This is a genomic window from Flavobacterium sp. PLA-DH12 (assembly GCF_059511845.1).
This window is the reverse complement of record NZ_JCAMPD010000009.1, coordinates 115,344-173,014: the sequence shown is the minus strand read 5'-3', so window position 1 is coordinate 173,014 and position 57,671 is coordinate 115,344. Positions and strand designations below refer to the sequence as shown.

Below are 57,671 nucleotides of genomic sequence, written 5' to 3'. Positions count from 1 at the left end.
GATTCCTTCGTGGTCTGCTTTGAAATCTTTCTGACCAAAGAAAGCCAATTCTTTATTATCGTTTAAAGCCGGATCTGCCTTGTATTTTCTAATTCCAGCCTGTTCATCGCAATAGTACACGAAACCTAATTCGTTGTCTACTGCAATAGCCTCAATTTCTTTTTTACCGCTGTACGTTCCGAATTTGCGGACCACTTTTGCAGCAGCAAATTTTCCGTTTCCAGAAAGTTCATATTGCCATAAATAACTTCCAGAAGGGCCTGTTTTTCTTCCTACAATAGCAAAAATCTTCCCATCGCTTGGGCGAGTGTATAATGAAACTCCCATTGGATCGCGTTGCGTTTCTCCTTCAAAAACGGGAATTCCGCCGTTATCAATTGGCTCTAAATCAGGTAAACTAAAAATTCTGATTTTGTTTTCTTCACGTTCAGTTGTTACGGCAACATCAACTTTTTTTCCGTCAATAATTAATCCGTAAGCGATATCAACGTTGTTCGGACGTTTTAGCGGAATTGATTTTTTAAGGATTTTTCCATTCAAATCAAAAGCATACAAACCGCCGTCTGTGTCTTTATCTGTTCCAACAATAATACTTTTTGAAGCATCTGTAGGGTTTATCCAAATTGAAGGATCATCTGTATCATGAGGTAGTGCTTCTGTAACAATTGTTGGTTTTACAGCATTTGGCTGAACTGGCGCTAATTTATCGTTTTTGCAAGCTGTAAAAGCCAAGCTTAAAAGTAAAAAAGCAACTAAAGATTTATTTTTCATTTGTATAGTATATTTTAATGCAATTAGACAGAGCATTAAACTCTGTCTAATTTAAGAATTTTATAAAAGTGCAGAATTACAAGTCTAATTTCAATCCGAAATTGTAACGTGGCTGGTAGTATTCTGCTTGTTTTGTATGAGCCGCAACTCCTTGGTAGTAACGTAACGGCTGGTTTGTTAAGTTATTTGCTTCTGCAAAAAAGCGAAGTTTTGGAGTAATCTTATAAGCTGCATTTGCATCTAAGAAAAACTGCTTATCATAGTAACTGTCTTTGTAAGACTCAGAACCTAATTCATCTAAATAATCAGAAGTAAAGTTGGTTGAGATTCTAGCAGAGAAACGCTTGTTTTCCCAAGATAAAGATCCGTTAAACATGTGAGGCGTTGTTCCAGGAAGACTAATGTCGTTTCTTTCATTTCCATCTTCATCAGCAATTCCGCTTGCTTTAGATTTTGTGTAGGTATAGTTTAAATAGATACCAAAACCTTTTAAGAACTTACCAGGCAAGAAATCTAACTGACGCTGAAAAGCAACTTCAAATCCGTAAACATCAACATTTTCTCCGTTTCTTGATTGTAAGAATGACCAGTTTTCTCCCGCTGGAATTGGATTTGCCTGATTTGGAAAATCGGCTGCGAATTTTTCAGCAGTATATTGGTTGTCACTATAGTTGTAAATGAAATCATTTAATCTTTTGTAGAAAACACCTCCAGAAATTAAACCAACAGATTTGAAATAGTTCTCTGCCATAAAATCATAGTTGTATGAATATGTAGCATTAAGATCTGGATTTCCAGCTGTAATTTCTTTATCGGCAGCAATGTTATTTACATAAGGTGCTAATGCGTAGTAGTTTGGTCTTGCTAATGCTGTTGTAGCAGCAGCTCTTAAAACTAGATCTTTTGTTGCATTGTATTGTAATGAAATACTAGGCAATAAATTAGTGTAAGAGTTGGTATTGTTGATTTTGCTTTCTAATTCTTCCTCATCCAATACACGGTTTCCTGTATAATCGATATGCGTATTTTCGACACGGAAACCTAAAACCATAGAAAGTTTATCGTTAAAATCCTGATCCCATCTTACATAAGCGGCAGTAATTCTTTCTTTAGCATTATAGTTTACAGCTAAATATTCTGCTGGATCTGCTTCTTTTTCGAATAGAGAAGCATTGTTCAAATCTAAACTTCCTAAGAAAGAAGCCGAAGCGAAAGTTCCTGGTACATATTTGCTTCCTGGATTAAAATCTTTTCCGTCATAATAACTTGTTGGAACTTGCGATAATAATTCCATATCGTCGTTTAGTGGAGTGTAAGAATAGAACATATTGTTTCTTTCTTTTTCTTTTAAACGAAGTCTAAGACCAGTTCTCAATCTTCCTTTTTCTCCAGCAATTACAGAGAATGGGAAACGGATATTTACTTTAGCGCCAAACTCGCTTTCGCTTGTTTCGTCTGTGTTTTCAGTAACCGAGTCAAATTTAAATTTGTCAACAGATTCTCCAACAGTTGTCATTAAAGGAAATCTGATATCAGATAAATCTTCAAACATTTCTAAACCTTTCTGACGGTATTCGATGTAACGCTCACCTGGACGGTATTCTCTAGCTTTTGCATAGTTAGCAGACCAATCTAAATCTAATGTAGAGTTGATTAAATGTTCTCCACGAATAGAATAGTTTTGTACTCTTTGGTCTTCTAATCTTCTGTTTTTATTTCTGCTGTTGTCTAAACCTCCTTTTGTCTGACGTTTTACACGACCTTCAAAACCAACAATTTCTTCACCATTATAAAGTGGCTCAATATCATCGTAAGTAGTTCTGAAACGGTTTTCTCTATCATCTCTCCAGTTGTAGATGGCATTTGCAAAAATGGTATTGTTGTCGTTGAATTTATAATCTAAAGCAACAGAAGCACTACGACGGATACGTTGTACATCATATTTTCTAATTTCAGATGCTTGTAAGTACTCATTTCCAAAATCATCTTTTACCCATTCGTTTTCGATGTTATCAGAACCGTAATCCACATTATTGTATGATCCGCTAAAAACTACTCCTAATTTATCGTTTGCAAAACGGTTACCATAAACTAAACCAGCAGTGTAAGAAGCGTGATCGCGAATTGGTAAATATCCTCCAGCTAGAGTTGCAGAAATTCTTTCTCCGTTTGGAGTTGCTCTTGTAATTAAGTTTACAGAACCTCCAATTGCGTCAGCATCCATATCTGATGTAAGCGTTTTGTTTACTTCGATTGTAGAAATCATATCAGACGGAATTAAGTCCATTTGTACGTTTCTGTTATCTCCTTCTGCAGATGGAATTCTGTCACCATTTAAAGTTACAGAGTTCAAAGACGGAGCCAAACCTCTAATAATAATGTTACGCGCTTCACCTTGGTCATTTTGCATTGTGATACCTGGAACACGTTTCAAAGCATCTCCCACGTTAGCATCTGGAAAACGTCCCATTTGATCTGAAGAAATTACGTTTCCGATGTTTTTGTTGTTCTTTTGTTGGTTCAGCGCTTTTGCCTGACCTTTTAAGATGTCTCCAACAACAACTTCTTTCAATTCATTTTCAGAAGCTTTAAGAGCAAAGTCAATTACATTGTTTTTTCCTTGCTCTACTTTTATTTCTTGAGTTAAAGTAGCATATCCAATATATTTTACTTCAACTTTGTAAGTTCCTTCGTTAATATTTAATAACTCGAAACGACCGTTATAATCAGAAACGGTGTATTTTTTCTCGCCTACAATTTGAACCATAGCTCCAGGAAGAGGCAGTTTGTCATCAGCATCCAATATCTTTCCAGAGATAATGGCCTTCTGTGCAAAACCTGTAAAGGCGAATAAAAAGAATGCGGTTAATAGATAAAATTTTTTCATTGTGTGTGTTTAGTTTGATTTTCGATTGCGAAACTAAGGCCTGCGTATTACTAAAGCCTTGAAAAAAAATTAACATAGTGTTATGATTCCTAGTCAACATTAGAAATAGATTAATGTTAAAATAACATTTAATAAAAAAAGGAATTTTATAGAGTCAAGTAAAAACAAATCAACTATTTACCTGAGAATTAAATTTTTGGCGTTAAATTTGCCGTATCAATCACAATCAAAAATCATCAATCATGTTAAAACAATTTTTCATCCTATGTTCAGGAGCCGACCGTGATCTCCTGAAAGACTGCTCAGAAGGCGAACAAACCAAATATGTTGGTATTGGCGCCACAGTATTCTTTACAGCAGTAATGGCTTTTCTAGCCAGTGCTTATGCGCTTTTTACTGTTTTCGATTCTATTTATCCTGCTTTAATTTTCGGATTTGTTTGGAGTTTACTGATCTTCAATTTAGACCGATTTATCGTTTCTACTATTAAAAAAAGAGATCGTTTCTTAGACGAATTTCTGCAGGCAACTCCGCGTATTGCTTTGGCTATTATAATTGCTATTGTAATTTCGAAACCTTTGGAAATTAAAATCTTCGAAAAAGAAATCAATACCGTTTTGTTGAAAGAGAAAAACGAAATGGAATTGGCCAACAAAAAACAAATCGGAACGTATTTCAAAACAGACTTAGATAAAAATAAAGCTGAAATTACGGCATTAAAAGCAGATATTGTAAAGAAAGAAAAAGAAGTAAACGATTTGTATTCGGTTTATATTACTGAAGCAGAAGGAACTGCAGGAACTAAAAAACTAGGAAAAGGCCCAGTTTATAAAGAGAAACGCGAAAAACACGATGCTGCTCTAAAAGAATTCGAAACGCTGAAAAAGACCAACGAAGCTAAAATTGCCGAAAAAGAAAAAGCAGGCGTACAGCTTCAAGCCGATTTAGACAAAAAGGTTTCGCAAACACAGCCCATCATTGAAGGTTTCGACGGATTAATGGCGCGAATCAATGCATTGAACAAACTGCCTTGGCTGCCGTCATTTTTTATTATGCTTTTGTTTCTGGCAATTGAAACATCTCCAATTATTGCTAAATTATTAGCTCCAAAAGGAGAATTCGATTTCAAGCAAGAAGAAGCCGAAACGGCAATGAAAGCGACTTTGACGCAAAACAAATACCAGCGCGAATTATTAGTTAAAACAAGCGCCGAAATGCATGATAAAGTCTACGCTGATATTGCAGAAGATAAAGGTTTGTTTGATCTGCAGCGAAAAAATGCAAAAGAGTTGCTAGAACTGCAATCGCATAAATTTGTAGAAAAACAGAAGGCTACGCTTTAGTCTTAAAGTCGAAAGTCGAAAGTCTCAAAGTCAATTGCAGATTTAAAAAGAACAAGCCAGAAATAGAAATTCTATTTCTGGCTTTTATTATTTAGACAAAGTCAAAAACTTTAAGACTTTCGACTTTTGACTTTTGACTTTAAGACTAACCTACATGTAGCTTAATATCTCTTTTTTGTAAGCGTCATATTCTCCTTGCATGATTAAACCATTGTCAAGAAGTTTTTTGTAATTCTGTAATTTATCAAAAAGCTCTTCTTTAGATAAATCGCTTAATTTGCGTTCTCCTGTTGGTTGAGCTGGCTGAGTTGGAAGCGGTTCGTAAGTTTCTGTAACAGCAGGAGCAGCTGGTAAAATTTCAGCAAAGCTTGTTACTTCTTCTGTTTCTACTTCTTCAATTTCTTCCTCTGCTTCTTCTTCAAAAACAGGTTCAGCAGTTTCTTGAATTGGAGTTGCCGTTTGAACAGGATTTTTTAATAAATCCAATTGTTCTTTAGCGTAAGTATAAATTTTTCTAGCCTGAATTTTTGGAATATAATCAATAGAAACGGCTAAATCTGTTTTGGTGCCAAATGAAAATTCAGAACCTAAAATGTTTTCTTTTACAAAAGTACTTGCAATATCATCCCACGTATAATCTGTAAAATCCATAGAAAGGCCTAGATTTTTAGGCTTGCAGATAATGATACGTTTATTTGTTAATACAATACTATCAGGAAAAACAGTGATTGCAGGTTTTTTTTGCACTGCGATGTATCCAACTTCTTCGCCTTTCATCAATAAATCTGTGAGTTTCGAAGTGATTTTTTCAATCGCTTTTGGATCTTGTTCTTCGTTTAGAAATTTTTTAAATTGTTCTTTCATGATGCTATAAAATGCTAATTTGCAAACTGATTCGGGTTGTTAAGTTTTGATCTCACCCTGCAAATGTAATGCCTAATTTTTTAATTAGATAATTTCGTTCTGAATTTTCTTTGTCAAACTTTTGAAAACCAATTCATACGAATGATCTATCAATTCTTTGACGAATCTGTCTGGAAGATTTCCGTTTAAAGCAATCGTATTCCAATGTATTTTGCTCATATGATAACCTGGCTGAATTTCGTCATATTCGGCTCTGAGTTCTTGTGCTCGATCTGGATCGCATTTTAAATTGACAGACGGTTCGTTTTTTTCCCATTGTGATAAAGAAGATAAAGCAAACATTTTTCCGCCCACTTTAAAAACCAGCGTATCTTCATCAAAAGGAAAGTGCTCGCTTACTCCTTTTTTCGACAAACAATATTCGTAAAACGTTTCTAAATTCATAATTGCTTATTTACCAATTTCACCTAAATGTGTGTATTTAAAACCTTTTTCATATTTCAGTCCGTAACCAAAAATGCGATCCATTGCTGAATGTGAAAATAATATAATTCCAGCTAACTGAATACTCTCAATGTTTAAATAACATCCTAAAGCATAAATTAAAAGCGCAATTCCTTTATGATGAAATAAATTATAAGCAAATGCACCTGCTTTATTTCCAAAAACATAACCAATCATCGATAAATCTGGAGTCAAAATTAAAGCCAAAAACCACCACCATTCGTAGTTTAAACGGTTAAAAAGGAAAATTCCGAGAATAAATAATGCGACTTCTTCTAGTTTTAAGACTGTTTTCATTTTACTATTTTTTCCATCATCTTTTCAGGATGATTCAGTTTTGTAAATCCGAATTTTTCATATAAAAAGTGGGCATCGGTTGTGGCTAATCGCCAGATTTTAACTTCTTGCAATTGAGGTTCATTCATCATCGCTTCAATTAAAATCGATGAATAACCTTTTCCACGATGTGCTTCATCAATAAAAACATCCATTAAATAAGCAAAAACCACATAATCGGTTATAACGCGTGCAAAACCAATTTGCTTGTCATCTAAATAAATCCCAAAACAAACCGAAGCGTCAATTGTGCGTTGCACTTCTTCTATAGTTCTTCCTGCTGCCCAATAAATATCTTTCAGGAAGTTTTGTATAAACGGAACGTCGAGTTTAGTTTTGTCAGTTGAAACACTAATCATTTTAATTTTAGATTTTAGAGTTCAGATTTTAGATTTTTTTGCCACAGATTAAAAAGATTCACACAGATTTAATCATTTTAATCCTTTAATCTGTGGCAAAAAATTAATTCGTGAAAATTCGTGTAATTGCTTCGCCTGTTCGCTATCGCTCGGGTTGTGGCAAATTTTTAAATTTTATATAAAATTGGTTTTGATGGACTTGCATCATTTTCAAACGAAGCGATTTGAAGATTTAGTATATAATTTCCATCTTCAATTTCGTCTGAAACGTAAATCATTTCGGTAATTGTAGCATTAAATCTTGCGTCTGGATTTACATTATGCGTGTCTTTTACGTTCCAAAATGCTTTATGAGCTAATAATTTTCCTTCATCATGTTCTTTGTCAACACTTGGCAAATCGATCAATAAATGCTGAATTTCGCTTTCGCGGATGAAAATTGCAGCTTCTTCAGACAAATATGGTGGATTTGTATTTGAATATTTTCTCGATTTCTTTTCCTTTTGATTTGGAAGTGTTCTGACAATCAAAGCTTCATTTGTAACGCTGAACGAAGTCGAAGCGCTTAAAGCTTTTCGAACCTGTTCTTTAGTAATCACAAAATCATCCCCAATCTTTTCAGGTTCAACCGTAATCAATTTCGCCATAAAGAAAAACTGTTTCAACGATTGATTAATGCTATAAAAATCATTCGTAATATGTCCCAAACACTCCGTGTGCGTTCCATGCCCATGCGGATTGAAGAAAATATTATTGAAATTAGTAGATGATTTTCCTTCTGAAACTTTCCCAATCCAGTCGCCAAAAACTACTGGTTCAATGACTGGTTTTTCAATATACCAAGCAATCGGATTTTCATCTGTATTGGTTAAAGGAATAGAAATATCAATGGGTTTTGATAAGTCGATTTCGAAGTTGTTGATTTTTGCTAACACAAATTTGGATTTTACGCCGCAAAGACGCTAAGTCACAAAGTTTAATAAATTTGAGTCTTTGTGCCTTCGTGGCTAATTTTATTCTTCCAAATTTAAATAAAACAGATCACTTGCAATTCCATCCGTTAAAAATTTTCCTTTCAGAGTTGGTTTTAAAATGTTGTTTTCGATCGATAGCAAATTGTCGTTTAAGAACTTTTGAGATTGTTCCAGTAAATAATTTAAATATTCTGATCCGAATTCCTTTTCAATTCTCTCTAAAGAAACGCCCCAAATCGTTCGTAATCCGGTCATAACATATTCATTATAACGATCTGAAATAGTCAGGATTTCTGTTTCTATTGGAAGTTCGTCGTTTTGAATTGCTTTTAAATACAATGAATTATTCGCAATATTCCAGCCTCTTTTTTCACCATCATAACTATGTGCCGAAGGGCCAATTCCGATATATTTTTTCCCCAGCCAATAAGCCGAATTGTTTTTGGAGAAATAATTCTCTTTCCCGAAATTGGATAATTCGTAATGAATAAAACCATTTTTTTGAAGCATTTCAACCAAAATCGCAAAATGATTAGACGCCACTTCGTCTTGAGGTTCAGCCACTTTTCCGGTTTGAATTAATTTGCTCAAAGCTGTTTTTGGCTCAACCGTCAAAGCATAGCTAGAAATATGTGGAATGCCGAAATCTAAAGCAGTCTGAATATTCTGTTTCCACATTTCGTCACTCATTCCTGGAATTCCGTAAATTAAATCCAGGGAAATATTGTCAAAATATTTGGTCGCTTCTTCAAGACATTTTTTGGCTTCCGCCGAATTATGAGCGCGATTCATCATTTTCAAATCTTCTTCGTAAAAAGACTGAATTCCGATGCTTAAACGATTTATAGGACTTTTAGACAATTCTAAAATTCTTTCGGCAGATAAATCATCCGGATTGGCTTCAAGCGTAATTTCAGGATTTTCTACAACTTTATAGTTTTTATAAACTTCAGAAAGTAAAAAATTTATTTCGTCATTCGATAAAACTGAAGGAGTTCCTCCACCAAAGTAAATAGTTTCAATTTCACCATCACTTTCGGTTTTGCGCATAGCAATTTCTTTAGCCAAAGCCAAAACCATATCGTCTTTCTTTTTCATCGAAGTAGAAAAATGAAAGTCGCAGTAATGGCAAGCCTGCTTGCAGAATGGTATGTGAATATAAATGCCGCTCATTTTTAATTAGATAATTAGAGAATGTGTCAATTAGATAATTTATGGTTGTCTATAGAATTATCTAATTATCAAATTGGCACATTGACTCATTTCTTAACTCGATCCTCGTTTTGTTTCACAAAAGCATCCCAACCGGAATAGCTTTTTCCAGCCACAACTTTTCCTGAATTAAAATGATGACAAACCGCAGCTGCCAAACCGTCTGTTGAATCGAGATTTTTTGGTAATTCTTTTAGACCCAAAAGCTGTTGCAGCATTTTGGCAACTTGTTCTTTGCTGGCATTTCCGTTTCCAGTAATCGCCATTTTTATCTTTTTAGGTTCGTATTCTGTAATCGGAATTCCTCGCGAAAGTCCTGCTGCCATTGCAACACCTTGCGCGCGTCCTAGTTTCAGCATCGATTGCACGTTTTTGCCAAAGAAAGGAGCCTCAATTGCAATTTCGTCTGGACAATGCGTTTCAATTAATTCGATGGTTCGTTCAAAAATGATTCTTAGTTTTTGGTAATGATTGTCGTATTTGGACAATTGCAATTCGTTTAATTGCAGAAATTCCATTTTTTTATTGATTACTTTAATCAATCCAAAACCCATAATTGTGGTTCCAGGGTCAATACCTAATATGATGCGTTCTTGTGTCATTCTTAGTTGGTTACACAAAGTTTCGCCAAGTTAGCACAGAGATTCACAAAGTTTTTATTTTCTCCGTGCATCTTTGTGATTTCTTCGTGAATCTTTGTGAAATAGCTTTACTTTTGCGGCATGATTTCAATTCCTCACAAAGCTAAGCAATTCCTAGTTCTTCTGGCCAAACTTTTAATTGTTGGCGGCGCATTTTATTTTATTTATAATCAGCTGGCTAACAATGACAAATTGGACTGGCAGAAGTTTATTGTTTTGTTCAAGAAAAACCAATCGGTTTTAGGGATTTCGTTTATTCTGCTTTTGAGTGTTTTGAATCGTTATTTTGAGATTTTGAAATGGCAGAATCTGGCACAGGTTATTGAAAAAATATCGGTTTACGAGGCTACAAAGCAGGTTTTGGCTGCTTTAACGGCTGGGATTTTTACGCCAAACGGAGTAGGAGAGTACGCTGGAAAAGCTTTGTATTACCCAAAATCTGAAGCTAAAAGAGTTGTTTTCTTAAACTTAATCTGCAATGGAATCCAGATGATTTTAACCATCATTTTTGGGATCTTCGGATTATTGTATTTTAATGCTGAATTTAGCGTCATAACAACTAAAACAGTTCTGATTCTTTTTGGCGGATTTGCACTAATTTTAATTCTATTATTCTCCATTAAAAAGATAAAAGTAAAAGGCTATTCGATTGAGAAACTGATTCATAAAATCAATGAAATTCCGAAATCGGTTCATCAGAAAAATATTTTTTTAGGAATCTGCCGTTACTTGGTTTTCTCGCATCAATATTATTTTTTGTTTTTAGGTTTTGATGTCGATCTGCCTTATTTGACTTTAATGGCGGCAATAACATCGGTTTACTTTTTGGCTTCTTCGCTACCGACATTTCAGTTTTTGGATTTTGCGGTAAAAGGAAGTGTTGCGATATATTTCTTCGGAATTTTAGGTGTAAACGAATGGATTGTAATTTTTATCAGCACTTTAATGTGGTTTTTGAATGTCGTTTTACCAGTAGTTTTAGGAAGTTATTTTGTGTTGAATTTTAAAACTAAAACAGCAGCATGATTTTCGGATTGTTTGCCATATTAGCCATTTATATCGTTAGCATTTTTTTGCTGATTTATGGTTTTTTCAAAGTGCAACAATATCAGAAAAGAGATTTAAAGCCGAAGACTAGTTTTACGCTTATAGTTCCGTTTCGGAATGAAGAAGAAAATCTGCCAAATCTTTTAAAAAGCATTTCTAAACTTAATTATCCCAAGGATTTATTTGAAGTAATTTTGGTAGATGATAATTCAAAGGAAAAATTTCAAATCTCACATTTTACATTTTACATTTCACAAATAAATAATATTAGAATTTCCAGTTCTCCCAAAAAGGACGCCATTACAACGGCAATGCAGCATGTAAAAACTGATTGGGTTATTACAACCGATGCCGATTGTATTGTTCCTGAAAACTGGCTTTTAACGTTTGATAATTATATTCAGGAAAATAAAGTTTCGATGTTGGCAGGAGCAGTTTCGTACAAATGTGAGAGTTCTTTTTTAGATCATTTCCAGCAATTAGATTTAACAAGTCTTCAAGGCGCGACTATTGGAAGTTTTGGTTTAAAGAAAGGTTTTATGTGTAATGGAGCCAATTTTGCGTATAGAAAATCATTGTTTGAAAGCTTAAACGGCTTTGATGGAAACGACAAAATTGCCAGTGGAGATGATGTGTTTTTACTACAGAAAGCAATTGAAAAGTTCCCTGACGAAGTTCATTATTTAAAAGCCAAAGATGCAATTGTGGTTACTAAGCCAACAGAGAATTGGAAGGCTCTTTTTTATCAACGAGTGCGTTGGGCGGCTAAAACTAGTTCATATAGAAGCACTTTTGGTAAACTCTTGGGCTTGATTGTTTTCTTCGGAAATCTGAGTTTTGTTATTGGCTTTTTCTCTGTGATTTTAGGAATTTGGTCTTATGCCATTTTTGTGCTTTTTGCTTTTTTTAAGTTTGCAAGCGATTATGTTTTGCTTTTTATAACGAATCAATTTTTGACAAAAACTAGAATAAAAAGCCTTTTATTAAGCAGTTTGCTGTATCCTTTTTTTAGTTCTAAAGTCGCATTATACAGTTTGTTTGGTTCTTATGAATGGAAAGACCGCCAATTTAGAAAATAGCTACTTATATAACTACTTCTCGTCTTTTGCTTTTATGATTACAGGCAGAATAAATTGCGTTTTTACAGGAATTCCACGTTTTATAGCTGGATTTACTTTTGGGAAATCGACTAGACGCGCATGCAAAATGCTGTCTATTTTTATGGTGTCGTAAGCTACAGAATCTTTAGAAAACTGAGGTTCAAACTTCATGGTAGAATTTGGAAAAACGGTTACTTTGACTTCGATTGTATCCAACTCTGGATACATTATAGACAAAGTATCGATGTTTAGTTTTTCTTGAATAAGACCCGACATGACTTCAAAGAAACACTGCTGGCGAAGTTTTTTGTCGGCAATTTTATCACAGTTAGGAACAGAAGGATATTCGTCTACTTCTTTCCAATTGATCGATTTTAACTCTTTTTGAAGTAACTCTTTTTCAGAAGGAACCTGCTTCTCAAAATATTGACAAGAATTAAAAAGAATACATATAAAAAAAGGGAAAAACTGCCTCAAAGTTTTAAAATTGAATGAATGAACAAAAATACGGATTATTTTTTTGTGAAGCTTTTAGAAGCTTACTAAACTTCATATTTTAAAGATACATATTTTAACGTTTGTATGAAAAAAAATAAAGTAGTAATTTGTAAAAACAAATTTACAAAATGATATGGATTTACTTTTGGTATTGCTGGGACTTATATGTGTAATTGTTGGTGTTTTTGGGAGTTTTCTTCCTGTTTTGCCCGGATTATCAAGCTGTTGGGTAGGATTGTTATTGCTCTATCTGACCAAGGCGGTAGAAAACAATTATTGGGTTCTCGGGATTACTTTTCTTGTAATGCTAATTATCACAGTTTTAGACTACGTAATTCCATCAAAAGGGACTAAAAAATTTGGTGGAAGTTCTTACGGAGTCTGGGGAACTAATATTGGTTTAATTGTTGGAATTCTTGCGCCAATCCCGTTTGGAGTCATTATTGGACCGTTTGCCGGTGCATTAATTGGTGAGCTATTATACGATTCTCAAAATCACAAACGCGCTTTGAAAGCGGCTACTGGCTCTGTACTCGGATTCTTAGCTTCGAGTTTTGTTAACTTCTTTTTCTCAGTAATTTATCTAGGTATTTTTCTGACTATCCTTTGGCAAAATAGACACTTGATTTTCTAAATGGTAATTTTGACTTTAAGCTTTTTCTTATATTTTTGATTTTTTGAAAAAAACTCTTAAAATTTTGAATATAATTTTCGTATCTTATAACTACGCCAAGCTTTATATTTACTCATTTCCCTATTTTTTAGGGCTAAATGCTTGAAAATCGACTGTCTAAATTTTTAACTTAATTTTTGGAAATGTTAAAATATTTTATATTTTTATCACGATAATCGATGAAAAGCCTCACTTTATCGGTTATTTTAAATAAGTATAAATAATCATTTTTTTAAGTTATGAGTATGACCCCAAACCTACAAATTGAACTTAGACGCTTTATTTCTTCTAATGTTGTCTCCAAGTTAAACAAGTTTTATTTTGAGAATGATGCACTTTTAATCAAGGGAATAGACGTCTCGATCGGCACAATTTTAATGGGACTCTACAACAAAGCCGAAGAATCTGATTTTTACTCCGAAATTGTTTCTCTAATCCAAGAAGATTCCACTTTTTATCAAGAAGTAGATTTTAATGCAGGTAGAATTTTATCAGTCGACGACTGTTACCGTTTAGAAGGAAATGTATTGCTGAAAGAATTGTTCTCTAACAAGAAAGGGAGAATTTCAGAAATGGTTTCTAACGAAGTTGGAATAAAAAGCGAAACAGCCAGAGAAATACTTAACTTTTCAGCATTACTTGTAATGTCTTACTTAAGATACAATCTTCAATTAATAGAAAGTTTAAAACTCCTTTTAGAGGATCAAAAAAGAGATATTTTAAACAGCATTCCGCCCGGAATCAAAATCATACTAGGTTTTTCAAATTACGAAACAGTAGAAGACAAAAACCAATCTATCGGAAGATCTATTTTTACCCTTTTCGGACATAATTTCTTTAGTTTTTAAAAATAAAAAATCCCATTTTCAATAAAGAAAACAGGATTCATTTATGACTTAAATTTGAAAGACGCTTACACGTTTTTCAAATTGATAACTTCTTGATCGGTCAAAAAGCGCCAGTTTCCGCGAGGAAGATTCTTTTTGGTCAATCCAGCAAACGAAACACGGTCAATTCTTAAAACATTATATTCGAAAGATTCAAAAATAGAACGCACCACTTTTACGTTAGCAGTACGCAACTTAAGACCAACTTCACTTTTTGGTTCATTATCAATATAGCTTACTTCTTCGACAAAAACGCGGTGTCCGTCAAGAACTAAACCTTTGCTGATTTTTTCTAAATCTTCAAATTTTAAGTTTTTGTCTAAAGAAACCTGATATATTTTAGACGATTTCTGATTCGGTAATGTAAATTTACGAATCATATCGGTATCGTTAGTAAACAATAACAAACCAGTTGTATTTTTGTCCATTCTTCCGACAGCAGCAATTTTTGCATTTGTAGCACCACGAACAAGTTCTAGAACGTTACGATATTCCTGGCCTTCATCAAAGGCAGTTGTAAAGTTTTTAGGTTTATTCAATAAAATATATTCTTTCTTTTCAGGAGTTAATGTTACACCGTCAAAGTTTACAACATCATTTAGTTTTACCAAATATCCCATTTCAGTAATCACAGTACCGTTCACTTTTACGTTTCCAGACTGAATATAAATGTCGGCGTCACGACGAGAACAAACACCAGAATTAGAGATGTATTTGTTCAGACGAATTTCATCAGAAGCCTTTTGTCTCTTAGCTGGCTGATTTTGTTTTCTAAATTTTTCAGAAGCAGCTTCCTGAGCAGCTTTAACTTCAGGTTTTACTTTTTTAGGCCCTTGCGCGCGCTTAGCCATAGGAGGTTTTGGCTTGTTAGAGTTTGGTCGTGAGCTATTTGGTCTCGATCCGCCTCTTTTATTGTTGCCTTCCTTGTTGTTCATAGAATCATTAATTTGTGCAAAGATAGTTTTTTCCTGCTAATAAATCTTAAGTTCAATGTTCTTAGATTAATAGCGTTTTATTTTAAGATGTTCAGAAGCAATGTAATTGGCTTTTTTGTAATAGATTATTACGCAAAGATTCACAAAGAATTTCACGTAGTTATACAAAAATACTTTGCGAATCTCTATGGGAGAAAAAACTTAGTAATTAGAAATCAATTCGCGACCATGCCATAAGACGCTTGGATTAATCAGAACAATGCAGCAAACGCCAGATACAATCAGGAACTTAAGAACATTATGAAGTTTTAGATATTGTTCTTTAGAATCAGATTTCCATAAATAAATTAGGAAGAAAAGCAAAACTCCAAAACAGACGTAAAAATAAATATCCATATAGCCCACGTCATAAATATTAACCAAAACATAAACAGGTAAAATGGTAGACAAAGTCAAAACTGTTATAATTTGCTTAGAAATTTTTTCTCCGTATAAAACTGGAATTGTTCTATACTCACTTACCAAATCACCTTTCAGATTTTCAAGATCTTTTATCATTTCGCGAATCAACAAAAGCAGAAACAGGAAAACTGCATGTGCCGAAATCACCACAAAATGACTCATGTGATTCTCAATTTCTTCAAACGAAATCTTATTATAGAAATAAAGTAAAATGGCAAAAAAAGGTGTCACAGCAAGCAATGCAGACATTAAATTCCCAATAATTGGATACTTTTTAATTTTATGCGAATAAAACCAAATCATAAAAATATAGCCCGAAAAGAACAAAAAAGCTCTCCACGAAACAATAAAAGCCATTAGAACAGCAAGAAAATTCAAACTGAAATAAACATTCAATTTAGTTTTCTGACTTACCAAACGATCGAGCATTGATTTATTCGGACGATTAATCAGATCTTTCTGGCTATCGTAAAAATTATTGATGATATATCCTGAAGCAATTGTAATAGCGGAAGCAAAAACAATTAAAAACAAATGAAGATCAAGTAAGATATCTAGTGCTCTAATTTCTGGGGCAAGTATAAAAATTGCCGATAAATATTGCGCTAAAACAATAATAGGAATATTATAACCTCGAACTACAGAGAACAGACTAACAATTTTCATTACTAAAAGTTTTTGTTGCCTGCTTAACATAGATGATATAGTGGGATTGATTTTTAGGGAAGTTAAAGTATATTTTTTGATTCTGAAAACTAAAGCTTGTTTTTTAACAATTCTTCAGATCCATAACCTAATTTTCGAATGCAGGCTAGAGCTTGTTTTTGTGTAATATCGATTTCTGTAATATCTTTTTTATCGACAAAAACCACCGATCCGCTCCACGGATTTGGAGCATCTGGTATAAAGACGGTGAATTTCTCATCACTGACTTGCTCTATTAAAAAAGCAAATTGCAAACCAGCATCTGTAGGGACTAAAATTACTTTTAAATCGTCTTTAGATTCTAAACCCAATATATTTTCATTCATGCTTTTCATAAATGAATAGCCAGGAACAAAACTTAAAATTCCGTCTTCTAATTTCTGAACTAATTTTTCAGCAGCTGCAGTTCTTGCCAATAATCCAGCAATAAAACAAATTAGAATTATGATTAATATTCCAACAAGTTCCTGAATTGCTAGGCCTAAAACGCTTACTTTTGGTAAAGTGCTTACAAGTGGCAGTGTAGTTTTCTGTACGAGACCATATCCTTTTTCCAAAACGATTAATAGTACAACCAGTGGTACTAAAAACAGAATTCCTCCTAAAAAAGTTGCTTTGAGAATCTTTAAAATACTTTTCATAGGCAATAATTTTTTAAGATTAAATGTTTAGGAAATGGTATTCAATAGCAATATTTTAAGAGGTTTAACTTTAAAACTGATAAACTACTTCTAATTTATAGTCTTTCAAGGACGCTTTGGCTCTTTCTAAATCTTCCGTAAAACCTAGAATATAACCTCCGCCGCCAGAACCGCAAAGTTTTAGGTAATAATCGTTTGTGTCAATTCCGTGTTGCCAGATTCCATGAAATTGTTCTGGGATCATTGGTTTAAAATGATTTAAAACAACTTTAGAAAGCTTTTTAGTATTGGTAAACAAAGATTTCATGTCGCCATGTAAAAAGTTTTCTACACAAGCATCGGTATATTTTACAAACTGGTTTTTAAGCATGGCACGGAAACCTTTATCTTTTAAGTTTTCCATAAAAATGCTAACCATTGGAGCAGTTTCGCCCACAATTCCTGAATCTAATAAAAAGACAGCACCTTTTCCGTCAAAACTCTGAGTGGGAATTCCAGTTGCCTCAATGTTATCTTTAGAGTTAATCAAGATCGGAATACTCAAATAGCTGTTTAACGGATCTAAACCAGAGCTTTTTCCGTGGAAAAAGCTTTCCATTTGAGAAAATATATTTTTTAAATGTAATAATTTTTCACGAGTCAGATTCTCTAGAACAGTAATTTTGTTGGTAGCATATTTATCATAAATAGCTGCAACAAGCGCACCGCTACTTCCAACGCCATATCCTTGCGGAATACTAGAATCGAAGTACATTCCAGTTTCAACATCATTTTTTAAAGTTTCTAAATCGAAAGTAACCAATTCTGGTTGCTGAGTATGTAGCACTTGAAGATAAGAAGCAAAACTTCTTAAGCTTCTATTTGATGAAATCGCTTCTTCTGTAGGCTCTTCAGATTTTTTTAAAGCGCCATTGTAAAAGTTATAAGGGATAGAAAGTCCTTTAGAGTCGCGGATAATTCCGTATTCTCCAAAGAGTAATATTTTTGAGTAAAATAGTGGTCCTTTCATGATTTATTTTATGTCTTTCTTTATTTTATTTGGGTTTTGTCTGGTGTCGAAAAATGTTATTATCTCTACTCTTTTTGTACTGAATTTATAATAAATTGTTGTTTGTCTTGACAATACACATTTACGATAGTTTTTATTTAATTCTGATTTAGGGAAAATTTCAGGTTCAATTTGTATTAGATAAATTACTTTGTCGAGATTTGATATAAATTTATTTTTTATTCTTTCTGACCACCGGCCTTCTAAGTATTCAAATAATTCAGATAAATTTCTTTCGGCATTTTTTGAAAAGACTATTGTTCTTTTCATTAACGAAATTTTTTCATCATTTCTTCATATTCGACAAATTCACCACGTTCAATTTGTCTTTCTCCTTCTTCAATTTCTGCTTTTTGCTCATTTGTCAAATCATCCCACCAATCTTTCTGTTCTTTTTTAAAAATTTTTCGAATAGATTTTATGATAATCGGATTTTCAGTTTCTGCTAAAAGTTTTATTAGTTCTAATTTTTCTAATTGAATGTCCATAACCAAAAATTTAACTAAAGATACGGAAAATTATAATGCAATTGCACCGCTCCCAATTTTGTCGCAAATGTACTGACCATTCTGACAAAAAACAACTAATTCATCCTGAATAAATTGAAGTACTTTTTCGCTAACGTTTTCAGGATAAAGTACATGAACATTTGCTCCAGCATCAAGCGTAAAACATACTGGAATCTTAGTTTCATTTCTGAATTTCCAGATTGCATTTATGATTTGTAATGTATTAGGTTTCATTAAAATAAAATACGGCATCGAAGTCATCATCATGGCATGCAAAGTCAAAGCTTCACTTTCTACAACTTTGATGAATTCGTCTAAGTTTCCACTTTCAAAAATGGCAATCAATTTATCTAGATTTTCGTGTGCTTGTGCAAAACGTCTTTCGGCATACGGATGATTGTGCATTAGATCGTGTCCAACGGTACTCGAAACTTGTTTCTCACCTTTATCAACTAATAAAATGGTGTCTTGATAATTCTTGAAATTCTCATGAATCGTATATGGAAATTCAACACCAAATAAATCGGTGCTTCCTTCAATATTAGCCTGATTTCCCCAAACTACTACATTTCCTTTTACGCTTCGGCAAGCACTTCCAGAACCTAAACGAGCTAGAAATGAAGCTTTTTGATAGAAATATTCGTCAGTCATTTCAGGATTCAGCTGTTTTTCCAAACTCATAAAATTCATTGCCAAAGCCGCCATTCCAGAAGCCGAAGATGCAATTCCTGAGCTGTGCGGAAAAGTATTCTGCGTATCAATTGTAAAATGATACTCTTTCAAAAACGGCAGATAAACTTCAACTCTTTCTAAAAACTTCTGAATCTTTGGTTTGAAATCTTCTTTTGGTTTTCCTTCAAAAAGTAAATCAAAAGAAAAGTTTTCTTGAGTTTCTTTTTTAGAAAAGACAAGTTTTGTTATTGTTTTGCAGTTATTTAAAGTAAAACTAACTGAAGGATTTGCCGGAATCTGGTTATCTTTTTTTCCCCAGTATTTCACCAATGCAATGTTGCTGGGAGCGCTCCATTCAAAGTTTCCGTTTTCGATTGTTGAAGTATATGGATTTGGTATAAAATCGGCTGCTGTAAACATGAAAGTATAAATTTTGGCAAAGATAACTTTTTCATTTTTCCACCATATAAGTTATATAAGAAATTATAAGCATGGTTTACTAAAAATGAACTTACATCACTTATATGGTTTAAACTTTTCTTTTGACTATTTTTGAATTCAAAATTTGATACAATGAATAAGTTCGTAAAAATCGCTATAGCTTTAGTAATTTGTTTAACAGTAGGATATTCTGCCGGAGTAGTTACAAAACCAAGCATTGAAACTTGGTATGTAATGCTGGAAAAGCCAGTTTTTAATCCGCCGAACTGGATTTTTATGCCAGTTTGGACTGTGATTTATATTTTAATGGCAATTGCAGCGGCGTTGGTTTGGGATAGAATAAAAGAAAATACAGAAGAGGTTAAAAAAGCATTGCTGTTCTTTATAATTCAATTGATTTTAAACTCAATTTGGTCTTATTTATTTTTTGGATTAAAAAATCCGATGTTGGCTTTAATCGAAATTGTTCTTTTATGGCTAATGATTTATGAAACGTATTTGAAATTCATCAAAATCAATAAAATTTCAGGTTATTTATTAATTCCATATTTGGCTTGGGTTGGATTTGCGACAGTTTTGAATGCTAGTATTTGGTGGTTGAATAAGTAAAATTTAGTTTCAAGTTTCAGGTTTTTCTTTGTTTCAAGTTAAGCTACTTCAGCTTTTTAAACTCTTCATTTTTAGTATATAGAAAGTCTATCAATTCTAAATCATTTGATTTTTCTAAAAGGGTTTTAGATTTTGAATCGGCATTACAAAAGTTTAAGAAAATTTCTTTTTCTTCGGGTTTTATTTTCAAATTCTTGATAAAAAAATCCGGAGGACAAGTAGCGATGACGAGTTTCTTAAAACGGTCATCACGAGGCTCAATTTTTTTCTTCGGTTTATCAAAAATGGGGTAACTAAAATCTAGTCCATTTTTGATCCTCCCGTCATAAACATTCAATTTTGAAGCCACTTCGTCAAATTGTTTACGATTTTTAATCTCCTTTATTTTTTCCTTATTATTGGCGATTTTTTTAATTTCAGCTTTATTAAAAACGGATCTAGAAACCGTAACATTCTCCAATTCTTCAGCTTTTGGAGTCATTTCAACAATGAGATAGTTTTTTTCTAGATCTTTCGTGGTTAGTTTCAATCTTGTAAATAAGTAATTATTGGAAAAAAACAATATACTGTCTTGTTCTTTAACTAAAATTGAAAATTCTCCAAATTCATTTGTTCTCGTGCTGGTTTTGGCTGTTTTATTAATGACTTCGACATTTTGAAGCGCATTTTCCTGAGAAACAACTTTTCCATGAAGCAATTTTTCGGTTTGTGAAATACTAAGCTGATAGGTGAATAAAGAAATTGTAGTAAGTAATTTTGCTTTCATTTACAGATTTTTAGTTTTTAATTCCAGAATTCAGTTTTTTAAACTCTTCATTCTTAGCATATAAAAAATCCATTGTATACAGTAAGTTTTTCTGTTTTAGAATAATTTCAGATTGCGGATCGGCTGTACAAAATTCTAGGAAAAGAGCTTTTTCATCAGGATTTAATTTTAAATCTTTTGTAAAAAAATCTAAGGGACAAGTTGCTTCGACGAATGTTTTGAAATCCAATTCAGAGACTTTATTTTTGGTTTTTTTATTTGGACTATCTTCGTTTTTAAACAAACTTAAAAGACCAGCTCCCATCGCGCCAAAATTCATTCCATTTGAAATGGTACCATCATAAACGCCAGTATATTTTCGCAAATCGCGAGAAGATCTCATTAATGCAATCGAATCTGAAACTTCTTGAGCAGGACCTACATGAGGAAATTTTATGTTTGTAATTAAGACTTCATCTAGTTCTTCTGGCTTCAAGATCATATTTACAACGATGTTGTTTTGATCTATGTTTTCCTGAGAAATTTTAAATCTTTTAAAGAAATAGTCTTTGGAGTAAAAGAGAAGGCTGTCTTGTGGACGGACTAAAATTGAAAACTCACCTAGTTCATTTGTTCTGGTGCTAGTTTTAGCTGTTTTGTTAATTACCTCTACTTTATTAAGCGGAATGTTTTGTGCAAGAACTTTTCCGTTTAATAGTTTTTCTGTTTGAGAAACGCTGAGCTGATAAGTGAAAATAGAAATTGTGGTAAGTAATTTTACTCTCATATAGGATTAATTAGTTGAGAGTAAAATTATTAGAATAGTCTTAATGAAAACTTACGGGATATGTAAATTCTTGTTAATAAAGCCATCACATGTTTTGAACAAATTTTTCCAGTTCTCCATTATTAAATAAAACAGGTCCGTGACCAAAACAAAGTATTTTTGGTTTTAGCGAAGCCAATTTTAGAATCGATTTTCTATTGGTTTCTTTATCAGCGGTAAATAAATGGGGAGGTTCGTGCAAGCCCACTTTTGTTGTCAATAAATTCATATTGGTCATCACATCGCCTACAATTAAAGCACCATCTTTTTCTCTGAAAAAAGAAATATGTCCGGTTGAATGTCCTGGAGTTTCGATAACTATGAATCCGCCAATCTGATCGCCTTCTTTTAAGATTTGAGAAACTGGATGTCCTTTTCCTGCCCAAAAGTTCTTCTGAAATTTTGAAATGATATGATTCGGATTTGGGTATTCTGTAATTACATTTCCGTTTTCTGCAAATGCTTTTTCAGGTTCGCTGCAAAAAAGAGGAATGTTCAAGGTTTCGCAGATTATTTTACTGCTTCCTTGATGATCGGCGTGGGCATGCGTCAAGGCGTGCTTGGCAATGGATTTGCCTTTTATCGACTTTAATATTTTATTTGAAGAAGTTCTAATTCCAGCGTCAATTAAAACATCCTCGATTAAATAACAATTGATCGCATTTCTTGGGAATAAAGGGATTTGGTAAACATCTTTGGCAATATTCTTCATCTTTTTCAAATTTTATTTTGACAAAGATTTGAATTCCGTTTCTCAACTCACTTGATAAATGTTAAGAAATGTCTTGACGGATTCTGCTCAACGATTCTGGAGTAATTCCGAGAAAGGAAGCGATATAAATTAAAGGCGTTCGCTGCATTATTTTGGCTGGAGCCGAAGTTAAAAAAGTTTGGTATTTTTCTTTGGCAGGAATCATTTGGAGTTTTAAAACACGATCGGCCATACATAGGTAGTTCTGTTCGGCAAGAATTCTTCCGACACGTTCCCAATTTGGAATTTCGTTATACAAAAACTGCATTTTTTCGAAAGTAATCGAAAGGACTTCACAATCTTCAATACACTGAATATTTTCAAAAGAAACCGATTGATTTATAAAACTGGAATACGAAGCTATAAAACCGTTATCACAGCTTAAATACGTAGTGATTTCTTTTCCGTCTTTGAGGTAATAAACTCGTGCTAATCCTTCAACAATAAAGAAAATCTTGTTGCTTATTTTTCCCATTGAAGAAAGATATTCTTTGGCTGTGAATTTTTCGTATTCAAAACAAGAAGCAATTGTTTCGATTTCATTTTCAGAAAACGAAGCGATCGATAGTATTTGTTTTTTTAATGAAGGATGCATTTATAAAATTTCGATTAATTCTGAAGCAGTATTAATAACCACTTTTGCCCCGCTAGATTTCAATTCATCTTCTGTTCTGTAACCCCAAGTTACACCAACAGGAAACATGTTAGCGTTTACAGCCGTTTTCATATCAATATCAGAATCGCCGACAAAAAGGATTTCTTCTGGTTTTAAATTCCATTTTTTACTGATTTCAATCGCTTCAAACGGATTAGGTTTTTTAAGTTCTTCTGTGCTTAAACCAATTGCAGTATCAAAATGATTTGGAAATATTTCTGTTGCTATTTTCTTCGTCAATTCATCGGCTTTGTTGGAGAAAACCGCCATTTTGATGTTTTGAGAAGTCAGTTTTTCAAGCAGTTCAACAATTCCGTCATACGGTTTTGTTTTGAGTGTACAGATTTTAGTATATTCATCAACCATACATTCAAAACAACTTTCGATTTCATCATCAGAATTGTTTGTGGCTGGCAATGCTTTGCTTACCAAATTTCGTAAACCGCTTCCGATAAAATATTGGTAAGTATCGTAATTATGTGTTGGGTAACTTAGGGCGGTAAGTACTTTATTCATCGCATCTGAAATATCGTGTAATGAATCTACTAGCGTTCCGTCTAAGTCAAAAATAATTCCTTTAAATTTCATTTTGTATTAAATATTTTGAGCCAGAATAAATCCGCTTGTCCAAGCATTCTGAAAATTAAATCCGCCTGTAATGGCGTCGATGTTTACAATTTCGCCAGCAAAATAAAGGTTTTCGTGAATTTTGCTTTCCATTGTTTTGAAGTTGATTTCCTTTAAATGGATTCCGCCAGCGGTAACGAATTCTTCTTTAAAGGTACTTTTTCCGTTAACTTTAAATTCGGCTTTTGTTAATTGTGAAGTTAGATTTTGCAATTGAATTTTCGATAAATCAGCCCATTTTGTTTCCGAATCAATTCCCGAAGCTAAAACTAAACTTTCCCACAAACGGTTTGGAAAATCAAAAGGAGATTTTTTAGAAACCGCTTTTTTAGCGTGTTCTTGTTTTAATTCTTTTAGGATCTTTTCAGCATCTTCAAAATCAACATCATTTAGCCAATTCACGAAAATGGTAAATTGATAATTTTTGTCGTGCAGAATGCGTGCGCCCCAAGCTGAAAGTTTCAAGATTGCGGGCCCGCTCATTCCCCAATGCGTGATTAACAAAGGGCCTGTCGATTCTAGTTTGGTATCTTTTACATTTACGGTAACTTGTGCAGCAACGCCTGGCAATTCTTTAATTCTGGAATCTTTAATGTTGAAAGTAAATAGGGAAGGAACGGGACTTACAACAGCATGTCCGTGCTCCTGTAACATTTCCCATATTTTAGGATTGCTTCCCGTTGCCATAACTAATTTTTCGGCAGCATAATTATCCGTTTGTGTATCAATTTTCCAATGATTTTCTTTTTTGAAAATGGATTGTACACTTTGTCCTGTCAAAACTTTTATACCTAATTTTTCGGTTGCTTTTAAGAAACAATCTATAATGGTTTGTGATGAATTCGAAACTGGAAACATTCTTCCGTCTTCTTCAATTTTTAATTCGACACCATGTTTTTCAAACCATTCAATGGTATCGCCCGAACAAAATTGATGAAAAGGCCCTCGAAGTTCTTTTTCTCCTCGCGGATAAAATTTTACTAATTCGTTTGGTTCAAAACAAGCGTGCGTCACGTTGCATCGTCCGCCACCAGAAACACGGACTTTAGAAAGAACTTCTTTTCCTCTTTCTAAAATGGCAATTTTTAGTTTCGGATTTTTCTCTGCAATATTAATTGCGGTAAAAAAACCTGCAGCGCCTCCGCCAACGATTATTATGTCGAAATTTTTGATCATATTTTTTTGTTAGCCACTCCCGATAGCTATCGGGATCACGAATTATTTATTGAACCCTGATGAACTTTGTCAAAGTTTTAAACTTTGACAAAGTTTCTCGTAGCTTATTTTTATATTTTGTCTGGATTATCAGAGATAATTCCGTTTACTTTATAGCTTTTTACTTTTTGAATGTCTTCTTCTGTGTTTACTGTCCAAGGTAAAACCAGAAATCCTTTTTCCTGCATTTGTTGCACATTTTCTTTATTCAATAAATTAAAATCAGGATTTATGGTTTTTGCTTTTATTTTTTCGGCGAAAGCCAGAGCTTTATCTAAATCTTCTTCTGTTAAGACACCTATTGGGATATTCGGATTTAGGTTTGATGTTTCTTCCAGCATATTCCATTCAAAACTTGAAATAATAAAATGCTCGTATTTCCAGTTTTTTTCTGAGATATATTTCTCAATTAATGCAACAACTTTCGGTGCAGTTCCTAAGCCTTTTAATTCGATATTGATTAAACATTTTTTGTCAACCAAATCAAAAACCTCGTTTAAAGTTGGGATTTGATGCTTTCCATCAATCAAAAATGATTTTAGCTCAGCTAAAGTGAAAGTGTTTACTTCTCCTTTTCCATTAGTTGTTCTATCGATGGTTTCGTCGTGAATTACGATTATATGTCCGTCAGCGCTTAAATGAACGTCGAGTTCTATTCCGTCTGAATTTAAGTCTAAGGCTTTTTGAAAAGCTTGTAAAGTATTTTCAGGTTCGTAGGCATCGGCGCCTCGATGTGCAATCTTTAAAACATTCATTTTATAAAGGTTCAGAGTTGCAAAGGTACAAAGGAGCAAAGGAAAAATAATAGCCGCAGATTAAAGGATTAAAATGATTTTTAAAATCTGTGCTAAATTATGTCTCTCGCAGATTTTGCAGATACGGCAGATTACTTTTTTAATTATCTGCATAATCTCCTAAATCTGCGAGAGAAAAAATATTTTTAAATCTCTTCTAATAAAACAATGTCAAAATCATTGTTGATAATCACTTTTCCATCAATCACTTCAACTACCTGATTCGAGTAAGCGTCTTTTAATTTAGTTCCGTTGGGGAAAACGTCACCAACTGGAAGTTCTTTTCTGCCTTTTGGTAAATCTACTCCCATAACTACTTTGTCTGTAAAAGCACCTTTTGTAAATATTCTCGAAAAAGTATAAGGATTGGCATTAATTAATTGGTGAACACCCGCTCCAACTGCAGGATGATTTCGTCTAAATTGTCCTAATTTCTGCCAATGCAAAAGTGTTTTCTGCGTTTCAGGATTATTCTGAATAGCATCCCAATTCATATTCGAGCGTAAAGTTGCATCGCCTTGAGTGCCTTCAACAACTAAAGATCTAGCCGATTCATCGCCATAATAAACTTGTGACATTCCCGGAGAAAGCAATAATTTATTGGCTGTTTCAATGCTTTTGGTTCGGTTAGCATCAAAAGGCTGACCGTCGTCGTGCGAAGACATATAATTAAGGACCGAATATCCTTTTAAGTCGTTGTTTAAAGCGTTCGAATATTTCGAAAATAAACCTTCATAATCATTTTGTCCGGCATTCCATTTGAATTCAAAATTGATCATGCTATTGAAACCATTCTGAAAATAATTTACTTTTCTATCTCCAAAATCATAATCTTGACCGCCACTGATTCCATAACCGTAAACTTCCGCAATGGTGAAAAAAGGGTTTTGGTCTAAAACCTGCATCGGATGATGTTTTTTCCAAGTTTCAAAAGCGTACTCACATTCTTTTTTGAAATCTGCCCAGACGTTTTCATCAGTATGTTTTACAGTATCTCCTCTGTAACCATCAATTCCGAATTCTAGAATATAATCGGTGAGCCATTTTATAATGTAATACTTTGGACTTCTTGGATAACCTGTCCTTTTAAAGAATTCGTCTAATGAAGCGATTTCTTTTTCATAACGGCCTTCTTTTTTCCATTTTTCAACTAAAAAAGGAGGGAGTTGAACTTCTTGATTGCTTTCGGTTCTTACATCTGGAAGATTGTCAACCAAAGTACACATTGTGGTATTTTCGAAAGATTTATAATCGCAAACTATGCCAGTTCTTACCCAATCTGAAGGCCAAACGGGATCTTCTGGAGTTACTGGTCCTGTATGATTAATTACGCCGTCAAGAATTATTCTGATGCCTTTTTCGTGTGCTTTTTTAACCAGTTTTGCCAAATCTTCTTTGGTACCGAAATTAGGATCTAAGGCCGTCCAGTCTCTTGCCCAATAGCCGTGAAAGCCATAACTCAATCCGGTTCCTTCGTCAACGCCATCGTGAATTTGTTCGACAATCGGCGTAAGCCATATGGCATTAATTCCTAATTTTTCAAAATATCCTGATTCAATTTTTTTTGCAATTCCGATGATGTCACCGCCTTCAAATCCGCGTAGTTTTCCGGGAGTTTTGGTTCGGTTGAAATTGACGTCGTTAGAAGTGTCTCCGTTGTAAAAACGATCTGTAAGTAAAAAATAAACATTTGCTCCTTCCCAAACGAAAGGTGTTTTTGAAGTATTATTCATTGTAACTGATTTTGAGCCAGAACAACTCATTATTAAGTATACTAAAGATAGATAAAGGAAAGTGTATTTTTTCATTATTTAAGAGTTTTTTAGATAAACATCATGTTGAAAAAAATAGCCACAGATTACACAGATTAAAATGATTTTTTTCTTTTGCCACGAATTACACGAATCTCCACGAATTAATTTATTATATTTAAATTTGTGAAAATTAGTGAAATTCGTGGCAAACAAATCTGTGCTAATCTTTATAATCTGTGGCAAAAAGATACTGCGAACTTCGCGGTTAAGCTTTATTCTAATTCTAAAACTAAAGCTGATTTTGGTTCTAAAGTAATTTCAGAGGCTAAATCGAATGTTTTTCCTGTTATAATATCTTTACCAGATTTGTAGTTTTTAATGCTTTCTTTGAAACGATTTGTTTTTACAACCTGCTCTTTTGCATTGTTATTGAAAACCACCATTACGGTTTTAGTATCAGTATATCTGAAATAAACATATGTATTGTTTTCTGGAATATAATGTGTCATTTTTCCGAAATGAACTGCTTCGTTTGTTTTTCTCCAGTTGAACAATTTTGAAGAGAAATCAAAATAGGCAGCTTGTTCGGCAGTTCTTCCTTCTTTTGTAAAAGCGTTGTTTTTATCGCCAGCCCATCCGCCTGGGAAATCTTGACGAATATCGGCATCACCACCTTTACCTTTATCACCGCCCATTCCAATTTCTGAACCGTAATAAATTTGAGGAATTCCACGAACTGTTGCTAATAAAGTCATTGCAAGTTTGTATTTTGGTAAATCATATTTGAACTTTTCATTGATACGATCTGTATCGTGATTTTCGGAAAAAACCAAAATATTATTGGTGTTTGGATATAAAAAATCCATAGCAAAATTGTTGTAGAATTTAATCAATCCGCTGTCCCAGTTTGGTTCATCTTCACTGAAAGCAGAAGTTATCTGACTTTGAAGGGTAAAATCCATTACACTTGGTAAATTCGAATTGTAGTTTTCGATAGCGCCAATTTTACTGTCTTTCTGCCAAAAAGCTAAATTCGCCTGATTGTGCATCCAGATTTCTCCCACAATATTAAAATTAGGATATTCATCTGTAATGGCTTTTGCCCAATTTGCCATAGCAGTTTTATCCGAATAATTATAAGTATCCACTCTGAATCCGTCAAGATTTGCGAATTCAATCCACCAAATGGCATTTTGAGTTAAGTATTTTGCAACAAGAGGATTTCTAAGATTCAAATCTGGCATTGAAGGAACGAACCAACCGTCAACACAAACTTCCTGATCTATTTTTGAAGCGTGAATATCTGTAATTACTTCACGACGGTGATGCGTTTGGGTGAAAGTTTCAAATTGATTGAACCATGTTTTGGTTGGAATATCTTTCATCATCCAATGGGTAATTCCCCAATGATTGGTCACATAATCCATAACCAATTTCATGTTTTTTTTGTGCATTTCTGCAGAAAGACGAGCATAATCGTCATTAGTTCCGTAACGAGGATCAATTTTGTAAACATCAGATTGTCCGTAAGTATGGTACGAATGCTGTTTGTCGTTGTCTTCGCATAAAGGCGTGCTCCAAATTGTGGTTGCACCAAGAGACGAAATATAATCTAAGTTTTTGATGATTCCTTCGATATCACCACCGTGACGTCCGCTTGGATCTTGACGGTTTCCTTTTTCAGTTAAAGAAGCATCGCTATCGTTTTTTGGATTTCCGTTTGCAAAACGATCTGGCATGATTAAGTAAATCAAATCAGATGCATCGTAACTTTTTCTTTCTGCCGAATTCGCTCTTCTTTCTTTAAGAACATATTTTTGTTTAAAGGCAATTTTATTATTGTTTTTGAAAGAGAAAACCAATTCAGAAGCTTTTACATCTTTTGTATCAATAGTTACGAAAAGGTAATTTGGATTTTCTGTTTTTTCTACATTTTTAATTGCAACATTATTAGAAACCGAAGCTTCATATTGTGCAATGTTTTTTCCGTAGAACATAATCTGCAGTTCTGAATTTTTCATTCCTGCGTACCAAAATGGTGGTTCTACTTTTTGGATTTGCGCTTTCGCGGAAACGGAAAACAACAGAACCATTAAAACTAATTTGTAGAATGTGTGGTTGAATTTTAGGTTATTCATAGTAAAGATGAATTTAAACCATATAAGAAATGTAAGAACATTTAAGGCAAAAACTGGGGAGATTTCTATTTAAATGGACTTACATTTCTTATATGATTAATTAAAATTATTTTGTTTCAATAACGCTTATCGCATAACCTCCTCCAGGAGCAGAAAACTGAGATAATTTTGATTTATTAGTTACAGCAATTTTCTTGATTGTATAAGCTTGCGGATTAGTTTTGTAATGTGCATCTTTTGCATCAGCATAAATTGTAGCTGTGTATTTTTTTCCTTTTTCAAGGAAGCTGAAATCGATGTTTGATGTACGCGACGTTTCTCCGTTTACATTTCCAACAAACCAGTTGTTTGTTCCTTTTGCTTTACGAGCAACAGTGATAAAATCTCCTGGCTCAGCTTCAATATATTTACTTTCTGACCAATCTACAGCTACATCTTTAATGAATTGAAATGCATCTGGAAAACGATTGTAGTTTTCTGGAGTATCAGCAGCCATTTGCAACGGGCTGTACATAGTAACATATAATGCCAATTGGTTACAGATTGTACTGTTTACATGAGATTTGTTCTCAGGATTCATTTTGCTGATATCCATTTCGAAGATTCCAGGAGTGTAATCCATTGGACCACCGATTAAACGTGTAAATGGCAATACCGTTACGTGATTTGGTTTAGAACCACCAAAAGCTTGGTATTCTGTTCCTCTTGCTGCTTCGTTTCCAATTAAGTTTGGATACGTTCTTGCAATTCCTGTTGGACGAACCGCTTCGTGAGCGTTTACCATAATTTTATAATCAGCTGCTTTTTCGATAGCATATTGATAGTGGTTTACAATCCATTGGCTGTAATGATTTTCACCTCTTGGCAAAATATCACCTACGTAACCGCTTTTTACAGCATCGTATCCGTTATCGTTCATGAATTTGTAAGCTGCATCCATGTGACGCTCGTAGTTACGAACAGATCCTGAAGTTTCGTGGTGCATGATGATTTTTACACCTTTAGATTTTGCGTATTCGTGAAGACCTTTCACATCAAAATCTGGGTAAGGCGTTAAGAAGTCAAAAACATAATCTTTAGAATGTCCAAACCAGTCTTCCCAGCCTTCATTCCATCCTTCAACTAAAACGGCATCAAAACCATTTGCAGCAGCGAAGTCAATGTATTTTTTTACGTTCGCATTGTTTGCTCCGTGCGTTCCGTTTGGTTTTGCTTTTGAGAAATCAGAAACTCCTAACTGAACTGTTGGAAAATCGTTTGTGTATGACCAAGAGCTTTTTCCTGTAATCATTTCCCACCAAACGCCAACATATTTTACTGGTTTAATCCAAGAAGTATTTTCAATTTTTGAAGGATCGTTTAAGTTATAAGTCATTTTTGAAGCTAAGATTTCTCTAGCATCATCGCTCACGATAATCGTTCTCCAAGGAGAGTGATTTGGCGCTTGCATGTGACCTTTATCTCCTTTTGCATCTGGCGTTAACCAAGATTCGAAAACTAAGTTTTTATCATCTAAATTCAAGTGCATACAAGAATAGTCTATCAAAGCCGCTTCGTGTAAGTTGATGTAGATTCCGTCAGCAGTTTTTAACATCAAAGAAGTTTGAACTCCTGTTGGCGAAAAAGATCTTTGCGAAACGTTTGCTGTATACGCTTTTTGAGATAAACCTCTAATTTCAGATAATTTTGATTTTGTATAATCGTATTCCTGAGTATCGTAATCTCCAGGAATCCAGAAAGCCGTATGATCTCCAGTCATCGCAAATTGAGATCTTTCTTCTTTGATTACAAAGTAAGTAAGATTCTTTTGCGCTGGAAACTCATATCTGAATCCTAAACCGTCGTCGAATAAACGGAAACGGATAATGATTTGTCTGTCTGTTCCTTTTTGATTTAAAGTCACAGCCAATTCATTATAATGATTTCTGATGTGATCTACTTCTCCCCAAACTGGTTTCCAAGTCTCATCAAAAGTTGAAGTTTTAGTATCAACAACTGTAAAGTCATTCAACAAAGATTTTTTATCATCTTTAAGTTCAAGACCAAGTTTACTGGTTTTTACAACTTCTTTGTTTTTGTATTTTAAATTGTACGTTGGAGTTCCGTCATTTTGAAGAGAAAATTCCATTACGAACTTGCCTTCGGGTGATTTTAACTGCTGCGCTTTTGCTACGGTGCTAAACGCGAACAAAATTAAACTTGCGAAAAATAAGTTTTTCATGTTTTTTTAGTTTTTTAGATGTATTGTAATTTATTTTATTTGTGCAAATTTACCAGCAACGACGGGGTTTCCGTTCACAATAATTGTTAAATCTTGATCGCCGTCTACCGTAAAAGTTGTTTCGTTATGATTTACAGTTACTTTTAAAATTTGGTTTCTGAAATTAATTTTAAAAGAGTAACCGTTCCATTCTTTTGGGATTTTTGGAGAGAAATGCAATTCGTCATTTTTAACACGCATTCCTCCAAAGCCTTCCACGATACTCATCCATGTACCGGCCATTGACGTGATATGACAGCCTTCTTCCACTTCTTTATTATAATCGTCCAAATCCAAACGAGAAGTTCTTAAATAGAAAGTATAAGCCATGTCCATTTTATCTAAAGCTGCAGCTTGAATCGAGTGCACGCAAGGCGAAAGCGAACTTTCGTGAACCGTAAATGATTCATAAAATTCGAAATTGCGTTTTAATTCTTCTTTCGAAAAATGATCTTCGAAGAAATAAAAACCTTGTAAAACGTCAGCTTGTTTAATGTATGGCGAACGTAAAACGCGATCCCAAGACCATTTTTGGTTAATTGGGCGCTGTGATTTGTCTAAATCTTTTACCGGAACTAAATCTTTGTCTAAGAAACCGTCTTGCTGTAAATAAATTCCAAGTTCTTTTGAAATTGGGAAATACATATCATCAGCCACTTTTTTCCATTCTTTGATTTCTTCAGAAGAAAGATTCACTTTTTCAAGAACGCGTTTGTGATCTGCAGGATATTCTGAAGCTACTTTTTCAATTTGTTCTGCAGCAAAATCAATACACCATTTTGCAATATAATTGGTGTAGAAATTATTGTTGATGTTGTTTTCGTATTCGTTTGGACCTGTAACTCCCAAAATCACATATTGATTTTTATCTTTTGAGAAAGAAGCTCTTTGGTGCCAGAAACGTGCAATTCCGATTAAAACTTCTAATCCTTTTTCTGGAATATAAGAGTAATCGCCCGTGTAACGGTTGTAGTTGTAAATCGCAAAAGCAATCGCACCATTTCTGTGGATCTCTTCGTGCGTGATTTCCCATTCGTTGTGGCATTCTTCACCGTTCATGGTCACCATTGGATAAAGAGCAGCACCGTTTTTGAAACCTAAATTATCTTTAGCATTTTCAATCGCTTTGTCTAATTGGTTGTAACGGTACGTCAATAAGTTTCTCGCAACTTGCTGATCTTTTGTCGCCATGTAAAACGGAATACAATACGCCTCAGTGTCCCAATAAGTTGATCCGCCGTATTTTTCTCCGGTAAAGCCTTTTGGGCCAATGTTTAATCGGCTGTCTTTTCCAGAATACGTTTGATTTAATTGGAAGATGTTGAAACGAATTCCTTGTTGTGCTTTTACATCGCCTTCAATAGTAATATCTGACATTTCCCAGATTTTTGCCCAAGCTTCAATTTGGTTTTGAAGAAGTGCGTCATATCCTAAAGCAACAGCCGATTTGATTACTTTTTCGGCTCCAGCCAAAGTATTTTCGTGATTTAAAGAAACCGTATATCCACCAATTTTTTGAATTGATGAGGTTTGCCCTTTTGCAATAATAGTTCCGTAAGTATACTGAACTTTATCTACAGTTGAATCGATTGTTGATGGCGAAACGTTGATATTTTCTCCGTTTGCCAAAATCGTATTGTGCATAAAAGTCGTAACTTTAAAATGCGTTTTAAACGTTTGAGCCGTTACAAAAGCTTCGTTTGTTCCTTTTTTAACTTCAAGTGGTTCCCAGAATTTTTCTTCCCAGTTGGCATCTTCATTGGTTACACCAGCGTCAACGTAGGGTTTGTAAACGATTTTTGCATCTTTATTTAAAGGTGTAATGTCGTATTTAATGATTCCGGCTTCGTCTAAATCTAACGAAAGAAAACGACGAACATTTACAGCGATTTCAGTTCCGTTTTTAAGAACGGCTTCAAAAGAACGATTGTACCAACCTTCTTTCATATTCAGTTCTCTGCGGAAGTTTCTAACTTCGGTACACGTATTTAAATCGAGGTTTTCTTCGTTGATTTCAATGTCAATTCCAATCCAGTTTGGAGCATTAAGTACTTTGGCAAAATATTTCGGATAACCGTTTTTCCACCAGCCCACTTTTGTTTTGTCTGGATAATAAATTCCAGCAATATAACTTCCTTGAAAAGTTTCTGCTGAATACGTTTCTTCAAAATTGGCGCGTTGTCCCATAGCGCCGTTCCCGATACTAAAAAGACTTTCAGAAGATTTTACTCTCTCCGCATCAAATCCTTCTTCTATAATTGACCAATTGTCTGGTTTTATATAATCTTGGTTCATCTCTTTTTAATTAGATAATTCGGCAATTTGATAATTAGATAATTGCCTTGGTTTTTAATAACTTTTTACATTCATTTGAGTAATTGCAGCATTAGAAAATTTGTCGGTGAGATTAATTATCTCATTGACACATTTTCTAATTAACCAATTAATTTCTCAATAAAGCTTGTTTCGATTTGGGTAAAATCTTTAAAAATGTGTTCAGCTTCATGTAAAATTGTTTCCTCACCAATTCCCACACTTACCATTTCTGCGATGTTTGCTGCCTGAATTCCGGCAACAGAATCTTCAAATACAATTGAATTTTTTGGATCAATGTTTAATAATTGAGCCGCTTTTAAGAATACTTCAGGATCTGGTTTTGCATTACTGACATCGTTTCCGTCAACAATAGCATCGAAGTAAGACAGAACCCCTGTTTTTTCTAAAATTGGTCTTGCATTTTTACTGGCAGAACCTAATGCAATTCCTTGGTTTTTATCTTTTAATAGTTTTAGAATTTTTAAAACTCCTGGAAGAACCTCACTTTCATCCATGTCAACTAAATAAGATAAATAATCTTCGTTTTTTTGAATTAACCATTTGTCTTTTTGTTCTTGAGTAGCCTGAACATTTCCTAACCCAAGTATAATGTCTAGCGAGCGAACGCGACTAACACCTTTTAGAAGTTCGTTGTCTTCATGTGTAAAATTGATATTTAACGATTTGGCAATTTTTTGCCAAGCCAAAAAGTGGTATTTAGCGGTATCAACGATCACTCCGTCAAGATCGAATATGAATGCTTTTTTGCTCATTGTATGGAAAATTCTTTATTATGATTTTTGAGTAAAGTCGTCTACATCTTTTACTTTAGAAACTAAAGCAGCAGCAATTAGAAAACTAACTCCGCTTGTAACTAAGGCATAAATTGCGTCTCCATTGTAAAGGTATTTTACAATTGGACCACCGATTAGAGCATTTACAATTTGTGGAATAACAACAAAGAAGTTGAATATTCCCATGTAAACCCCCATTTTTTTAGGTGTAATTGAACCTGCAAGAATAGCGTATGGCATTGCTAGGATACTCGCCCAAGCAACTCCTATTAAGATCATTGGCAATACTACCCAGTCTTCGTTTGGCATGAAATAAATAGATATTAAACCTATTCCTCCAATTATTAGCGAAAGGGAGTGTGTTGCTTTTCGGCCAATTTTTTTAGCGATGTACGGAAGGAAAAACAATGCAACAATAGCAGAAACTAAGTTGTAAACACCAAATAGAATTCCGACCCAGTCTCCGGCATCTTGATATTGTTGGCTAGAAGTGTCTTCTAATGGCAGACCGTAAATGTGGTGCGCAATCGCAGGAGTTGTAAAAACCCACATTCCGAATAATCCAAACCAAGAGAAAAACTGCACCCAGCTAAGTTGACGCATGGTAGTTGGCATTTTTGCAAAATCGGTAAAGATGTCTGTGATTTTTGATTTTTCTTCTGAATCAGAAATTGCGTCATTTTGCGGATCTTCAAATTTTGCCAATTCTTCTGGAGAATATTCTTTGGTTGTAAATAAAGTTACTAAGATGGAACCGATTAAAACCGCCGCACCAATGATGAATGACAAGGTTAGATTTAACGGTACACTTCCTGGAACTGTGCTATTTGGCACACCAAAATACTTGGTTAAAATGTATGGCAATGCAGAACCAATTACGGCTCCAAAACCAATTAAAGAAGTTTGAATGCTAAATCCAGCAGTACGCTGATCTGTTCTTAAATTATCTCCAACAAGCGCTCTGAATGGTTCCATAGCAATGTTGAAAGAGGCATCCATAATCATTAGCATTCCTGCTCCAACCCATAAAGCGGGTAATACAGAAATGAAAATGTTAGCTTGTGGCATTAAAATTAATCCCACAGAAGCTAGAACGGCTCCCACTAAAAAGAAAGGTTTTCGTCTGCCGAATTTTCCCCAAGTTTTGTCGCTGTAATGACCAATTATTGGCTGTACTATTAATCCCATAAGAGGAGCAATAATCCAGAACCAAGAAAGTTCATGTACGTCGGCACCAAAGATTTGAAGAATTCTGCTGGCATTTGCATTTTGAAGTGCAAACCCCATTTGGATTCCTAAGAAACCGAAACTCATATTCCAGATTTCCCAGAAACTTAATTTACGCTTTTCCATTATCGTAATTTGTAAAAAATTATACGATAAGCGCTTTGCTTATCAAAACTTACTGTTTTTTCGAAGTAAAAGTAAAAGCCTTGACGGGCGTAAAATTATAAATTATTTTTTTATATATGCTAATAAAAAAGCCATAAATATTTTTTATGGCTTTAGAAAGTATTGATTTTAAGAAAATTAGTCAGTAGATTCTCGTTCTATTAGATGGGTTTCGATAACTTCTGTGGTGTAATTTTCAGTATGTTCTTCGTCATCATCTTCTTCTGCTTCCAGTCTTTCAATAAGCATTTTGGCTGCTTTATTGCCCATTTTTTCACCGCTTTGGCTTACTGTTGTAATGGTTGGAGTAGAATATTTAGAAATAATTCCGTCAGTAAATGCAATAACAGCTAAATCTTCGGGTACTTTTAATCCCATTTTGTTTGCTGTTTTAATAATTGTAACTGCAAAAAGCTCATTTACAGCAAAAACAGCATCGAAAGCTCTGGCGTGTAGAAGCTCAGAAATAGTTATTTCGCAAGTATCTACATCTTCAATTTTTATGATTAAATCTTCATTAAATGGTAATCCGTTATCTAATAAAGCTTTTTCATAGCCATCGGTTCTCAGTTTTCCGACACTAACATAATCTACTGTAGTTACCAAGGCGATTTTTTTGCGGCCGTTATCAATTAAGCTCTGAACCGCTTCATAAGCTGCTGCTTTATCATCTATAATTACTTTATCGCAAAGAATATCATTAGTTACGCGATCAAACATAACTACAGGCATTCCTTGGTTGATTACTTCGGTTATATGATGGAAGTCACCTTTAAACTGTGTTTCTTTAGAAAGCGACATGATAAAACCATCGATGCTCCCGTTGGCTAACATTTCCATATTTAATACCTCTTTATCGAAAGAATCGTCTGACACACAGATTACTACACTGTATCCGTATTCGTTTGCAACTTGTTCTACTCCGTTGATGACAGTAGAGAAAAAATAGTGTACAATTTCTGGAATAATGATGCCTATACTCTTCGTTTTTCGGTTTTTTAAACTAAGGGCAATATTGTTGGGTTTGTAGTTGTAAAACTTTGCAAAAGCCTGCACTTTTAGGCGTGTTTCTTCTCCAATTTCGAGACTGTTTCTGAGTGATTTTGAGACAGTTGAAATCGATACGTCAAGTTCCTTTGCAATCTGTTTGAGGGTTATTTTACGTTTCATGTAGTTAATCGAAAAAAATCTAATTAATAATAAAGGTGTATAATATTTTTGGTATTTGCAATTTTAACACTGAAAGATTACAAAAAATAGAAAGTTTTCAACACTACCACGTTTTCGTAAAGCAATAAAAAGTGCCTGCTGTCGAGCATGTTAATAAATTCATAATTTTGAAATTCGAAGTAAAATTAAAAACTTAACTAACGTTCAAAAACTCAAAACTAATTTAAACAAAAAGTATGAAAACAATTTACAAAAAGTTGTTATTTTTATTCCTATTGTTGCCTTTTACAGTGTTGGCTCAGAACACTTTAAAAGGAACTGTCGTTGATAAAACAACAGGGCAGCCAATACCAGGAGTAAATGTAAATGTACAAGGTGCTCCAAACGGTGCATCAACTGGATTTGATGGAAATTACCAGCTATCAAATGTTAAAAATGGTAACAAGATTGTTGTTTCTTTTATTGGCTACAAAACAGAAACAATTGAGTACACCGGTCAAAAAACACTTAACGTTACTTTAGAAGAAGACACCAATCAGCTTAAAGAAGTTGTGGTGCAAGTTGGTTACGGTACTGTGAAGAAAAAAGACGCAACAGGATCTGTTTCTCAAATTGCTGCAAAAGACTTTAATAAAGGAATTAACGTAACTCCTGAGACATTAATCAGCGGACGTATTGCTGGTGTAAATGTTGTTGGAGGCGGTGCTCCTGGAGCAAAGGCGGATATTAGAATTCGTGGAGGATCTTCTTTAAGTGCTTCTAATGAACCATTAATTGTTATTGACGGACTTCCAATGAGTAATTCAGTTCCTGATGGTGCAACTAGTATTTTGTCTACAATTGATCCTAATGACATTGAATCTTTTACTGTTCTTAAAGATGCTTCTGCAGCTGCAATTTATGGTTCTCGTGCTGCAAATGGTGTAATTGTTATTACAACTAAAAAAGGTACAAAAAGCGGTGTAAAAGTTAACTTTAGCTCTCAGGTTGGTATTAATACTGTTGCTAATACTGTTGACGTATTAAGTGCAGATCAATATCGTGCTTTAGTAAATGAAAAAGGTACTGCGGCTCAAAAGGCTTTATTAGGTACAGCAAATACTGATTGGCAAGATGAAATTTTCCATACTGCTTTAACAACAAACAATAATATTTCTGTAAGTGGTTCTTTATTCAATAAATTACCAGCACGTTTATCTGTTGGGAATGTTGATAATCCTGGAATATTAAGAAACACTTCTTTTGAAAGAACTACGACATCGTTATCGTTGAATCCAGTTCTTTTTGACAATCACTTAAAAATTGACATTACTGGAAATTTAGCTTTTGGAAAAAATCAATTTCAAAATGAAGGAGCGGTAATTAGTAGTGCAATCATATTCGATCCAACACAGCCAGTTTATCAGGCAGGTTCTCGTTATGGAGGATACTTTGAATGGCTTGAGCCAAATGGAAATGTACCATTATTGCCAGCAAGAAACCCTGTGGCAAGATTAAATCAAGAAGACAGAAGAGCAACTTCTACAAGAAAATGGGGTAATATTAGATTAGATTATAAATTCCATTTCTTTGAAGATTTGAGAATCGTTGCAGAAGCAGGTATCGATGCATTTGATAGTGATGGTTATAATGCTATAAGTACTGAGAGTATTTTAGGATATCAGCCTACAACATTTGATAAAGGGAACTGGACTAATTTAGGAGGATATACGCATTATACAGATCACCGTCAGAACAAAAACTTAAATACTTACTTTAATTATACTAAAGATTTAGGAAAGTTTAAAATTGATGCTACTGCAGGATACAACTATCAGTTGTTCCAGCGTGAAGGATTTAATTCAGGAGATATTAAACAGCCAAATCCGCCGGCAGATGTTACTACAGATCCAGACGTTAACTTGCAATCGTATTTTGGACGTTTGAATTTAGGATACGACAGTAGATATTTATTAACTGTAAACTACAGAAGAGACGGAACTTCTCGTTTTTCTAAAGAAAACAGATGGGGTAATTTTGCGGGAGGAGCTTTTGCATGGAACGTTGCAGAAGAAGCTTTCTTAAAAGATAATGAGACTTTGTCTAGTTTGAAATTAAGAGTAGGTTATGGTACTACAGGACAACAAGATATTCCGCCTGCATACGATTACTTACGTCGTGTGACTTTAGGGACACTTAATACGCAATACGTTTTTAACGGAGTTATTTACAGAGCTGCGAGACCTGAAGGATATAATGAAGATATAAAATGGGAAGATCTTGCTGAGATGAACTTAGGAGTTGATTTTGGATTTTTTAATGAAAGATTGACTGGTTCGGTTAACTATTTTGATAAAAAATCAAGCGATTTATTAGCAAATATTCCTGTGCCAGATGGAGCAAATATTAGAAATCAAGGTTATAGTAACATTGGTAGTGTAAGAACAAAAGGGGTGGAATTCAGCCTTCAGTCTGATATTATTAAAAATGATAAATTAACATGGAATGTTGCAGTTAATGCAACTTACATTGACCAGAAAATCTCTGATTTAGGAAATACAATTCCTGGATTCCAAGGATATTTGACAGGAGATAATATTGCTGGAGGAACTGGAAACCAAATTTTAATACATTCAGAAGGATATGCGCCAAATTCATTCTTTGTATTTGAGCAATTATATGATGCAAAAAAAAGACCAATTCAAGGTGCTTATGCAGATAGAAATGGTGACGGAGTTATTACAGATGCTGACCGTTACAAATTTCACAAGCCAACAGCAGATTATACTTTTGGATTGTACTCTACTTTGAATTACAAAAATTTCGATTTTTCAATGAACTGGAGAGCTAGTTTAGGAAATTATATTTTCGATAACGTAAGCTCTGATAAAGGATATTTAGAAGCAGGATTAAGAAGACAATCTGATTTAGCTAACATAACTACAGATTACTTTAATACTGGCTTTACTACTGAAAGTAACTCTAATGGAACACAGCGTAATTATTCAAATTACTTTATAAAAGACGCTTCTTTCATTAAGTTGGATAACATTGTATTAGGATATACTTTTAATAAAACGTTATTAAAAGCAGCGTCACTAAGATTTACAGCGGGAGTTCAAAATGTTTTTGTTCTTACAAAATACAATGGCTTGGATCCTGAAAAATTCAACGGAATAGACAATAACGTTTACCCAAGAGCTAGAACATTCTTGTTTGGAGTAAATGCAAATTTCTAATAGTACATTGAAAAATAAAATTTTAAAAATCAATAAAATGAAAATATCATTTAAATATATATCTTATTTTTTCCTATTAATTTTAGGATTAAATATGACGCTTACTTCGTGTACGAACGATTTAGATGTGAAGCCAACAGATGATGATGAGTTTCTTTCGGATGACTTTTTTAAAGATCCTGCATCTTACAAGCAAGTATTGGCAAAATTATATGCAGGTTTGTATGTAGGAGGAAATGATGGTGACGGGCAACCTGATATTTCAGGTCTTGGGGGTGATTTTAGCAGTTATTTGCGTTTGCTTTTTGTTACTCAGGAGTTTCCTACTGATGAAGCTATTGTTGCTTGGTCTGATGATGGTTTGCCAGCGATAAATGGACAAAAATGGAGTCCAAGTAACCAGTTTTTATACGGGATTTTCTCAAGAGCATTTTATGAAATTAGCGTTGCTAATGAGTTCTTGAGACAAACGACAGATGAAAAATTAACTGAGCGTGGTGTTGATACAGCAACAAAAGCAGAAGTTGAGAGATTTAGAGCAGAAGTTCGTTTTTTAAGAGCATTTTCGTATTATAATTTAATGGATTTGTTCGGGAATGTGCCAATTACTACTGAAAAAGACCCTGTTGGTTTCTTCTACCCAGAACAAAAAACCAGAGCAGAAGTTTTTGCTTTTATAGAATCTGAATTGAAGGATATCGATAATACTTTATCGCCTTCTAAAGCAAATGAATATGGAAGAGTTGATAAAACTGCAGCTAAATTTTTGTTAGCACAAATTTATTTAAATGCTAAAGTTTATATTGGAACAGAAAGATATAGTGAAGCTGCTACAGTTTGTAATGAAATTATAACAGGTTCTTCGTACGCTTTTGCAAATGTACCATATAACTATTTGTTTGCTGCGGATAATGATAGAAATGGAGCTCAAAATGAAGTTATCTTCCCAGTTGTTGGAGATGGTAATGCTATTAGAGCAACAGGAGGAGGAATGAGTTTTATTCTTCACGCATCTATTGGAGGAAGCATGGTGGCAGCTGATCAAGGTATGGACGGAGGCTGGTCTGGTATTAGAACAAGACCTGAATTTGTTCGACTATTCCCTGATGTAAATGCAGCTTTGGATAAAAGAGGAACTTTTTATACCAATGGACAAACTTTAGATGTTACCGATTATGGAGTGTTTACAAATGGTTATGCAGTTACAAAATATTCAAACATAAATTCTGATGGATCTGCAGCACAAAGAAATAATATTCCTGATACAGATTTCCCTATGTTTAGATTGTCGGATGTGTATTTAATGTATGCTGAAGCAACTCTTAGAGGAGCATCTACAGGTAATATTGCATTAGCATTAGAATATGTAAATAAAATTAGATTAAGAGCTAGTGCAGGTATTATTACGACTACAGATTTAACTTTGGATTTTATTTTAGACGAGAGAGCTCGCGAATTATTTTGGGAGTGTCATAGAAGAACAGATTTGATTCGTTTTGGTAAATTCACAGGATCGTCTAAAATCTGGCAATGGAAAGGTGGCGTTAAAAATGGTAGTGGTACAGACTCATTCAGAGATTTGATGCCTATTCCGTCACGAGCTATTCAAGCTAACCCAACTTTAAAACAAAATCCAGGATACTAACTAACCTTTATAAAAAAATAGACAAAATGAAAAATATATATAAAATTTTAATCGCATTTATTGGTGTATTAGCGGTGTCATGTAATGCAGACGATGTAGAAGAAAGACCAGTAATTGCACCAGAATCAGCACCAGTTTTGCTTAGCCCTCAAAATGATTTCAACATTGTTCTTACAAAAGAAAATGAAAATGAGATTGCTACAACAGTAATTTGGGATTATGCAAAGTATGATGGTACAGCAACGGTTATCAATTATACTATCGAGATTGCAAAAGCGGGAACAAAATTTGCGACACCAGTCACTGTTACTACTACTACAGCGCGTTATAAAGCTTTAACTGTTGCAGAATTAAACTCTGCTTTGGTTAATGGAGGTTTTATTGAGAAAGAAGAAAACAATGTTGATATTCGTATCAAAGCTACAGTTGGTACTGGAGCAGAAGCGCAATATTCTAATTTCTATACTTTTAAAGCAACTCCTTATCACACACCATTAGCAACTTCTCACTGGTTAGTTGGTGCTGCTACTCCAGGAGGATGGTCTTGGGATGGTGATGCTGAAACTGAATTCCCATTAGTAGTTGGTAAAACAGATGTTTATCAAGTAACAGTTGTTCTTAAAAGCGGAGAAGCGTTTAGAGAATTCTTAGGAAATAACTTTACAAGTAATGGTAACTGGGATGCAAGCCACAACTATACTTACTACTCTGGATTAGGTTATACTATTGATGACGAATTAGTAAACGCGGGTGACGGTGACAGTAACTTTAAATATACTGGACCAACTGGACCAAGAGTTTTAACTATTGACAATGGTGCGAAAAAAATAACATTAGACTAGTTTTTAATGTGTTATACAAAAAGGGCTATCTCCAGATAGCCCTTTTTTAATCAGACTAACTAACCGCAAACCACAAGATTATGAGAAAAATTTTACTATCAATATTTTTATTGATGGTAGTAACCGTTTTTGCCCAGCCTCAAACAGTTACTTACTCAATAAATCCTTCTACTTTTGAAGATACGATGCCTATTACCATTACAATTAATGGCAATAGTGTTAATGAAACTTCATGGGGAATCAGTACCACTAATGCATTATATCTTTGGTCATGGTCTTTTGATGTAAATGATATTAATCAATCAGATAGTCCCTCTAATGGAACTTGGACTTCATCCAACGAAGCAAGTAAATTTACCTATAATGCAGGAACCGATACATATACTAAAACAATTACCCCTTCTGCTTATTTCGCAAGAAACGGAATAGGAAGAATTGGTTTTTTGGTTAAAACGAAAGACGGAACGGGCGATAAAAAGTCACAAGACATTATAGTTGAAGTAGGATCTTTTCAAGTAACATTAACTTCGCCAGCCGAAAACAGTACAACGATTATTAACTCTGGTTCAAGTTTTAATATTACGGCAACAAATACAGGTGGAGCTGGAAGCTACACTTTGAAATCTAACGGAGTAACAATCAATACAAACACAAGTACTTCAAGTTATTCTTATACACATGCTAATATTACAGGAAATCAGACTTATGAATTGATTGCAACACAAGGAACTACAGCCGTTTCAAAGAAATTTGGAGTGGTCGTAAATCCAAATACAGTTTCTGAAGCTATGCCAGCGGGTCTTGAGGATGGAATTAATTATAATGCTGCAGATCCTACAAAAGCAACTTTGGTTCTGGATGCGCCATTAAAAGACTTTGTTTATGTTGCAGGAAGTTTCAATAACTGGCAGCCAACATCTGCTTATGCCATGAAAAAAGATCCGACTACGGGTAAATTCTGGTTGGAATTAACAGGATTGGTTTCTGGTGTCAGCAATACCTATCAATATTGGGTTGTAGACACTACGCCAATTGCCAATTCGTCATCATTGGTAAAAATTGCAGATCCATATTCTACATTAGTATTGTCTCCTTATGATGATTCTTCAATTCCTGCTTCAAAATATCCAAATATGCCCGTTTATCCAGCGGGACAAAATTTTGAAGTGACAGTTTTAAAAACAGGACAGACTCCATACAATTGGCAGGTAACCAATTTTGAAAAACCTGAAAAAGAGAAACTAGTCGTTTATGAAGTTTTGGTTCGTGATTTTGATGCGTCAAGAAGTTATCAGAGTTTGATTGATAGAATAGATTATTTTAAAAATTTAAAAATAAATGCAATCGAATTAATGCCGGTAATGGAATTTGAAGGCAATGAAAGCTGGGGTTATAATACCTCATTTCATATGGCTTTGGATAAGTTTTACGGAACTTCGGATAAACTAAAAGAGTTTATTGATTTGTGTCACCAAAACGGAATTGCAGTAATTCTTGACGTTGCATTAAATCATGCCTTCGGAAGAAACCCGATGGTGAGAATGTGGATGAATGATCCAGATGGAGATGGTTTTGGATCGCCGACTGCAGAGAATCCTTATTTTAATACAGTAGCAAAACATAGTTATAGTGTAGGAGAAGATTTTAATCATCAATCACTAAAAACGCAGTATTATGTAAATCGAGTGATCAAACATTGGATTGAAGAATATAAAATTGATGGTTTCCGTTGGGACTTAACAAAAGGATTTACACAATTATGTACAGCGGGCGATAATGCTTGCACCGATGCTTACAAACAAGATCGTGTTGATATTTTGAAAAAATATGCTGATTTTTCTTGGGCAATAGATCCAACACATTATACCATTTTTGAACATTTAGGAACAGACACAGAAGAAAAAGAGTGGGCAAATTACAGAGTAACAGAAACACCAAGTAAAGGTGTTATGATGTGGGGGAAAATGACAAAAGAGTATAATCAATTGTCGATGGGATATGCTTCTGAAAGCAATATTTATAGAATGAATAGTGCAAATCGTGGTTTTGCTGCCAATCGTTTAATGGGTTATGCTGAAAGTCATGACGAAGAACGTTTGATGTATAAAAATGTACAGTATGGAGCTGTAAATGGTGCATATAATGTAAAAACATTAAATACAGCTTTATCTAGAATGTCGGCAATTGGTGCGGTTTCATTATTGGTTCCAGGACCAAAAATGATCTGGCATTTTGGGGAGCTAGGCTGGGAGAGTTCTATTTTTACTTGTAATGACAATTCAGTAAATACAGACTCAGATGCTACAGGGGGAGATTGTAAATTAGATACTAAACCACAACCTCAGTGGGTAAACAATTGGCTAGGGAATTCTAATCGTAATAAAATTTATAACGATTGGGCTAAAATGATTACACTTAAAAAAACTGAGCCAGTATTTTTAGGAACAGCAACAATGGCGAATGTTGCTTCTCTGGCAGTAAACATCAAAATTACAAACAGCAGTTTGACTTCTGCACAGCTAAAAGACGTTTTGATTTTAGCCAATTTTGATACTACGGCTCAAAACATTGCGACTGGTTTTCCGTATTCCGGAACTTGGTATAATTTAATGGATAATACTACTATTACAGTAACAGATGTAAATGCTCCTATAAATCTTCCAGCAGGAGAATATAGAATTTACGGTAACAAAGTCGCAAATTTAGCGATAGAAGATTTTGAAAAGGGGAATTCTGTTAATCTCTATCCAAATCCAGTTGCAGATTATTTTACTTTAAATGCAGGTTTTGTAAAGGTTCAAATTTATTCTGTTTCAGGCCAGCTGGTCAAAAGTTTTAATTCTAAAGGCGTTCCAGATTCTCAATTTGTCGTAAGTGAATTACAGTCTGGACTTTATATTGTAAAAGCTTCTGACGAAAACAACAAAACTCAGGTGATGAAGTTTATTAAAAGATAAACTTAAAAATAAATCTTACAGATTAAAAATTTGGTTAGGTTAGTAATGAGAAAGGGCTGTTCTGCATATTGCAGACAGCCCTTTTCGATTTTTTTAAGATAGGGTTTATTTATTTTTTCTTTTCGTATCGTTGTATTCTCCAATTAGAGAATAATATCCAAATGTTCCTAAACCCATAACAATAAGCGGTGTAAGTATAAATAGAATAATGGCGCCAAATACCAAATCATCCTGCTGGTCCGAGAGCAGTTTAGGTAAACCAAATTCAAAGACACAGAAATAAGCTGCTGCAGCGGCCAAAGCAATCCATAAAGCCCCTAAAACTTGTTTAATCGCATTCATTTTTTAAATTTTAAAGGTGAGTAGTTTTGTTTTTGTTGTCAATATAAATCATTCCAATTACAAAGCAGATCCCTGCAATAATAATAGGATACCATAATCCGTCGAGATAAAAATCGGTTTTGCCAGCTGTTTTGGCGTGAGATACAAAATAAGTAGAAATAGCAGGAAGTAACCCTCCGAAAATTCCGTTTCCAACATGATAAGGCAATGACATAGAAGTATATCTAATTTTGGTTGGAAACATTTCGACTAAGAAAGCTGCAATAGGGCCATAAACCATTGTTACAAATAGTACTTGAATAAAAACTAAAAAGGTTAATGTCCATTTATCGCTTGAATTAATTGTTACCGAAATGCTAGTTTGAGCATCTTTTTTGTGCATGTACGTTTTTTTCTCCACCACGGATGTTCCGTCTGTATATTTTTTTTGTGTAATTGTGACCGAACTTCCATCGGCCTTATTCTCCGTTTTTACCCTTGGGTTTTCTACGATTTCAGTTTTCTTATTTATATCTGTAGTGTCGTACATAGCTTTATAAATCGGTCTATAAGACAAAATAGCAATCAGCATTCCGAACATCATTATATATTTACGGCCAATCTTATCGCTCAGCCATCCAAAAACAATAAAAAACGGTGTCCCAATCAATAGAGCAATTCCTAATAGTTCATCAACTTGCGAAGAATCGACATTCATTACTGTTTTCATAAAGCTCATCGCATAAAATTGTCCCGTATACCAGACAACACCTTGTCCCATTGTGGCTCCAAACAATGCCAAAAGCACAAATTTTAAATTGTATCGGTTTCCAAAACTTTCCTTTAACGGATTTGCACTTGTTGTTCCCTCTTTTTTAGCCTTTGCAAAAACAGGAGATTCATCCATATTTTTTCTAATCAGATATGAGACTCCAACCATAGCAATTGAAACCCAAAAAGGAACACGCCATCCCCAAAGATCAAAAGCTTCAGGAGAAAGTATATTTTTGGTAGCTAGAATAACCATTAGAGAAATAAATAAACCAACAGTAGCAGTAGTCTGAATCCATGAAGTCCAATATCCTTTTTCTCCCGATGGAGCATGCTCGGCAACATACGTAGCAGCGCCGCCATATTCTCCTCCAAGAGCAAGACCTTGAAGTAAGCGTAAAATCAAAACCAATAATGGAGCTAGAAAGCCAATTGTTTCATAGCTTGGAATACAGCCTATCAAAAAGGTTGAACCACCCATTAATAATAAGGTAGCCATAAAAGTATATTTTCGACCAATAATATCTCCAAGCCTTCCAAAAAATAAAGCTCCAAATGGCCGAACTACAAATCCAGCGGCAAATGTGGCTAAAGTAGATAAAAATGCTGCGGTTGGATTGTCGCTAGGAAAAAATTTTGTTGAAATTACGACAGCCAAACTGCCAAAAATGTAAAAGTCGTACCATTCAATCATGGTGCCCATTGAAGAGGCCGAAATTACTTTCCAAATGCCTTTAGTAGAAGTTTTGCTCATAAAACTGCTTTGAGATCTTGTTAATGAATGAAAAAGAAAAATACAGTTTTACGAATATAGAAGATATTTTTTTATTCAGTCAATACTTTTTTAACAAAAACTATTAATTTGTTGACATTTTGGATTTAAGAACTAAAGTAAATTTGAAGAGGTTTTTAACCGCAAAGATTTACGCAAAGGTTCGCAAAGTTATTTTTAAACTTTGCGAACCTTGCGCTTTTTTTCTTTGTGTACTTTGCGGTTAAATAAAACAGAAAAGTATAAAAAACAAAAAACCCGAATATTTCTATTCGGGTTTTGTGGTACCTCCAGGGATCGAACCAGGGACACATGGATTTTCAGTCCATTGCTCTACCATCTGAGCTAAGGTACCGTGCTTGTTGCGGGTGCAAATATATAATCATTTTTGGTTTGTGCAAAACATTTTTTAGAAAAAATCAATTCGTATCTTCGCAAAAGCAAAAAAGGAAATATGATTTTAACGGTTGATGTCGGAAATACTAGAATTAAAGCATCTGTCTTTGAGGGAAATACTACTCTGGAGAATTTTGTTTTTGAAAAAAAAGAACTTGAAAAAAAAATTGAAAAAATTTTAGAAAAATATCCAAAATGCTCCGATTTGGTTGTTGCTTCGGTAGGAAGTATCGAAAAACAATCATTTTTGTCCTTCGAAAATAGACTCAAAGTTCATTTTTTTACCCACGAAGATATTTTTCCTTTCCATAATAAGTATGCAACTCCAAAAACTTTAGGAATAGACCGAATGATTTTGGCAGCAGGAGCAACGCTTCAATTTCCAAAACAAAACCGTTTAGTTATAGATGCTGGAACTTGCATTACCTACGATTTTATCGACGAAAAAGACAATTATTTAGGAGGAGCCATTTCTCCAGGTCTACGTTTGCGATACGAATCATTGCATAATTTTACGGCCAGACTACCGTTACTAACCTTAGAAGAGCCTGATTCTTATGTAGGAAACTCTACGGCACAAGCCATACATTCTGGTGTTGTCAACGGTTTCGTCTATGAGATTGACGGTTTTATCGATGAATATCGCAAAGAGTTTTCAAATTTTATCATAATTTTAACGGGAGGCGATGCAGATTTTTTGGCTAAACGATTAAAAAATACCATATTTGCCAATTCAAATTTCCTTTTAGAAAGTTTGAGCCAAACATATCAATATAAAATCGACAATGATTAAAAAAGTAATACTAAGCGCTTGTTTGCTTATATCGTTCGTTTCATTCGCTCAACAAGGTACTGCTTCGCCTTATTCTTTTTTCGGAATAGGAGATGTGAGATTCAAGGGAACTCTTGAGAACAGATCTATGGCAGGAGTTGCAGTAGAGCAGGATACGATTCACTTAAATTTAGAAAATCCGGCAAGTTATGCCAGCTTAATTCAGACAACTTTTACAGTTGGAGGAACATTTGCTACTTCAAATTTAAAAACGGATTCTGCATCAGAAAAAGCACAGCGCTCTACTTTTGATTATTTAGCATTAGGAATCCCGATGGGGAAATTTGGTGCTTCATTCGGTTTGATACCGGTAACTTCGGTTGGGTATAAAATCCGTAACGACAATTCTGCAACAGAAGGAGCAACAAGTTCACAGCTTGATGGAAAAGGTGGTGTAAATAAGGTGTATTTTGGTTTGTCATACAAAATAATGAAAAACTGGAATATTGGAGTAGATGCACAGTATAACTTTGGAAAAATTACTACAACAAGTGTCGAAGCTATTACAGGAGTTCAAAATGGAACAGCAGAAGTAAATACTTCTGAACTTTCAGGTATGGCATTTAGTTTCGGGACTATGTACCAGAAAAAGATCTATAAAAAGATGAGCATATTCTCTAGTTTGAGTTATTCTTTTGCAAGTAATTTAAATTCAGATAATACGCGAGTTATTTCAGTTCAAGGAGATCCAGAGGCTTATGGCGTTCCTACAGAATCAACAAAGCTAAAACTTCCAAACAAATTAAGTATCGGAGTAGGAGTTGGTGAAGCTAGAAAATGGCTTGTGGGAGCAAATATGACTTTTCAAGGAGATGGGCAGCTAGAGAATTATTACAATGCCGCAAACAATGTAAGATACGAAAGCTATTCTAAATATGCTGTTGGAGGATATTACCTTCCAAACTACGCATCTTTTACTAGCTATATGAGCAGAATTACCTATAGAGCTGGTTTGAAATACGAAAAAATCGGTTTGATTGTAAATAACGAATCAATTAAAGATATCGGAATGTCATTAGGTGTAGGAGTTCCAATTCCGCAATCTTATTCAAATGTAAATTTCGGAATAGAGTTTGGTAAGCGTGGTACAACAGCTGCAGATTTAGTGCAGGAAAATTATGTGAATTTTAGCGTAAGTTTCTCTTTCAACGATAAATGGTTCGTGAAGAGCAAATACCAATAATCAAAATATATTATCTTTTAGAAGCTCATTACAATTTACTACATTTGGCAAATGAATTTACCAAAAAGATATAGTCTCATAGCTGTCACAGTTTTTGCTGTGACACTATTTTTTGGATGCGAAAGTAATTTTAAAGAAGTTCAGAAAATTAACTTCTCGGAATTTGTTCCTGCCAGCGATGCTGATACTGTAAATATTAAATATACAGATTCTGGACGCATTACAGGAGTTTTGATAAGTCCAAAAATGTTAGATTATTCAAATCTCGATTTTCCTTTTACAGAATTTCCTAAAGGAATCGATGTTACATTATATGATAAAAAGCAAAAACGTACCTTTATAAGAGGTAATTACGCGGTTTCTTATAAGAATACTGGAATTATTGATTTAATAGGAAAGGTAAAAATCACTTCAGAAGCTGGACAAGTTTTGGAAACAGAACAATTGTATTTCGATCAGAAAAACGAATGGTTTTATACGGAAAGAAAATTTAAATTGACCGATACAAAAGGAGTTTCCTATGGTCAGGGAATAGATTTTAGCAAAGATTTTAAAGTGATCAATTCGCAGCGAATAAGTGGTGAAATTGAATCGAACGAAGAATTATAATATTATGGGTTATTTAAAATATACACAATACGTTTACATCCTTTTTGCAGTTTTCTTTACTTATGATGGTATTGTAAAACTAAATGAGGGTGATGAGAGCTATCCTTTCTATTTTGTGATTGCAGGGATGGCTATTTTTATGTTTTTCTTCAGAAGAAGATTTCTTAACAGGCACAACGACCGAAACAAAAAACAATAAAAAATGGAAATTAGTATTATAATAATATGTTTAATACTAGCTGCCTTTTTTTCTGGGATGGAAATTGCTTTTACATCCGCCAACAAAATTTATCTTGAAATCGAAAAGAAACAAGATGATTTCCTGTCTCGAATCTTAACTAAGCTAACCGAAAATCCATCCAAATTTATTGCTGCCATGCTTATTGGCAACAATGTGGCTTTGGTGATTTACGGCTTTTTTATGGGCGATCTTATTTTAAGCTGGATGGCTTATTTTGGATTGGTTTTTTCTGATTGGTGGAATATACTTATTCAGACACTTCTTGCCACATTTGTGGTTTTGCTTACTTCGGAGTTTTTTCCTAAGGTGTTTTTTCAAATTTATGCCAATTCTTTAATTAAAATTCTGGCGCTTCCAGCTTATCTGTTCTATCGATTATTCTATTATATCTCTACTTTCTTCATTTGGATTGCAGATTTTGTGTTAAGTAAATTCTTTAAAACAGAAGGAAATCAAATCCATTTGTTTAGCCGTATAGAGTTAGGGAATTATATAACAGAACAAATGAGTACTGTTGAAGAAGATGAAGAGGTTGATTCTGAAATTCAGATTTTTCAGAATGCATTAGAATTCTCGGGTGTAAAGGCGCGTGACATTATGACGCCTCGCACAGAAATTGTGGATATTGATCTTTTTGATACTGTTGATGATCTTAGAGCTTTGTTTATTGAAACAGGATATTCAAAGATTATTATAAGTCAGAATTCACTAGACGATATTGTTGGATATGTTCATTCGTTTGATTTGTTTAAAAAACCAGCGACTATAAAATCGGTTTTAATGACCGTTGAATTTGTGCCGGAAACAATTCTAATTAAAGATGTTTTGAATCTATTGATCAAAAAACGAAAAAACATTGCAGTTGTTTTAGATGAATATGGAGGAACTTCTGGAATTATTACAATTGAAGATATTGTCGAGGAGCTTTTTGGAGAAATTGAAGATGAGCACGATTTGGATGAAGAATTAATAGAAGAAGAATTAGGAGAAGGGAAGTATTTGTTTTCTACCAGATTAGATGTTGAGTATTTGAATGAAACTTATAAATTAATGATTCCAGAAGAAGATTCGTATGGCACATTAGGAGGTTTTATTGTAAATCATACTAAAGAAATCCCACAAAAAGGAGACAAAATTGTAATAGATAAGTTTCATTTTTCTATTGAAGAGGCTTCAAATAAGAAAATAGAACTAGTCAAATTGACAATTAAAGAGTGATTTTTTAAATTAATGAAAAAAAATGTTGAAAATAAAACGCTAGTTGTATTGTTATTAACTAGATAATTGTATTTTCGCAAACTGAATATAAAATTAACGATAATAAAATGGCAGTTTTAGCAAAAATTAGACAGCGTTCCGCTTTATTGATAGGAGTTATTGCACTTGCATTATTTGCATTTATAATACAAGATCTATTTACAAGAGGAACATTCGGTCAAAGTTCAAAAGATGTAGGAAGCATCGATGGAAAAGATATTTCATTTGAAGACTTTAGAATTAAAGTTAGTAATGTTGAAAAAAGTGGACAAGGAATAACTTCCACTGAAGCTGCAAACAGAGTTTGGGATCAAGAAGTTTCAATCGCTTTATTATCATCACAGTTTGATAAATTAGGATTGAGAGTTGGTGAAAAACACATTTTAGAGGTTTTAAAATCAGATCCAAATATTGGTAAAAACCCAATGTTCTTAAACGCAGCAGGAATGTTTGATGTTGTTAAGTTCAAAGATTATTTTAAATCAAACCCAGAAGCGGCACAATACATCTCTCAAAAAGAGAAAGATGCTGAATTGAATGCAAAATTTCAAATCTATAATACTTTAATTAAATCAGGTCTTTACACAACTGCTAGTGAAGGAAAATTAAAGTATGAAATGGAAGCTAATAAAGTAAGCTTTGCTTTTGCAGCAGCTCCTTATTCTTCTATTAAAGATAGTGAAGTAAAAATTTCTGATGATGAGATCGTAGCTTACATGAAGAAAAACGAGAAAAAATTCAAAGCAGATGCAACTCGCGAAATTCAATACGTTTTAGTTGAAGATAAAGCATCTAAAGAAGATGAGGCTGAAATTAAAGCTAAATTAACTGCGCTATTATCAGGAAGTGTTGTTTACAATGCAAAAACTGGTAAAAACGACACATTGCCAGGATTTAAAAATGCTACAAACATTGCTGAATTTGTAAACGCAAATTCTGATGTTCCTTACGATTCTACTTATGTTCCTAAAAATGCATTGCCAGCTGTTGATGCAGACAAATTATTCAGCTTGCCAGCCGGAGCAATCTACGGACCATACGTTTACGGAAGATACTATGCAATTTCTAAATCTCAAGGATTTAAAGCTGGAGTTAATGCAAAAGCTAGTCATATCTTAATTGGTTACGAAGGGTCTCAAACCCCAAACCAAAAAGAAAAAAGAACTAAAGAAGAAGCTAAAGCTAAAGCTGAAGAAATTTTAGCACAAGTTCAAGCTAATCCAGATAGTTTTATGATGTTGGCTTTTACAAGTTCTGATGATTCATCTGCACAGCAAGGTGGTGACTTGGGATATTTTGGGCCAAACCAAATGGTAAAGCCTTTCAACGATTTTGTATTCAGTAACGGAATTGGTAAAGTTGGTTTAGTAGAAACTCCTTTCGGATTTCACGTAATCAAAATTACAGACAAACAAGACGGAATTCGTTTAGCTACAATTGCTCAAAAAATTGAGCCATCTGAAGCTACTTCTGATAAAGTATTTACATTGGCAACTAAATTTGAAATGGATGCTGCTGATAAAGACTTCAATGCTGCAGCAAAAGAATTAGGATTAAAAGTTGCCCCAGCTGTTAATGCAAAAGCTATGGATGAAGCGTTTGGACCATTAGGAAACCAACGTAACATTGTAAGATGGGCTTTTGATAAGGAAACAAGTAAAGGTGACGTAAAACGTTTCGAAATTGCAAACATCGGACACGTTATCGCACAATATAAAGGTGAAAACAAGTCAGGTTTAGTTTCTGTTGATATGGCAAGACCTTATGTAGAGCCAATCTTGAAAAACAAGAAAAAAGCAGAATTGTTAAAAGCAAAAATGCAAGGTTCAAGCCTTGAAGCTATTGCTAAAGCTGCAGGAGTTGCGGTTCAACAAGCTGCAGATGTAACTCTTGATAATCCAGTTTTACCTGGTGGAGTTGGACAAGAGCCAAGAGTAGTAGGTAATGCATTTGCATTAGCAGCAAACAAAATCTCTGCTCCAATTGAAGGAAATACTGGTGTTTATGTAGTTAAAAACATTAAGACAGTAAAAGCTCCAGCAATTGCTAATCACGCAGCTTACGTAGAGAAAGTAAAAGCTCAAAGCGCATCTGATGCAAACAGAGTATTGCCAGCGTTAAAAAACAATGCTAAAATTGAAGATAACAGATTACAATTTAATTACTAATTAAAAGTAATTTATCATAAAAAGAAACCCGAAACATATGAATGTTTCGGGTTTCTTTTTTTTTTATGAAATTAGGAAAATCTACTTTGTGTTAATTTTCTTAAAGTATATAGGGATTATCGAAATTTAATTTAAAAAACTTGTGATTTTCAAATTATTACAGTTAATTTGCTCGATTTTTACTTTAACATATTTTTAGCTTTTGCGAGGAAATAGAGTAAAGAAGAATAATGAGCTAATAAACAAATCGCCTATTTAATGTTTTTTACTTTTAAAATTTTTAAAAAGAAGCCGAGAGTATATACCAAAATAGAGAGCCACATCTATGGTATTATTACAGAGCTTTTAAAAGTGAGCAGCACCGACATCAATGTTGATGAATTGGGTGGAAAATATTATTTGAGTAATGAAGAGCAACATTTTAAAGTAACTATTTTAAGCAATGACTATGTGATTAGATTGACAAATACACATGATTCTGTTGCTGAAAAATATGATAAAGTTTTTGTCGAAGATGTTTTAAGAGCTGTAAAAGAAGAGAAACACCGTAGAATGGAAGTGGTTTACGATTCGATTACCAATAGCATCGAAAAAATGGCAGAACGCTTGCACAATAGGCTTATAGAGTCAAATGAACAAGACAAATCGGTTCGTCGTTTGGAGACAAAAGAAGTTAAAAACAATAAAAAAGCAAACTAATAGCTTCTTTGAAATGAATTATAATATCATTTCGTCATAAGTTAAAATTGTCTCGTAGCCTTTATTGGAGAAATATTCTTTCGGATTTTCTTTAGAAACTACCAGAATAAAGTCGCCTCCCCAAGCTCCCAAACTTTTTATTACACCATTAAAATCAGGAAAAACAGCCTCTTTTATGGTCTGCATTTCTAACACTTTACTTAAATGAATTTCGTGTTTCTGAATCGCCGACGCAAATTCTTTTAATGTTTTGGCGTGAAGAATTTCATTTGTGATTTTATTGTTTTCTGCAACATTAGCGGCTAAATGATTGCCTTTGTGGTTGTTGTAGGAGAATATGGCAGATTTGCTGTTTTGTTTTTTATTTAAATACACAAAATAAAGGTGTTGTGTAAAATCTGGATTAAATTCAACTTGCTTTACGTAATTATCTTTTATGCGGTATAAAATAGGCGTGTTGTTTTGTGCGCATGCAATATCGTAACCACTTCCGCCGAAACTGTTTTTTAGTAGTGTGAAAGCATTAATTTCAGTCCACTGTGCAATATTATTGATAAGAGTCGAAGAAGTTCCTAGTCCCCAATTTTTTGGAAAACTCAAATGTGTGCTTACTTTATATCCGTTAGCATTATCGATAAATTTTGGATTTAAAATATACGCTTCGTGTAAAATGTTGACTAAAGTTGATTTTACAGTGTCAATGTGAGAGTCTGAACCTTTTACAACTTCGTCAAATGAAATAGTTTCTTCAAACCACAAGTGTTTATCGTAATCGTAGCTTTTCCATTCAATTTGTTTGTCTTCTGAGTCTTCAATTACTAAATCTTGACCAAATTTTGTTGGTAGCGCAAATGCATCTGCTCCATCCAAAACTAGATATTCTCCAGCAATAAAAAGTTTTCCGTTACTGTAAAAGGTATTCTTCATGCTTTATTTTTTAGCCCCGCTATCCGTTTCAATCTTTTGCTTTTTTAAAGAAAAAAAGCAAAAGATTGAAACGGATAGCGGGATTAGCTTCTAATTATTTTCTTAAATTCTCAATAAATTCTACCACAGCACTGTGAGAAACGGCTGTTTTTTTGAAGTGCGCTTTAATTAAATTACGTTCTTCATCGGTAGCTTCAAATTGATTGATAATATTGTTAAGGTGCATTTTCATGTGTCCTTCCTGAATTCCTGTTGTGGTTAACGAACGCAATGCGGCGAAATTTTGCGCTAAACCAGCGACAGCAACAATTTCCATTAATTCTGGAGCAGATGGTTTTTCTAAAATTTCCAAACACAGTTTTACTAAAGGATGCAAAGAGGTTAAACCGCCAACGGTACCAACTGCAAGCGGAATTTCAAGCCAAAAAGTGAAAATTCCATCTTCTATTTTCGCATGCGATAAACTTGCGTACTGGCCATTTTTGGCAGCATAAGCATGTACACCAGCTTCTACAGCTCTAAAATCATTTCCGGTCGCGAGAATGACAGCATCTACGCCATTCATGATACCTTTGTTATGTGTAACCGCTCTAAAAGGTTCTATTTCCGCAATTTGAACTGCTTGAACAAAACGTTCTGCAAATTCTTGCGGATTGGTTATGTGTTTTTCTGCTAAATCTTCAATTGGGCAAGAAACTTCAGCTCTAACAAGACAATGCGGAACATAGTTAGAAAGAATGCTCATGATAACTTCGAGCTTTTCGTTATTTTGACATAAGTCAGAATTTTGAGCTTCTTCTTTTAAAGTTGTAGCAAATTGCTCCAGACAAGAATTGATGAAATTAGCACCCATACTATCTTTGGTTTCAAAAGTAGCATGAAGCTGATAGTAGTTTTCTAGTAAACTTCTTTTGTCTTTTAGTTTGATGTCTAAAATTCCTCCACCACGTTGTTGCATATTTTTGGTAATGCTTTGCGTTTCTGAGAAGAATTTTGGTTTTATCTGGTCAAAAAAGTTATTTAATTTTTCGGCATCTCCGTTGTAAGTAAAATGAACCTGTCCGATTTTTTCAGTATCAATAATTGTAGCTTTAAAACCACCTCTTGTTGACCAGTATTTTGCTGCTTTTGAAGCTGCTGCCACTACAGAACTTTCTTCAATTGCCATCGGAATGGTTTTGTATTTTCCGTTGATCAAAAAGTTAGGTGCAACTCCAAGTGGGATATAAAGGTTTGTAATGGTGTTTTCTATAAATTCATCATGAAGCTGCTGAAGCT

51 protein-coding genes and 1 tRNA gene (2 of these 52 cut by a window edge) are annotated in these 57,671 nt (G+C 34.0%); 16 read left to right on the top strand and 36 right to left on the bottom strand.

What is annotated here, in order from left to right; genetic code table 11:
* Nucleotides 1-771, bottom strand: the 5' portion of a protein-coding gene (locus AC5ZCW_RS17730) for a phytase (RefSeq protein ID WP_496121040.1). Its footprint begins 288 nt before the window's first position; 771 of the gene's 1,059 nt are visible here — the first part of the coding sequence; its start codon is at nt 769-771; its stop codon lies beyond the left edge, outside the window.
* A gap of 76 nt (nt 772-847) precedes the next feature.
* Complete coding sequence (locus AC5ZCW_RS17725) at nt 848-3,658, bottom strand: TonB-dependent receptor (protein WP_496121039.1); 2,811 nt, start codon at nt 3,656-3,658, stop codon at nt 848-850.
* A 242-nt stretch (nt 3,659-3,900) separates the two neighbouring features.
* Between AC5ZCW_RS17725 and AC5ZCW_RS17720 the strand changes: the two genes are divergently transcribed.
* Nucleotides 3,901-5,001 (top strand): DUF4407 domain-containing protein, encoded by a 1,101-nt coding sequence (locus tag AC5ZCW_RS17720; RefSeq protein ID WP_343545151.1) that lies wholly within the window; start codon nt 3,901-3,903, stop codon nt 4,999-5,001.
* A gap of 150 nt (nt 5,002-5,151) precedes the next feature.
* On the opposite strand, the gene AC5ZCW_RS17715 is transcribed toward AC5ZCW_RS17720, so the two are convergent.
* The 7 genes from AC5ZCW_RS17715 to ruvC form a co-directional block, all read right to left on the bottom strand.
* The gene (locus tag AC5ZCW_RS17715; protein ID WP_343545149.1) at nt 5,152-5,865 is read right to left on the bottom strand and encodes a PH domain-containing protein; all 714 of its coding nucleotides are present in this window, start codon (nt 5,863-5,865) and stop codon (nt 5,152-5,154) included.
* An 84-nt stretch (nt 5,866-5,949) separates the two neighbouring features.
* A complete protein-coding gene (locus tag AC5ZCW_RS17710) occupies nt 5,950-6,309 on the bottom strand; it encodes an MmcQ/YjbR family DNA-binding protein (RefSeq protein ID WP_343545148.1) in 360 nt (119 codons plus the stop codon).
* 6 nt (nt 6,310-6,315) lie between these two features.
* The gene (locus tag AC5ZCW_RS17705) at nt 6,316-6,666 is read right to left on the bottom strand and encodes a DUF4260 domain-containing protein (RefSeq protein WP_496121038.1); all 351 of its coding nucleotides are present in this window, start codon (nt 6,664-6,666) and stop codon (nt 6,316-6,318) included.
* Complete coding sequence (locus tag AC5ZCW_RS17700; protein WP_343545146.1) at nt 6,663-7,064, bottom strand: GNAT family N-acetyltransferase; 402 nt, start codon at nt 7,062-7,064, stop codon at nt 6,663-6,665. The genes AC5ZCW_RS17705 and AC5ZCW_RS17700 overlap by 4 nt, the downstream gene beginning before the upstream one ends.
* Before the next feature lie 167 nt (nt 7,065-7,231).
* Nucleotides 7,232-7,999 carry a cyclase family protein gene (locus AC5ZCW_RS17695; RefSeq protein WP_496121037.1) on the bottom strand — a complete coding sequence of 256 codons (768 nt, stop codon included), beginning with the start codon at nt 7,997-7,999 and terminating at the stop codon, nt 7,232-7,234.
* Nucleotides 8,000-8,077: 78 nt separating this feature from the next.
* Nucleotides 8,078-9,211: a radical SAM family heme chaperone HemW gene (hemW, locus tag AC5ZCW_RS17690; protein ID WP_343545144.1), complete on the bottom strand. Its 1,134-nt coding sequence runs from the start codon at nt 9,209-9,211 to the stop codon at nt 8,078-8,080.
* An 86-nt stretch (nt 9,212-9,297) separates the two neighbouring features.
* Complete coding sequence (gene ruvC / locus AC5ZCW_RS17685) at nt 9,298-9,852, bottom strand: crossover junction endodeoxyribonuclease RuvC (RefSeq protein ID WP_111288456.1); 555 nt, start codon at nt 9,850-9,852, stop codon at nt 9,298-9,300.
* Between the two features lie 120 nt (nt 9,853-9,972).
* Between ruvC and AC5ZCW_RS17680 the strand changes: the two genes are divergently transcribed.
* Nucleotides 9,973-10,917: a hypothetical protein gene (locus AC5ZCW_RS17680; RefSeq protein WP_496121036.1), complete on the top strand. Its 945-nt coding sequence runs from the start codon at nt 9,973-9,975 to the stop codon at nt 10,915-10,917.
* The gene (locus AC5ZCW_RS17675; protein ID WP_496121034.1) at nt 10,914-12,017 is read left to right on the top strand and encodes a glycosyltransferase family 2 protein; all 1,104 of its coding nucleotides are present in this window, start codon (nt 10,914-10,916) and stop codon (nt 12,015-12,017) included. The genes AC5ZCW_RS17680 and AC5ZCW_RS17675 overlap by 4 nt, the downstream gene beginning before the upstream one ends.
* Nucleotides 12,018-12,029: 12 nt before the next feature.
* Here the strand turns inward: AC5ZCW_RS17675 and AC5ZCW_RS17670 are convergent, their stop codons facing one another.
* Nucleotides 12,030-12,515 carry a hypothetical protein gene (locus tag AC5ZCW_RS17670; RefSeq protein WP_496121032.1) on the bottom strand — a complete coding sequence of 162 codons (486 nt, stop codon included), beginning with the start codon at nt 12,513-12,515 and terminating at the stop codon, nt 12,030-12,032.
* A gap of 154 nt (nt 12,516-12,669) precedes the next feature.
* Between AC5ZCW_RS17670 and AC5ZCW_RS17665 the strand changes: the two genes are divergently transcribed.
* Together AC5ZCW_RS17665 and AC5ZCW_RS17660 are read left to right on the top strand one after the other, a co-directional pair.
* Nucleotides 12,670-13,170, top strand: a complete 501-nt coding sequence (locus AC5ZCW_RS17665) for a DUF456 domain-containing protein (protein WP_496121031.1) — start codon at nt 12,670-12,672, stop codon at nt 13,168-13,170.
* Between the two features lie 284 nt (nt 13,171-13,454).
* The gene (locus tag AC5ZCW_RS17660) at nt 13,455-14,057 is read left to right on the top strand and encodes a DUF937 domain-containing protein (RefSeq protein ID WP_008466405.1); all 603 of its coding nucleotides are present in this window, start codon (nt 13,455-13,457) and stop codon (nt 14,055-14,057) included.
* Between the two features lie 65 nt (nt 14,058-14,122).
* Here AC5ZCW_RS17660 and AC5ZCW_RS17655 read toward each other — a convergent pair whose 3' ends face one another.
* The 7 genes from AC5ZCW_RS17655 to AC5ZCW_RS17625 form a co-directional block, all read right to left on the bottom strand.
* Complete coding sequence (locus tag AC5ZCW_RS17655; protein WP_496121029.1) at nt 14,123-15,031, bottom strand: pseudouridine synthase; 909 nt, start codon at nt 15,029-15,031, stop codon at nt 14,123-14,125.
* Between the two features lie 201 nt (nt 15,032-15,232).
* Nucleotides 15,233-16,189 (bottom strand): geranylgeranylglycerol-phosphate geranylgeranyltransferase, encoded by a 957-nt coding sequence (locus tag AC5ZCW_RS17650; RefSeq protein WP_496121028.1) that lies wholly within the window; start codon nt 16,187-16,189, stop codon nt 15,233-15,235.
* Nucleotides 16,190-16,248: 59 nt separating this feature from the next.
* Nucleotides 16,249-16,839 carry a DUF502 domain-containing protein gene (locus AC5ZCW_RS17645; RefSeq protein WP_177211195.1) on the bottom strand — a complete coding sequence of 197 codons (591 nt, stop codon included), beginning with the start codon at nt 16,837-16,839 and terminating at the stop codon, nt 16,249-16,251.
* A 70-nt stretch (nt 16,840-16,909) separates the two neighbouring features.
* Nucleotides 16,910-17,848 (bottom strand): mevalonate kinase family protein, encoded by a 939-nt coding sequence (locus tag AC5ZCW_RS17640; RefSeq protein ID WP_496121026.1) that lies wholly within the window; start codon nt 17,846-17,848, stop codon nt 16,910-16,912.
* Between the two features lie 3 nt (nt 17,849-17,851).
* Nucleotides 17,852-18,157 (bottom strand): type II toxin-antitoxin system RelE/ParE family toxin, encoded by a 306-nt coding sequence (locus AC5ZCW_RS17635; RefSeq protein ID WP_496121024.1) that lies wholly within the window; start codon nt 18,155-18,157, stop codon nt 17,852-17,854.
* Nucleotides 18,157-18,375: a hypothetical protein gene (locus AC5ZCW_RS17630; protein WP_278019733.1), complete on the bottom strand. Its 219-nt coding sequence runs from the start codon at nt 18,373-18,375 to the stop codon at nt 18,157-18,159. Before AC5ZCW_RS17630 ends, AC5ZCW_RS17635 begins: the two co-directional genes overlap by 1 nt.
* A 30-nt stretch (nt 18,376-18,405) precedes the next feature.
* The gene (locus AC5ZCW_RS17625) at nt 18,406-19,488 is read right to left on the bottom strand and encodes a diphosphomevalonate decarboxylase (RefSeq protein WP_496121022.1); all 1,083 of its coding nucleotides are present in this window, start codon (nt 19,486-19,488) and stop codon (nt 18,406-18,408) included.
* Between the two features lie 153 nt (nt 19,489-19,641).
* Here AC5ZCW_RS17625 and AC5ZCW_RS17620 point away from each other — a divergent pair, with 153 nt between their 5' ends.
* The gene (locus tag AC5ZCW_RS17620) at nt 19,642-20,118 is read left to right on the top strand and encodes a TspO/MBR family protein (protein ID WP_177211192.1); all 477 of its coding nucleotides are present in this window, start codon (nt 19,642-19,644) and stop codon (nt 20,116-20,118) included.
* A gap of 43 nt (nt 20,119-20,161) precedes the next feature.
* Here the strand turns inward: AC5ZCW_RS17620 and AC5ZCW_RS17615 are convergent, their stop codons facing one another.
* From AC5ZCW_RS17615 to AC5ZCW_RS17550, 14 genes are all read right to left on the bottom strand, one after another.
* Complete coding sequence (locus tag AC5ZCW_RS17615) at nt 20,162-20,884, bottom strand: BamP family beta-assembly machinery protein (protein WP_496121021.1); 723 nt, start codon at nt 20,882-20,884, stop codon at nt 20,162-20,164.
* Between the two features lie 10 nt (nt 20,885-20,894).
* Entirely contained in the window at nt 20,895-21,650 is a 756-nt protein-coding gene (locus AC5ZCW_RS17610) for a BamP family beta-assembly machinery protein (protein WP_496121020.1), read from the bottom strand.
* Between the two features lie 85 nt (nt 21,651-21,735).
* Entirely contained in the window at nt 21,736-22,401 is a 666-nt protein-coding gene (locus AC5ZCW_RS17605; RefSeq protein ID WP_496121019.1) for an MBL fold metallo-hydrolase, read from the bottom strand.
* Nucleotides 22,402-22,462: 61 nt separating this feature from the next.
* Complete coding sequence (locus AC5ZCW_RS17600; protein WP_496121018.1) at nt 22,463-23,035, bottom strand: Crp/Fnr family transcriptional regulator; 573 nt, start codon at nt 23,033-23,035, stop codon at nt 22,463-22,465.
* A complete protein-coding gene (locus AC5ZCW_RS17595; RefSeq protein ID WP_496121016.1) occupies nt 23,036-23,683 on the bottom strand; it encodes an HAD family hydrolase in 648 nt (215 codons plus the stop codon).
* A 6-nt stretch (nt 23,684-23,689) separates the two neighbouring features.
* Nucleotides 23,690-24,898: a BaiN/RdsA family NAD(P)/FAD-dependent oxidoreductase gene (locus AC5ZCW_RS17590; protein WP_496121015.1), complete on the bottom strand. Its 1,209-nt coding sequence runs from the start codon at nt 24,896-24,898 to the stop codon at nt 23,690-23,692.
* Between the two features lie 110 nt (nt 24,899-25,008).
* Complete coding sequence (locus AC5ZCW_RS17585) at nt 25,009-25,692, bottom strand: glycerophosphodiester phosphodiesterase (protein WP_496121014.1); 684 nt, start codon at nt 25,690-25,692, stop codon at nt 25,009-25,011.
* Nucleotides 25,693-25,877: 185 nt separating this feature from the next.
* Nucleotides 25,878-27,539, bottom strand: coding sequence for an alpha-amylase family glycosyl hydrolase (locus tag AC5ZCW_RS17580; RefSeq protein ID WP_496121012.1), 1,662 nt, complete (start codon nt 27,537-27,539; stop codon nt 25,878-25,880).
* A 218-nt stretch (nt 27,540-27,757) separates the two neighbouring features.
* Nucleotides 27,758-29,623 carry a glycoside hydrolase family 13 protein gene (locus AC5ZCW_RS17575; protein ID WP_496121010.1) on the bottom strand — a complete coding sequence of 622 codons (1,866 nt, stop codon included), beginning with the start codon at nt 29,621-29,623 and terminating at the stop codon, nt 27,758-27,760.
* A gap of 106 nt (nt 29,624-29,729) precedes the next feature.
* Entirely contained in the window at nt 29,730-31,844 is a 2,115-nt protein-coding gene (locus AC5ZCW_RS17570) for a glycoside hydrolase family 97 protein (RefSeq protein WP_496121009.1), read from the bottom strand.
* Nucleotides 31,845-31,874: 30 nt separating this feature from the next.
* Entirely contained in the window at nt 31,875-34,178 is a 2,304-nt protein-coding gene (locus tag AC5ZCW_RS17565) for a glycoside hydrolase family 65 protein (protein ID WP_496121008.1), read from the bottom strand.
* Between the two features lie 140 nt (nt 34,179-34,318).
* Nucleotides 34,319-34,972, bottom strand: a complete 654-nt coding sequence (pgmB, locus tag AC5ZCW_RS17560; protein WP_343545121.1) for a beta-phosphoglucomutase — start codon at nt 34,970-34,972, stop codon at nt 34,319-34,321.
* Nucleotides 34,973-34,990: 18 nt separating this feature from the next.
* Nucleotides 34,991-36,346, bottom strand: coding sequence for an MFS transporter (locus AC5ZCW_RS17555; RefSeq protein ID WP_281634646.1), 1,356 nt, complete (start codon nt 36,344-36,346; stop codon nt 34,991-34,993).
* Nucleotides 36,347-36,523: 177 nt separating this feature from the next.
* Nucleotides 36,524-37,555: a LacI family DNA-binding transcriptional regulator gene (locus AC5ZCW_RS17550; RefSeq protein WP_281634647.1), complete on the bottom strand. Its 1,032-nt coding sequence runs from the start codon at nt 37,553-37,555 to the stop codon at nt 36,524-36,526.
* A 236-nt stretch (nt 37,556-37,791) separates the two neighbouring features.
* On the opposite strand from AC5ZCW_RS17550, the gene AC5ZCW_RS17545 reads away from it, so the two are divergent.
* The 4 genes from AC5ZCW_RS17545 (at nt 37,792) to AC5ZCW_RS17530 (ending at nt 46,217) form a co-directional block, all read left to right on the top strand.
* Entirely contained in the window at nt 37,792-40,773 is a 2,982-nt protein-coding gene (locus AC5ZCW_RS17545) for a SusC/RagA family TonB-linked outer membrane protein (protein ID WP_496121006.1), read from the top strand.
* A gap of 37 nt (nt 40,774-40,810) precedes the next feature.
* A complete protein-coding gene (locus AC5ZCW_RS17540; protein ID WP_343545119.1) occupies nt 40,811-42,418 on the top strand; it encodes a RagB/SusD family nutrient uptake outer membrane protein in 1,608 nt (535 codons plus the stop codon).
* A gap of 26 nt (nt 42,419-42,444) precedes the next feature.
* Entirely contained in the window at nt 42,445-43,260 is an 816-nt protein-coding gene (locus AC5ZCW_RS17535; protein ID WP_343545118.1) for a SusE domain-containing protein, read from the top strand.
* Between the two features lie 80 nt (nt 43,261-43,340).
* On the top strand, nt 43,341-46,217 hold the full coding sequence (locus AC5ZCW_RS17530) for an alpha-amylase family glycosyl hydrolase (RefSeq protein ID WP_496121004.1): 2,877 nt from the start codon (nt 43,341-43,343) through the stop codon (nt 46,215-46,217).
* Between the two features lie 105 nt (nt 46,218-46,322).
* On the opposite strand, the gene AC5ZCW_RS17525 is transcribed toward AC5ZCW_RS17530, so the two are convergent.
* From AC5ZCW_RS17525 to AC5ZCW_RS17515, 3 genes are all read right to left on the bottom strand, one after another.
* A complete protein-coding gene (locus AC5ZCW_RS17525; protein WP_177211167.1) occupies nt 46,323-46,559 on the bottom strand; it encodes a DUF6814 family protein in 237 nt (78 codons plus the stop codon).
* A gap of 10 nt (nt 46,560-46,569) precedes the next feature.
* Nucleotides 46,570-48,063, bottom strand: a complete 1,494-nt coding sequence (locus AC5ZCW_RS17520; protein WP_496121002.1) for an MFS transporter — start codon at nt 48,061-48,063, stop codon at nt 46,570-46,572.
* Nucleotides 48,064-48,363: 300 nt separating this feature from the next.
* Nucleotides 48,364-48,436 (bottom strand) — tRNA-Phe (locus tag AC5ZCW_RS17515).
* Nucleotides 48,437-48,535: 99 nt separating this feature from the next.
* Here AC5ZCW_RS17515 and AC5ZCW_RS17510 point away from each other — a divergent pair.
* The 6 genes from AC5ZCW_RS17510 to AC5ZCW_RS17485 all read left to right on the top strand — a co-directional run bounded on the left by AC5ZCW_RS17510 (nt 48,536) and on the right by AC5ZCW_RS17485 (nt 55,466).
* On the top strand, nt 48,536-49,270 hold the full coding sequence (locus AC5ZCW_RS17510) for a type III pantothenate kinase (protein WP_343545115.1): 735 nt from the start codon (nt 48,536-48,538) through the stop codon (nt 49,268-49,270).
* Nucleotides 49,263-50,492, top strand: coding sequence for a BamG family beta-barrel-assembly machinery protein (gene bamG / locus AC5ZCW_RS17505; protein WP_281634654.1), 1,230 nt, complete (start codon nt 49,263-49,265; stop codon nt 50,490-50,492). Before AC5ZCW_RS17510 ends, bamG begins: the two co-directional genes overlap by 8 nt.
* Before the next feature lie 51 nt (nt 50,493-50,543).
* Nucleotides 50,544-51,101, top strand: a complete 558-nt coding sequence (gene lptC, locus AC5ZCW_RS17500; RefSeq protein WP_281634655.1) for an LPS export ABC transporter periplasmic protein LptC — start codon at nt 50,544-50,546, stop codon at nt 51,099-51,101.
* A gap of 202 nt (nt 51,102-51,303) precedes the next feature.
* Nucleotides 51,304-52,560: a hemolysin family protein gene (locus AC5ZCW_RS17495; protein ID WP_496121001.1), complete on the top strand. Its 1,257-nt coding sequence runs from the start codon at nt 51,304-51,306 to the stop codon at nt 52,558-52,560.
* 107 nt (nt 52,561-52,667) lie between these two features.
* Nucleotides 52,668-54,767, top strand: coding sequence for a peptidylprolyl isomerase (locus tag AC5ZCW_RS17490; protein ID WP_496121000.1), 2,100 nt, complete (start codon nt 52,668-52,670; stop codon nt 54,765-54,767).
* Between the two features lie 258 nt (nt 54,768-55,025).
* Entirely contained in the window at nt 55,026-55,466 is a 441-nt protein-coding gene (locus AC5ZCW_RS17485; RefSeq protein WP_343545110.1) for a hypothetical protein, read from the top strand.
* 18 nt (nt 55,467-55,484) lie between these two features.
* Here AC5ZCW_RS17485 and AC5ZCW_RS17480 read toward each other — a convergent pair whose 3' ends face one another.
* Together AC5ZCW_RS17480 and AC5ZCW_RS17475 are read right to left on the bottom strand one after the other, a co-directional pair.
* Nucleotides 55,485-56,393 (bottom strand): GYDIA family GHMP kinase, encoded by a 909-nt coding sequence (locus tag AC5ZCW_RS17480; RefSeq protein WP_496120999.1) that lies wholly within the window; start codon nt 56,391-56,393, stop codon nt 55,485-55,487.
* A 94-nt stretch (nt 56,394-56,487) separates the two neighbouring features.
* A protein-coding gene (locus AC5ZCW_RS17475; RefSeq protein WP_496120997.1) for a hydroxymethylglutaryl-CoA reductase, degradative crosses the window boundary here: on the bottom strand, nt 56,488-57,671 show its 3' portion. Its footprint extends 130 nt past the window's final position; the window shows 1,184 of its 1,314 coding nt (coding positions 131-1,314); its start codon lies beyond the right edge, outside the window — the gene reads right to left on this strand; its stop codon occupies nt 56,488-56,490.

Coding starts and splice junctions, on each gene's coding strand:
- AC5ZCW_RS17725 (WP_496121039.1), bottom strand. CDS start 3,658: ATGAAAAAATTTTATCTATTAACCGCATTCTTTTTATTCGCCTTTACA.
- AC5ZCW_RS17720 (WP_343545151.1), top strand. CDS start 3,901: ATGTTAAAACAATTTTTCATCCTATGTTCAGGAGCCGACCGTGATCTC.
- AC5ZCW_RS17715 (WP_343545149.1), bottom strand. CDS start 5,865: ATGAAAGAACAATTTAAAAAATTTCTAAACGAAGAACAAGATCCAAAA.
- AC5ZCW_RS17710 (WP_343545148.1), bottom strand. CDS start 6,309: ATGAATTTAGAAACGTTTTACGAATATTGTTTGTCGAAAAAAGGAGTA.
- AC5ZCW_RS17705 (WP_496121038.1), bottom strand. CDS start 6,666: ATGAAAACAGTCTTAAAACTAGAAGAAGTCGCATTATTTATTCTCGGA.
- AC5ZCW_RS17700 (WP_343545146.1), bottom strand. CDS start 7,064: ATGATTAGTGTTTCAACTGACAAAACTAAACTCGACGTTCCGTTTATA.
- hemW (WP_343545144.1), bottom strand. CDS start 9,211: ATGAGCGGCATTTATATTCACATACCATTCTGCAAGCAGGCTTGCCAT.
- ruvC (WP_111288456.1), bottom strand. CDS start 9,852: ATGACACAAGAACGCATCATATTAGGTATTGACCCTGGAACCACAATT.
- AC5ZCW_RS17680 (WP_496121036.1), top strand. CDS start 9,973: ATGATTTCAATTCCTCACAAAGCTAAGCAATTCCTAGTTCTTCTGGCC.
- AC5ZCW_RS17675 (WP_496121034.1), top strand. CDS start 10,914: ATGATTTTCGGATTGTTTGCCATATTAGCCATTTATATCGTTAGCATT.
- AC5ZCW_RS17665 (WP_496121031.1), top strand. CDS start 12,670: ATGGATTTACTTTTGGTATTGCTGGGACTTATATGTGTAATTGTTGGT.
- AC5ZCW_RS17660 (WP_008466405.1), top strand. CDS start 13,455: ATGACCCCAAACCTACAAATTGAACTTAGACGCTTTATTTCTTCTAAT.
- AC5ZCW_RS17655 (WP_496121029.1), bottom strand. CDS start 15,031: ATGAACAACAAGGAAGGCAACAATAAAAGAGGCGGATCGAGACCAAAT.
- AC5ZCW_RS17650 (WP_496121028.1), bottom strand. CDS start 16,189: ATGTTAAGCAGGCAACAAAAACTTTTAGTAATGAAAATTGTTAGTCTG.
- AC5ZCW_RS17645 (WP_177211195.1), bottom strand. CDS start 16,839: ATGAAAAGTATTTTAAAGATTCTCAAAGCAACTTTTTTAGGAGGAATT.
- AC5ZCW_RS17640 (WP_496121026.1), bottom strand. CDS start 17,848: ATGAAAGGACCACTATTTTACTCAAAAATATTACTCTTTGGAGAATAC.
- AC5ZCW_RS17635 (WP_496121024.1), bottom strand. CDS start 18,157: ATGAAAAGAACAATAGTCTTTTCAAAAAATGCCGAAAGAAATTTATCT.
- AC5ZCW_RS17630 (WP_278019733.1), bottom strand. CDS start 18,375: ATGGACATTCAATTAGAAAAATTAGAACTAATAAAACTTTTAGCAGAA.
- AC5ZCW_RS17625 (WP_496121022.1), bottom strand. CDS start 19,488: ATGTTTACAGCAGCCGATTTTATACCAAATCCATATACTTCAACAATC.
- AC5ZCW_RS17620 (WP_177211192.1), top strand. CDS start 19,642: ATGAATAAGTTCGTAAAAATCGCTATAGCTTTAGTAATTTGTTTAACA.
- AC5ZCW_RS17615 (WP_496121021.1), bottom strand. CDS start 20,884: ATGAAAGCAAAATTACTTACTACAATTTCTTTATTCACCTATCAGCTT.
- AC5ZCW_RS17610 (WP_496121020.1), bottom strand. CDS start 21,650: ATGAGAGTAAAATTACTTACCACAATTTCTATTTTCACTTATCAGCTC.
- AC5ZCW_RS17605 (WP_496121019.1), bottom strand. CDS start 22,401: ATGAAGAATATTGCCAAAGATGTTTACCAAATCCCTTTATTCCCAAGA.
- AC5ZCW_RS17600 (WP_496121018.1), bottom strand. CDS start 23,035: ATGCATCCTTCATTAAAAAAACAAATACTATCGATCGCTTCGTTTTCT.
- AC5ZCW_RS17595 (WP_496121016.1), bottom strand. CDS start 23,683: ATGAAATTTAAAGGAATTATTTTTGACTTAGACGGAACGCTAGTAGAT.
- AC5ZCW_RS17590 (WP_496121015.1), bottom strand. CDS start 24,898: ATGATCAAAAATTTCGACATAATAATCGTTGGCGGAGGCGCTGCAGGT.
- AC5ZCW_RS17585 (WP_496121014.1), bottom strand. CDS start 25,692: ATGAATGTTTTAAAGATTGCACATCGAGGCGCCGATGCCTACGAACCT.
- AC5ZCW_RS17580 (WP_496121012.1), bottom strand. CDS start 27,539: ATGAAAAAATACACTTTCCTTTATCTATCTTTAGTATACTTAATAATG.
- AC5ZCW_RS17575 (WP_496121010.1), bottom strand. CDS start 29,623: ATGAATAACCTAAAATTCAACCACACATTCTACAAATTAGTTTTAATG.
- AC5ZCW_RS17570 (WP_496121009.1), bottom strand. CDS start 31,844: ATGAAAAACTTATTTTTCGCAAGTTTAATTTTGTTCGCGTTTAGCACC.
- AC5ZCW_RS17565 (WP_496121008.1), bottom strand. CDS start 34,178: ATGAACCAAGATTATATAAAACCAGACAATTGGTCAATTATAGAAGAA.
- pgmB (WP_343545121.1), bottom strand. CDS start 34,972: ATGAGCAAAAAAGCATTCATATTCGATCTTGACGGAGTGATCGTTGAT.
- AC5ZCW_RS17555 (WP_281634646.1), bottom strand. CDS start 36,346: ATGGAAAAGCGTAAATTAAGTTTCTGGGAAATCTGGAATATGAGTTTC.
- AC5ZCW_RS17550 (WP_281634647.1), bottom strand. CDS start 37,555: ATGAAACGTAAAATAACCCTCAAACAGATTGCAAAGGAACTTGACGTA.
- AC5ZCW_RS17545 (WP_496121006.1), top strand. CDS start 37,792: ATGAAAACAATTTACAAAAAGTTGTTATTTTTATTCCTATTGTTGCCT.
- AC5ZCW_RS17540 (WP_343545119.1), top strand. CDS start 40,811: ATGAAAATATCATTTAAATATATATCTTATTTTTTCCTATTAATTTTA.
- AC5ZCW_RS17535 (WP_343545118.1), top strand. CDS start 42,445: ATGAAAAATATATATAAAATTTTAATCGCATTTATTGGTGTATTAGCG.
- AC5ZCW_RS17530 (WP_496121004.1), top strand. CDS start 43,341: ATGAGAAAAATTTTACTATCAATATTTTTATTGATGGTAGTAACCGTT.
- AC5ZCW_RS17525 (WP_177211167.1), bottom strand. CDS start 46,559: ATGAATGCGATTAAACAAGTTTTAGGGGCTTTATGGATTGCTTTGGCC.
- AC5ZCW_RS17520 (WP_496121002.1), bottom strand. CDS start 48,063: ATGAGCAAAACTTCTACTAAAGGCATTTGGAAAGTAATTTCGGCCTCT.
- AC5ZCW_RS17510 (WP_343545115.1), top strand. CDS start 48,536: ATGATTTTAACGGTTGATGTCGGAAATACTAGAATTAAAGCATCTGTC.
- bamG (WP_281634654.1), top strand. CDS start 49,263: ATGATTAAAAAAGTAATACTAAGCGCTTGTTTGCTTATATCGTTCGTT.
- lptC (WP_281634655.1), top strand. CDS start 50,544: ATGAATTTACCAAAAAGATATAGTCTCATAGCTGTCACAGTTTTTGCT.
- AC5ZCW_RS17495 (WP_496121001.1), top strand. CDS start 51,304: ATGGAAATTAGTATTATAATAATATGTTTAATACTAGCTGCCTTTTTT.
- AC5ZCW_RS17490 (WP_496121000.1), top strand. CDS start 52,668: ATGGCAGTTTTAGCAAAAATTAGACAGCGTTCCGCTTTATTGATAGGA.
- AC5ZCW_RS17485 (WP_343545110.1), top strand. CDS start 55,026: ATGTTTTTTACTTTTAAAATTTTTAAAAAGAAGCCGAGAGTATATACC.
- AC5ZCW_RS17480 (WP_496120999.1), bottom strand. CDS start 56,393: ATGAAGAATACCTTTTACAGTAACGGAAAACTTTTTATTGCTGGAGAA.